The sequence below is a fragment of the Streptomyces sp. ME19-01-6 genome (assembly GCF_033793745.1).
Lineage (GTDB): Bacteria > Actinomycetota > Actinomycetes > Streptomycetales > Streptomycetaceae > Streptomyces.
The window spans coordinates 284446-341163 of the sequence record NZ_JARAXF010000007.1 but is presented as its reverse complement, the minus strand read 5'-3'; the positions used below and the strand labels follow the sequence as shown (position 1 = coordinate 341163).

Sequence of the window (56718 nt, the reverse complement as noted above, 5' to 3'; positions counted from 1 at the left end):
CTGCAACCGTTGGTCCTGCACTTGGCTGTGGCTGACCATGACTTTCACGGAGTTGGGCGTGGCCTCCCGGTAGACGTGCACACCGAGCGGGCCGTTGCCGAGGAAGGGTCCGTCGTGAGGAGTCGGGAAGCCTCCGACCTACTGTAATTCGGAGAGGAAGCTAAGGCGCAGGTGACGGGATGCGGCATCGATGAGCCGCCCAGAGGTCCGATCAGACCGCCTTCTCGGAGGGGATGATCGGCGGCGCGGGGAGGCGGTCCAGGAAGAGCGCCCCGGCCAGTACCGCGGCGCTGCCCCCGGGCGCGACGCCGAGTTCACACAGCTCGGCGGGCGGGCCCGCGTGGTACAGCGGCCCGGTGTCCTGGAGCGTGCTCATCACGGTGAGCAGCGCGTCGAGGCGGGCCTGCGGCTCCGCGGCCCCCGCACCCCGCGCCCGGGACAGGGCGTCCAGGGCGCGGCGTACGTGCGGAAGTCCGGCCCGCGCCTCACCGCGCGCGCCCGCCGCGCCGTAGGTGGCGGAGACCTGCGAGCCCGGCGAGGGGACGGCGCGGGGCGCGCCGGTCCGGGTGGGCCGCGATCCGCTTGGCTGTGGCGGGCAGTTCGCGGGGCGGGGCGTCGGGAGCAAGGGCGGCGGCCGCGACCAGCAGCCCCGTCACCCAGAGCGCTCCGCGGTGCGGGCCCGGGGCCGGACCGCCGCAGGCCCGGGACATCGTCCACTCGGCTCCCCGGCCGATCGCGCCCAACTCCTCGCGGAGCGCCCGAGTCGGTGCGCCGCGCGCGATCAGGGCGCGCACCGCCGCCTGCGCCAGAGCGTCGTCCATGGCATCCACGGACCGGGACGCTAGTCAGCGAACCTGTCGGGAAGGTGAGTCCTTCCTGTGCGCGGGCTGTGCGCGGGTGGTCCCGGCCGGATCGGTGCTGTCGGTGCTGTCCATGGGAGTGTTGAGATCGCGGTCGAGTGTCTCCGGCGCCATCCGGGTGGTGATCAGGCTGACCGCGGCGACCAGCGTCATATAGCCGGCCACCGGTATCCAGGACCCCGAGAAGGCGCCGACCAGCGCGGTGCAGATCAGGGGCGCGACCCCGCCGCCGATCACGGAGGAGAACTCCCGGCCGAGGGTGACCCCGGCGTACCGGTAGCGGCTTCCGAACAGCTCGGGGAAGTAGCTCATCTGCACCCCGACTGCCCCCTGGCAGGCCAGGATGAAGCCGATGACGATGGCCACGGTGATCGCGACCTTGGAGCCGGAGTTCAGCGCGACAAAGGTGGGGGTCGGCAGCAGGACCAGGGCGCCGACGATCAGGGAGTACACCCGGCGCCGCCCGAAGCGGTCCGAGAGCGTGCCGAAACAGACCGCCGCGACGCCGCCGCACAGGGCGCCCAGCAGCAGCACCTCCGGCACGAAGTCCTTGTCGACGCCCACCGAGGACACCAGGTACGAGGCCATGAACACCTGGTAGGTGTACGACTGGGTACTGATTCCGAAGTTCATGAAGAGCACCAGGAGCGTCGGCTTCCTGCCGTGCTTGAAGACCTCCTTCACCGGGGACGAGGGCCGCTCGTGCTGCTGCTCCAGCTCCTTGAACACCGGGCTCTCGTGCAGCTTGCGCCGGAAGACCATGGCGACCACGGTGACCAGGAGGCTGCTGCCGAAGACGAGCCGCCAGCCCCAGCTCATCAGGGCGTCGTCGGACAGGCGTTGGGCGAGGATCCAGGCCACGGCCCCGAGAGCGGTGCCCAGCGCGGCTCCGGTCATCACGAGCGAGGCCAGTCTTCCGCGCCGTCCGATGGCCGCCGTCTCGGTGAGCAGGGTGGCGCCTCCGGACTGCTCGGCGCCCGCGCCGAAGCCCTGGGCCATGCGGCAGATCAGCAGCAGTACGGGCGCGAGGAGGCCCACTTGGCCGTACGTCGGCAGCAGGCCGATCGCCAGCGTGGATCCGCCCATCAGCAGCAGCGTCGCGACCAGCACCCACTTGCGGCCGAGCCGGTCCCCGTAGCGGGAGAAGAAGAGCCCTCCCAGCGGCCGGGCGGCGAAGCCGACGGCGTAGGTGCTGAAGCTGGCGAGGATGCCGACGGAGGCCGAGACGTTCGGGAAGAAGAGATCGCTGAAGATCAGCGCCGAGGCCGTGCCATAGATGACGAAGTCGTACTGTTCCAGCGCGGTGCCGATCAGACCGGCCCAGGCGGCACGCCGTACCGCGGCCGGGTCGGCGGGCGGCTCCCCGGGTGGGGCTGCTGTGGCCGGCGTGGGAGGGGGCGCGGTGGCGCGGGTGGTGTTGTCCATGATCCATGCCTCCTTGAACGGATCGATTTCCGGAGCGGTTTCAGGGCAGGGCAAGGCAGGGTGAGGGGGGTGGGGGCGGGGCGGGGCCGGGCGGGAAACCCGGCGACCCGAGAAGGTGAAAGAGGGCAGATGGGGCGCGGCCCTAGGCGCCGGGGCGGGCGGCCGTCTCGATGGGGGACGGCGCGGTGGCCCCCCGGGCATCGGCCGCCGCGGCGCCCGGGCCGAATCGCACGATGATGTCGATGAGTTCGGCGATCCGGGCCGCGAACGCGGGGTATTCGGGGAGGCCGTCGCCGAGCAGCCCGCCGGCCAGGACGGCCTCGACGAAGGGCGCCCCCAAGGAGGTGCGGGCCCGGTCGGCGATCGCGGCGAGTGTGTCCCGGGCCGGATCCACCATCGCGGTGGCCTGCGGGCCCGGCGAGAATCCGGGCGGCGGCGCCACACAGCACAGGTACGCGGCCACCGTCAGCGCAAGAAGGTGTGGCATCCGCCCGGCGCGCAACTGGAGCAGGGCGGGGTCGGGCACCCGCTGGCGGAGCTTGACCGAGCCGTCCGAGCCGACCTGCCGGGTGCGATGGCCCAGTGCCGAGTTGGCCCAGCGGTCGAACAGCCGGCTGACGTAGTCGTCGACGTCGATGTCGGTGGGCACGGTGAGGCTCGGCAGGTACTCGTCGTGCAGCACGCTCCGCGCCGCCTCGGCGATGAACGGCCGGGCGATCGCGTCCGGGATGGTGTCCCGGCCGTCCAGGGCGCCCAGATAGGCGATGAGCGAGTGGGTGCCGTTGAGCAGCCGGAGCTTGAGCAGTTCGTACGGCTCGACGTCGTCCGTGAACAGCGCCCCGGACAGCTCCCAGCGCGGACGTCCGGCGGCGAAGCGGTCCTCCATCACCCACATGGAGAACGGCTCGGCCGGCACCGGTACCGCGTCACGCACGCCGAGGTGGGCCGCGACCGCCTCGCGGTAGGCGTCGGTGGTGGCGGGGACGATCCGGTCCACCATGGAGCCGGGAAACGCCACCGAGCTCTCCAGCCACGGCACCAGGTCATCGCGTTCGGCCGCCGGGAGCGCCTCGGCGAACTCGCGCACCAGCCGCCTCGTCAGCTCACCGTTTCCCACCAGGTTGTCGCAGCTCAGGACGGTCACCGGCCGGGCGTGGGACCGGCTGCGGCGCTGCAGCCCCCGTACGATCCGCCCGATGGTGGTGCGCGGTGGCGCGTCGCCGCGCAGATCGGCCCGCACCGCGGGCGCGTCCAGGTCCAGGCCGTGGGTGCGCGGGGAGAAGGTGTATCCGTGCTCGGTGACCGTCAGGGTGATGACGGCCGTGCCGGGCGCGGCCAACGCGTCGAGCACGGCGTCCGGCTGCTCCGTGGCCAGCAGCGCCCCGGTGTGCACGGCGGGGACGGTGACCCGGGTGCGGCCCGGGGAGATCTCCACGACCGCATAGCGCAGGTCTTGTTCCCGCATCGCCCGGACCACGCCGGCGGAACGGCCGGCGACCCCGAGGATGCCCCAGGGTCCGTCGGCGCGGGCCAGCGCCGCCGCGGTGTGCACGGCCTGGTGGGCGCGGTGGAAATTGCCCAGGCCGAGGTGCACGATGCCGGTCTCGGCGGGCGGCCGCGCGAGGGCCAGCGCGGCCGGGGGAACGGTCGCCCGCCCGAGGCGGGGCACAGTGGTCGCTCGCATCCTCACCAGTCCGTCATCGAGCCGTCGCGGCGCCGCGCGACGGGCAGGTAGGCGGGCTCGTACGGGAACCGGGCGGCGAGCGCCTCGTCGACCTCGACCCCGAGCCCGGGCCGGTCGCCGGGGTGCAGATGTCCGTCGGCGTAGGTCCACGCGTGCCCGAACACCTCGTGCACGACCGGCTCGTAGCCCATGTACTCCTGGATGGCGAAGTTCGGGGTCGCGAGGCCCACCTGCAGCGACCCCGCGAGGGCCACCGGCGAGACGTCCGAGGGACCGTGCGGGCCGAGCCGCACCTGCCAGATTTCGGCGAGCGCCGCGATCCGCCGCAGATGGCTGATCCCGCCCGCGTGGGTCACACAGGTCCGTACGAAGTCGATCAGCTGCTCGGTGATCATCGTCTGGCACTCCCAGACGGTGTTGAACACCTCGCCGATCGCCAGCGGGACGGTGGTGTGCCGCCGGACGTGCCGCAGCATCTCCTGGTTCTCCGCGGGGGTGACGTCCTCCAGCCAGTAGAGGTCCACCTCCTCCAGCGCGCGGCCGAGCCGGGCCGCCTGGCCGGGGGTGAGCCGATGGTGCGCGTCGTGCAGCAACTTCAGCTCGGGGCCCACGTGCTCGCGTACCGCCGCGAGGACACGCGGGGCGTGCCGCAGGTAGGAGTCGGTGTCCCAGAGCTCCTCCGCCGGGGCCGCGCCACGGTCGGCCGGCTCGTACCAGGGGCCGCCCCTGCTCACCCCGTACACCGTGTCCAGACCGGGGACGCCGCTCTGCGCGCGCACCGCGAGAAAGCCCTGCTCGCGCCGCTCGTCGACCGAGTCGAGCAACTGGGGGATCTCCCAGCCGGAGGCGTGGGTGTACGTCAGGATCCGGTCGCGCACCGCGCCGCCGAGCAACTGGTACACCGGCTGGCCGGTGGTCTTCCCCTTGATGTCCCACAGCGCGAGGTCCACCGCGCCGATGGAGGTCATCGTCACCGGACCGCGCCGCCAGTACGCCCCGCGGTAGAGGTACTGCCAGGTGTCCTCGATCCGCGCCGGGTCCCGGCCGATCAGCAGCGGAGCCACATGGTCGCGCAGATACGACGCGACGGCGAGCTCGCGGCCGTTGAGCGTGGCGTCGCCCCAGCCGACCAGGCCCTCCGCGGTGGTGATCTTGAGTGCGACGAAGTTGCGGCCCGGGCTGGTCACGAGCACATCGACCGCGACGATGGTGTCGCCCGCCCCGGTCATCGGGGCGCTCCCGGGGCCACCGCCACGAGGTTGTGCAGCCGCTCGCCCGCGGCCAGCCGGCCGATGTTGGCGGCTATGTCATCGGCCCGGCGCGCGAAGGTCTCGCGGGTGAGGCCCGAGGAGTGGGGTGTCATCAGTACGTTGTCCAGCGTCTCGAAGGGATGCTTGCTGGGGGCCGCGGAGTGTCCGTCGGCCGGGTAGCGGTACCAGACGTCGAGCGCGGCCCCGCCGATCGCACGGTCGCTCAAGGCCCGGTAGAGCGCGTCCTCGTCCACGACGGGGCCACGGCCGACGTTGACCAGCACCGCCGACGGACGCATCCGGGACAGCTCGGCCGCGCCGATCAGCCCCGTGGTCTCGGGGGCCAGCGGGGCCGACACCACCACCACATCGGAGACCTCCAGCAGGGTGCCGAGGTCGAGGGTGGTCCCGGACCAGGCCAGCCCCTTGGCCGCCGCGTCCACCCCGCCGCGCCTGGTGACCGCCACGCCCCGCGCGCCGAACGCCCGGAACCGCTGCCAGCAGCGGGCGCCGATGTGCCCGAAGCCCACGAACCCGACTGTCGCCGCGCCGAGCGTGTCGGCCCAGGGGGAGCGTGGGTCGTACGCGGGGGAGTCCCACCGCGCACGGCGCAGCGCGTCGTGCTGCCGCAGAAAGCCGCGCCGCAGCAGGATCGCCGCCGACACGGCGTACTCGGCGATCGAGTCCTCGTGGTGGAAGGTGTTGGCGACCTGGGTCCCGGGGGCCAGCGAGGCGATGTCGATCCCGTCCGTGCCGGCCCCGGCCGCGTGGACCAGCCGGAGCCGGGTGGCGATCGAGGCCATCCGGCCGTCGCACTTCCCCGACACCAGCACATCCGCCGTCTTCACGGCGGCCTCGACCGCCGCGGTGTCCCGGGCGTCCGGCCAGCTGACGGACACTCCGTCCGGCAGCGCGGCCTCGAACTCGGCACGCAGCGGGTCGAGATTGGGGTCCACGACCACCACGGTCAGCGTGTCGGCCGTCATGACCCGGCCCCTCCCGCTGCCGCTCCCGATGCCGCGCGGCCCGCCGTGGCGCCGGCTCCGGCGGGGCGGACGCGGGCCGCGCCGGTCGAGCCGCGCACGATGAGCTGGGTCGGCAGCCGGAGCGTCCGTGGGGTCTGCCGCTCACCCCCGATGACCTTCCCCAGCAGCTCCAGACCGAGCGCGCCGGCCCGCACCATCGGCACCGAGATGCTCGTCAAGGACGGCTGCGACACCTCGGCGAACGGGATGTCGTCGACCCCGATCACGCTCAGGTCCTCGGGCACGCTCACCCCCAGCGCCCGCGCTCCGGAGATCACCCCGAGCGCCACCAGGTCGTTGTGCGCGATGACGGCGGAGGCGCCCGAGGCCAGCACACCGGCTGCCGCGGCGGTCCCGCCCGCCACGGTCTCGGACTGCCAGCCCTGCAGCGTCAGCGCCAGCCCGGCCCGCCCGGCCTCGGCGCGGATCAACTTCACGCGCTGGGCGTTGGACCAGGAGCGCTGCATGCCCTGGACGTAGGCGATCCGCCGATGGCCGAGCGCGGCCAGATACTCGACGGCCTGGCGCATGCCCTCGGCGGCGTCGGCGAGCACGCAGTCGGTGCCGGCCGTCTCGCGGTTGACCAGTACGGCGGGCGTACGGCCGCAGATGTCGAGGACTTCGTCCGCGTCGAGCCGGGGCGAGCACACGATCAGCCCGTCGGCCTGCTCGCGCAGATGGGTGAGGACTTCGCGCTCGTGGTCGGGGTCGAAGTCGGTGTCGGCGAGCACGACGGTCTGCCCGCGGCGCCAGCCCTCGCCCTGCGCGGCCTTCACGAAGGCGCCGAACACGGGGTTGGCGATGTCGGGCACGACGACGGCGACCGTGGCGGTCCCCGCGTCCGTGATCGGCTCGGCGGTGCGCGCCACGGGCGATTCGTAGCCGAGCTCTTGCGCAACGGTCAGTACCTTGCGCAAGGTCTGCGGTCCGAGCCGGTTGGGGGCGCTGAACGCGCGAGAGGCGGTGGACAGCGCGACATTGGCGCGCTTGGCCACGTCAGTGAGGGTGGGGGCCATGGAGACTCCGCTCCTGGTGCGACGGAGTGGTGCGGATGAACGACATGTTTCATGGTCGTCACCCTTGCGCAACCTTGTCAACGCTTGCCGAGCCATTGGCAAGCGCGGTGGTCGGCCGCGGTCCTCGGCCTCGTCATCGGCGGCCCGCGCCCGCCGACCGGACTGGCATGATGGCGGGCATGACCACGCCACCTCTCGTCGGCCCGCCGTCCTGCCCGCCGGGCGGGAGTCGGCCGCCCCTGCGACGGACGTCGGGCCGACCCCGGATCCGCCGGACCGCCGTGGCCGTGGTGGTGTCGGTCCTGGTGCTCGTCGGCGGGGCCGCCACCGCCTGGTGGCTGACGCGCGACGAGGACGGCTCCCCGCTGGCCGGCCGGCCACGGGTGACGGACGACGCGGCCGGGATCTCCTACGCGATCCCCGAAGGCTGGCAGCGCAACAAGAAGGGCGACCTGGTGGACGCCTTCACCTCATCCATCACCATGGCGCGCACGGGTGGCGAAGAAGGTGGCAGTGTCGTGCTGGCCGGCCGGGGCGGGGCCGTGCCGAAGTCCGAGCTGAAGGAGCGGACGGAGGGCGTGGCCCGGTCGAACGCGGAGTACTTCTACCCGGACGGGCGCTCCACCCTCGAGGAGTCGAAGGCCACCACGGTGAGTGACCGCCCCGCGTACACGGTGGCATTGAAGGTGAGCGGCGGCGAGGGCGGCACGGGCCACCTCCGCCTGACCCTCATCGCCGGGCAGGATTCCCGCTCGGCCTTCCTCCTCGGCATCGCCCAGCCCACCGGGCCGGATGAGCAGCAGGAGGTCGACGCGGTGCTGGAGAGCGCCTCGGCCGGCTGACCCCGCCCGCGCGGCAGGGTGCCGGGGCCGGCACTCGACGGTGCAGCTGCGGAGCTCGTAGCCGCCTGTCCCGTCCTTGAAGCCGACCCGGGGCGGGGTCGCCATCCGGATGCCGGGCAGCGCGAACAGACGGCTGAGGAAGATGTCCGTCTCCAGGATCGCGATGTGGGAGGGGGACACTTGTGGGGGCCGTCGCCGAAGGACAGGCCGGCCGCCCCGGCGCCCTCGGCCAGGGGGCGGCCGGGGCGGATCGCGATCCGGCCGGGCTCGTCCGCGGCCCGGTACCGCCCGAGCAGCGCGTCGTCGGCGAACAGGTGCCGGGCCGCGACGTTGATGAACTCCCGGGTGGTGACCATCCCCGCCGCGGCGAAGGTGAGGCACTCGCCGAGGATCTCCCCGGCCGAACACCCCTCGACCAGCAGATGGGAGATCAGATCGTCCCGGCGGCGCCGGCGGCGGGCCCGCACGGCCGGGCGTCTGGCCGGGCCGGCTCTCCGTCAGACCGATCACGGACGCGGCGACCATGACCTCGCGGTAGCGCTTGTCGACGCGGCGCGGTGTGAAGAACCGGGCGGTCTGCCGCCGGTGTTCACGGTGCTCGGGGCCGTCCCGGTACAGCACCGGCCGCCGGATTGTCGGTGCTGCGCAACACGGCGCGCGCCTCCGCGTATCCGCGCACCTGCCAGACCTCGTCGGGGCCCTGCCGCACCGGGCAGCCGCCCGGGTCCGCCGCTCGCTCGATCTTGCGTGCCCCGTATCCCATGCGCTCACACCGGGCCTGACCGGCGTGGGGTCAGAAGCGGGCGCCGAGGGCCGAGCCGTCGCGGGGGACGAGGAAGGCCGAGGACGGGATCGAGCCGTCCGCCGCGCGCGGGCCGGTGATCTTCGCCTGGTCGGTGCTCAGTACCGAGCTCTCGTTCCACACCCCGCCCAGGTCCCAGGAATTGCCCTTGGAGGTGGAGCTGCCGAGGCGGACCGGCTCGGCGTCCAGCAGCGAGAGGTTCGCGGTGAGCGTGGCGCGCGACCGGTCCGTCCGGAAGCCGCTGCCGCCGTTGCGGTAGGTGGTGGTGCGGGAGATGGCGAGGGTGCCCGGGTTGCCGTTGTCCGTGACGCCGTGTGCCGCGTTGCCGAAGGCGATGGCGTTGCGCAGGGAGTGGTCGGCGGGCGGGTCCACGTCGCCACCGCCGCCCATCTTGAAACCGTTTCCGTCACCGGTGAAGTCGGGGAAATTCCACCGGTTGAACCCGTTGCCGTAGGCGATCGTGTTCTCGATGGCGATCGGGGAGGTGAACTCCCAGGCGTCGAAGCCGTCGTCCGCGTTGTTCCACAGCCGGGCGCCGCGGACCCGGTTGCCCTCGCCCTGGCCCTCCTTGATGGCCAGGCCGTCGGCGCTCTCGCCGTTCTTGCGCGGGTCGCGGTTGCCGTACGAGTCGAGACTGGCGATCAGGTTGCGGCTGGAGGCGCCCTGGAGCTGGAAACCGGACTCGTAGTTGTCCCGTGTGGTCAGCCCGGTGAACTCGTTGTCGTTGCAGCCGGCGCAGTAGATCCCGTACGGCCCGTGGATGATCTCAAGCCCCCGGATCCGCCAGTACGAGGCCTCCTGATGGATGGCCCCGCGCTCGGCCCGGGGGATGGAGCCGCCGACGGGGGTGTGGCTGGCGGGCAGCCGCTCACCGTCGAGGACGACGCGTTCACCGGAGTAGTTGGTCAGCGTGATGGGGCTGCCCGCCGTGCCGGAGGTGGCGATGGTGACGTTGTCGGTCAGCTCGTAGGTACCGCCGCGGACCGCGATGGTGTCTCCGGGCCCGCTTCGGTCCACCGCCGCCTGAAGGGTGGCCAGCGGGTCCTCCAGGGTGCCCGCGCCGGTGTCGTGCCCGCCGACGGCCACGACGATCTGCCGCGCCTCGGCGGCGGCAGGCGCGGCGGGTAATGCCCGCGGCGCGCTCACCGCCGCCATGGACACCGCGCCGAGCAGCACCGTCACGGCTTTGTTGACCTTCACTGGGCCCATCCCTTCACCGGTCCGTCCTGGCCTCCGGCTCTACGTCGCCGCCCCGGCCCGATAGGTTGCCGCCCCGGGGCCGCCAGGTTGCCTCCGGGCCCGGGGCGACGAGCGCGGGGGCGGGCGCGTGCCCGCGCCGCGTCTACAGGCCCTGCGAGAGCAGCAGCTCATGGGCCAGCCGGGCGCCGCGGGCCGCCGCCTCCGCGGCCAGGGCGTCGTCCTGTGTCGGGATGTTCTCCAGGCCCTGGGCGAGCGCCCGGACCGCGTCCGCCAGGGTCTGCACATGCGTCTCCAGCAGCCGCAGCCGATCTTCCTCGCTCTGCGTGTCCAAGGTGCTCGGGCGGGTTGCGGGACCCTGCTCGGGGGTGTGGTTCATCATCTCGGGCCCTCCTCCCGGGTGCGTGGTCGCCAAGGAGTGGCGTCTCCTCCAAGCCTCGCACCTGGGGCGGCGCCGCGGTACGCCGGTCCGGGCCCGCGCGGCTGCCCGAGGCCGCGAGGGACGGGCTCATGGGGGACACCGCTGTGGTCTCAGGCGCGAGCCGCCTCCAGTCCCGCAGCGCCGTCAGGAGTTGCGGAGTCACATACCGCCGGGTACGGGCCGACTCCTCGGGCGGATAGCCCCGGGGCACCGTCTCCACCAGCATGATCAGGGAGAGACAGGCGCGGTAGAGCGCCAGCCGCAGCCGTACGGACCCGTCGAAGCGCGGCGGATGGGCGACCGGCGTATGAGGACAGGAAGTCCGCGTCGTCCTCCACGTTTCCGAACAGCGCCAGTAAGACGAAGTCCGCCACCGGGTCGCCCCAGAACATCCGCTCGCCGTCGATGACGCCGCTGAGGGTTCGGGCCCCCGCCTCGCCGTCGAGCAGCAGGTTTCCCTCCCACAGGTCGAAAGGGACCAGGGTGGGCCGGACCACGTCGTCGAGTACGCCCGCCGCCGCGGCGAACATCTCCCTGACGCGGTCCGGTGGCACGGACAGCCGGACCCGGTAGCGTCCGGCGTCGTCGAGCACCGCGTCCGCCATCGCCGTGAAGGCCTGCCGCCAGGTCGCCGTACTCCGGCCGAAGGGCTCGGCGGGGTAGCCGAAGCCGGTTCCGGTCACGGTGGGGAGCCGGGCCACCAGCCGTCCGAGCTCAATCCTGAGCCGACGGCGCTCGTCGTCGGGATCGTCCCGGAGATCGCATGCCATGGCGTGCCGGGGCGCAGGGTGCTGATCAGATAGGGCCTGCTGACCGCGTGCGGGTCGAGTTCGCCGTACACGACCTCGGGGACCGGGATGTCCGCCGCCGTGGCCGCCGAGGTGTAGAAGCCCACTTCGCCCCGCAGGAGTTCGTGCTCGTAGCCGAGTGTAGGTGTCTCCAGGGGCGGGGGATCTTCACCACCCACTGCCGGTGGTCGTCGAGGTCGACGCGTACCACGGTGTTGTAGGTGCCGCCGGACAGCGGTGTGCAGCGCGCGGCGTCCGCGTCGGCGACCCCCGCGGCCTTGAGCGCCGCGGCGGCCGTGTCGTGCGCCAGGACCTGGCCGTCGCTGGTGGCGGCCAGGGCGCCGGTCACATGGGCGACGCCGGCACCTCGGGTTCGGCGGCGATCAGGTGCTTCCTCTCCGTGCGCCGCCGCAGGGTGCGCCTCATGACACCGCGCACGGGGCGGCCGGGGCGATCGGGGGAATCACAGGTGTGCCTCCAAGTCGTCACGGAGCCGACGCAGCAAGGTGGCGTCGGGTTCGGCGAAGGCGGCCGCGAGGGGACCGCGGCCCGCGGTCGGCGGCCCGGGAGTGCGGGGCCGGGGTGTCGCCACGTGTCCGGCGGCCGCCAGCCGCCGCATGTCGATGAGAGTGTGAAAGGCGGGGCGGCCCAGCGCCCGGGCGATTCCGGTGGGCGTGCGGACACCGTCGGCGAGTGCCGGCACCGCGCGCTGGCGGCGGGTGACGGGCGGGGCGTGCGCATCGGGGCGGCTGGCCACCACGGGCTCCTGGTCGACCTGCGGATACGGCCACAGGCCGGCGAGCGGTTCGTGGCGGCACCGGGTCTCTCGCTCCACCGTGTCCGCGCCCACCGGGCGCACCGGGCCCAGCCAGTGGGCCGCGCCCCGGTAGAAGCCGCGCGGTCCGCTGCCGGGGCCCAGCGCGAGATGGGCGGCGTCGAACAGCGTGCCCAGGTGGCAGATCTCCAGCTCCGCGTCCGACAGCCGGCCGCTGCCGACGTGGAACCGGCCGACGCCGCCGAGCGCGCCCCTCCGGTCGACCGCCTCCCGCCAGGAGCCGCCGGTGAGCCGCCCGCAGGCGGTGAGCAGCACATCGATGCCGGGCGCCGAGGGGCTCTCGGCATGTACCACCTGGCCCTCGACCAGATACAGCGTGCCCGCGCCGTACAGCAGGGCGCCGCCGGCCCGCTCGGCGGCGAGCTCGGCGAGGCGGGCGGTGGGCTCTGCCGGATCTCCACGAGCGCCAGCCGCTGGGCCAGATCGCGCAGCCGCATCCGGGCGAGCGCCGGATTTCCCTCCCGGCGGTCGAGCCACAGATAGAAGAAGACGCCGCTGCCGAAGGCCGTGTCGACGAAGCGCAGCAGGTGGTAGCAGGTACGGGTGGTGACGATGACGTCCTCCACGGGCGCAGCCCGGCCACCTCGGCCGCATCTGCCTCCGTGTCGCCGTCCTCGGCTGTGTCCCTGTCGACGAACGCGGCGAACGCGGCCTGCTCGGCGGCCAAACGGGCCAGTTCCGCGGTCTCCGCGGCGGTGGTCTCGGGGTCGTCGTCACGTGTCTCGCCGACCACGCCGAGCGCGAGTCCGCTGGGCCACTCGATGACGGCCGCTCCGCGCGCCCCGTTCACCGTCGTGGCTTCGAGCAGACACTCGTCGATTCCGGGCATGCGGCTCCCCTCCAGCGTGGCCGTGTCGCACCGGCGGCGTTTCGCCAGTGACGGCGAGGTTACGCACGGTTCAGCCCAAGGGAGGGAAATCGGGCAATGCTCCGAACCGACGGGGCGTTCGTAGTAGGGCCCGCGGCCCGGTCGGGTCAGTCCGCGGCGGACCGCTCGGCGAGCCGGGCCATCTGGTGGCGCCCCAGTTCGGTGGTTCGCCGCATGTGGCGCAGCAGTACGGCGAGATCGGCCTCGCTGTCCTCGTGGAACAGCTCCTCCCAGCCTGCGCCCAACTCCCGCCACACGGCGCCGAACCGCTCCAGCGCCCCGGGCACCACCTCCACCAGGACCCGCCGCCGGTCCCGCTCGTCCCGGCGGCGGGTGACCTGGCCCGCCTTCTCCAGCCGGTCGACCAGCCGGGTGGCCGAACCGCTGGTGAGCCCGGTCAGCTCGGCGATCCGCCCGGTGGTGACCGGACCGTCTTCGAGCGTGAGGAGGTTGAGGCACTGCAGGTCGGTGGGGTGCATCCTGAGATGGTCCGCCACCGCCTGGTTGAACAGGATGTACGAGGCCAAATAGCGCCGGGACTCCGACCGCAGCTGTGCCAGCAGGTCTTCACGTGCCATCGGCAGGGCCTCCCGCGCCTCGTCTGCGTCTCCGTGCGGCGCGTCCCATGCAGGGGCGCGGACGATGCGCCCCCGTCCACTGCGCCACGCAGGCATCCTAGTCGCCGCCCTCCGGTCAGCGGTTCGTCGGATAAATATTTGCGTCGCGCAGTCAATGTGTCGTACGTTCTCTGCATGACGCAGATAAATCCAGCACTCCCGGTGGCCGTGTCCGGCGCCACCGGTGCCCAAGGCGGTGCCGCGGCCCGCGCACTGCTCCACCTCGGCCGTCCGGTCCGCGCGCTCACCCGCGATCCCGCCACACCCGCCGCCGCCGAACTGCGCGCGCTCGGCGCTGATGTGGTCCGGGCCGACTTCGACAACGAGGCATCCCTGACCGCCGCGCTCACCGACACCGCGGCGCTCTTCGCGATGTCCACGCCGTTCGGCAGCGACCTCACCGCCGAGGTGCGCCAAGGGACCGCCCTGCTGGACGCGGCGGCCACCGTCGGGGTGCGGCACATCGTGTTCACCTCCGCCGCCAACGCCGACCGGTCCACGGGCATCCCGCACTTCGAGAGCAAGTGGCGGATCGAGCGACACCTCGCCACCCTCGATGTGCCGTGGACGGTGATCGGCCCCGGCGTCTTCATGGAGAACTACGCGAACGACTGGACCGTGCAATCCCTCCGCGAGGGTGTCTTCGCGTTGCCCATGCCGCCCGGGCGCCCATTGCCGGTGATCGCCGCGAGGGACATCGGCGCCTTTGCGGCCCTGGCGCTGAGTCGCCCCGCGGAGTTCGCCCGGCGCCGGATCGACATCGCCTCGCAGTGGCGCACACCCGAGCAGATCGCCGAGGCGATCGGCGCCGCGAGCGGTCGCGATATCCGCTACCGGGAGGTGCCGCTGGCGGTCGCCGAGAGCTACTCGGGCGACCTGGCCGCCATGTTCCGCTACTTCCAGGAGACCGGGCTGGACGTGGACATCGACGGACTGCGCCGGGACTACCCCGAGGTCGGCTGGCACACCATGGAGAAGTGGGCCGGCGACCGTGCGTGGGAGATCTGACGCCTGTTCAGGCGCCCTGCGGCGAATAGGGCGAGCCTTGGCCAGGGCCTCGCGTGGCATGATGCGCGATCATGGACACGACGAGTCATGCCGCGGTCGCCGAGGGCCGCCGCTTCGGGGTGCTCAGACAAAGGGACTTCCGGCTGCTGTGGACGGGCGAGACCGCCAGTGGGCTCGGCAGCAGCATCACCACCGTGGCGCTGCCCCTGATAGCGGTGGTGGTACTACGGGCCGACACGTTCGCCATCGGCCTGCTCACCGCGGCCGTCTGGCTGCCGTGGCTGGTGATAGGGCTACCGGCCGGCGCCTGGGTGGACCGGCTCCGCAAGCGGCCCATCATGATCGCCAGCAATCTCGTCTCGGCCGTCATGTACGCGAGCGTTCCCCTCGCCGCCTGGCTGGACGCGCTCACCTATCCCCACCTGTTGGTGGTGGCGGTGGTGTGCGGAGTGGCGACGGTGTTCTTCAGCACCGCGTACCACGCGTACATACCCGTCGTGCTCCACGGCCGCGACCTGCTCGAGGGAAACGCGAAACTCCAGGGCAGCGAGTCCGGCACACAGGTGGTCGGCCGCGGAGCCGCCGGCCTGATCGCCCAGGCGTTCGGCGCGGTCCTCGGACTGCTGATCGACGCGATGACCTTTGTCCTCTCCACCGTGTGCCTGACCATGCTGCGGGTCCGTGAACCGGACCCGGCGCCCCCCGCGCCCGAGGTCACGCTGCGCCGACAGATACGCGAAGGTTTTGGCTTCGTCACCCGCGACCGTTATCTGCGGCCGATGGTGACCTTCGGCGCCGTGGCCAACCTGGCGCTGATGGGCTATCAGGCGGTCCAGGTCGCGTTCCTGGTGCGCACGGTCCATGCGACCCCCGCCACCGTCGGTGCCCTGATCATGGTGGGCAGCCTCGGCGGAATCCTCGGCGCCTCGCTGGCCGGCCCCGTCGGCCGACGCTTCGGGACCGCCCGCGGCATGCTGGTCATGCTGGCGCTCACCAGCCCCTTCGTGCTGCTCCTGCCCCTGACCGCACCGGGGGCCGGCCTGCTGCTCTTCGCGGTCGGAGCGTGCATGGTGGGGGTGGGGATCGTTGCGTGCAACGTGGTGGTGGGCAGCTTCCGGCAGAGCTACTGCCCGCCCCACCTGCTGGGGCGGGTCGTCGCGACGGCCATGGTCCTGAACCACTGCACCATTCCGCTCGGCTCCCTGCTCGGCGGACTCCTCGGCGACCTCGTCGGCCTCCGCCCCACCATGTGGATCATGACGGCCCTGTTCGCGCCCTGCTGGCTGATCCTCGCGCTGGGCCCCGTGCGTACCCAGCGCGACCTGCCCCGCACAGTGGCGACGTCCGACGCGTCCCTCGCTGCCGGGGCACCGGCATGAGCGCCACTGGGTGGTGAGCGAAGTACCGGGGAGTTCCCGGCACTTCGCCTTGATTTCCTGCAAGAGCTGGCTTCTGCCTGTTTTATTCGAGGGCCCACCGCTGGTTGGACCCGCCGTTGCAGTTCCACAGAACCAGCTGGGTACCGTTGTCGGTGCCGGCGTTGTACGCGTCCAGGCACAGGCCGGACCGGGCGCTGGTGATCGTGCCGTTCGCGTTGACGTTCCACCGTTGGTTCTGCCCGCTGTGGCAGTCCCAGATGACGACCCGCGTGCCGGCAGACGTTCCCGAGGCCTCGGCGTCCAGACACTTGTTGCCGTACACGCGCAGTTCCCCGGCGTCGGTGCGCGTCCACTTCTGGCCGGACCTGTCCGAGCAGTCCCACAGCTGGACCTGGGTGCCGTTGGTCCGGGACGAGTTCGGCATGTCCAGGCAGCGTCCGGAGCCGGCGCCGACGACCTGCCCGCCGCTCGGCGGCTGCGGGGTCGTGTCGCCCGGCGGCACGTACGGGCACTTGGTCCGGGACCTGGAGATGTTGCTGGAGTCCGCCAGTGAGGGGCACAGGAACTGGGTGTAGCGGGTGTCGTTGTCGATGAATATCTTGAGCCAGGGGATCATGCGGCGCGTCACGTTCGAGTTCCCCCGTGTGGGGAAACCGTGGCCGCCGCTGGTGAGCTCGATGAAGGCGCTCTGTGTGCTGGCCGGCACGCGGGCGTAGAGGCCGTCGAGGTAGGACGGGGTGACCGTGCCGTCGTCCCGTGCGCCCATGATCATCGTCGGTACCCGCAGGGTGGACAGGTCCTGCGAGGGAGAAAAGGGCGCGAGCGGGACGGCGGCCTTCAGCGATGGCCGCCGTTCGGCCGCGCTGATGGTGCCGCCGCCGCCCATGGAGTGGCCGATCACTCCCAGCCGGTTGGGATCGACTCGGTCGCGCACCGGGCTCTTCTGGGTGAGGTAGTCCAGGGCGGCGAGCAACTGGGTTCCTCGGGCGGTGTCGTAGTCGTTGGGGCTGTTGGTGTCGATGCCGATGACGACAAACCCGAAGGAGGCGAGCCAATGCCCCATCCAGGCGCCTTCGGCGTCCCACCGGGCGGTGTGGCCGGGTACGACCGCGACCGCACCCCAAGTGCCCAGGCTGGTGTCGGTCGGGTAGTAGATCTTCCCGCCGTTGAAGCCGTTACCGGGGGATACGTTCATCTCCGCGGTGGCGAACGTTCCCCTTTGGGCCGCGACGCTGCTCACCGTGGGGGCCGGGCCTCGCTCGTACGGGTTGCCCTTGGCCGACGCCGATTGCGCCGACGCCGGCTGGATCGAGACCAGCGCAGCGATCAGGCCGGTCACTGCCGCAACCACGGCCGCCCTCAGCTTGACCATCGTGTTCCTCGAACAAGGTCTCGCCTGGCTGGTCGAGATGCCTTCGGGCGCCGGGACATCGGTGATATTCGAGTGCATTGTCTGGTTCCTCCTTGCCTTTGCCGTGTCTACGGAAGTCCGCGCCGTGCACAGGAGCTAACGAAACTGCGTGCGCATGACACCCGCCGTCCTGCCGTCGAACCCAATGTTGTGAACTGGAACGATCGCTGGTGCTCAGGGTGTGTAAACGGTGGGGTGGGGTGGGCATGTTGCCGCCGATGAAGAAGCTGGGATGCGGGGGCTGGTTGTAGGCGGTGTTCTGCCAGGCGAGCGCGGTGCGGTACTGGGTGTCGTGGAGCAGTGTGGTGATACGGGTGTTGGTCGGGTGAGGCGTGCTGTAGATGCGCAGGGCGCGGTTGTTGGTGGTGGGCCAGACGACTTCTTCGCGCCAGTCGGCCAGGATGTCCCCGGACAGTGCGGGGGTCGACTTGGTGCCGTTGTTGGAGCGGACGTCCGATCCGGTCAGCAGGCGGGTGTCGCCGGAGGTGCCGTACTTGTCGATGCGGGTGCCGTCGAGGAGTTCGCGGACGGTGTCGCCGTCCCACCACGACAGGAAGTTGATGCTGGACGGCTCCCGGCCCAGGGAGGCCCCGGTCGCCGAGCGCAGGGTGGTGTCGGAGGCCGACCATGCCTCGGCGCCCGGGCTGCCGGCGTAGACGTCGGCGGCGACGCCGCGGCCGTTGTCGGCGCCCGAGGCCGTCCGCCAAAGGATCTGGCCGGTGCGCGCGTCGGCCATCCAGGATCCGGGCTTCGAGGAGTCTTCGGAGACCTTGAAGTACTCCAAGCCCGCTCGGGACGGGTTGAGGTCGCCCACGTGGCCCGCGTCGCCATGGCCGAGCCTGGTCGTCCACCGGCCGCCGCCGTTGTCGTCGACGGTCATCGCGCCGTACACGATCTCGTCCTTGCCGTCGTCGTCGACGTCTGCGATCGACAGGCTGTGATTGCCCTGACCGTCGTAGCCCTTGCCGCTGTTGGCGGAGGAACTGGTGTCGAAGGTCCAGCGGCGGGTGAAGGCGCCGTTCCGCCAGTCCCAGGCGGCGATGACCGTGCGTGTGTAGTAGCCACGCGCCATGATCAGGGAGGGTCGAGCGCCGTCCGGATAGGCAGTTCCGGCGAGGAAGCGGTCGACGCGGTTGCCGTACGAGTCGCCCCAGGACGAGACGGTGCCGCGGGCCGGAGTGTAGTCGACGGTCTGCATCGCCTTGCCGGTCTGGCCGTTGAACATGGTCAGGAACTCGGGCCGGACAGGACGTAGCCGCTGGAGTTGCGGTAGTCGGCGGACGAGCTGCCGATCACCGCGCCGGTGCCGTCCCTCGTGCCGTCGGCCGTCTTCATGGCTACCTCGGCCTTGCCGTCACCGTCGTAGTCGTACACCTGGAACTGCGTGTAGTGCGCGCCGGAGCGGATGTTGCACCCGAGGTCGATGCGCCACAGGCGGGTGCCGTCGAGCTTGATGCCGTCGAGGTAGGTGTTTCCGGTGTAGCCGGACTGGGAGTTGTCCTTGGCGTTGGTCGGCTGCCACTTGAGGACGAAGTCCAGTTGCCCGTCGCCGTCGAGGTCGCCGACGGAGGCGTCGTTGGCCTCGTAGGTGTACGACACCCCGTCCGGGGTGGTGCCGCCGGTGGGCGGGGTGATGGGAACGTCCTTGCAGCCGGTGCGGAACTGGAACGCGTGCTCGGAGGGGGCCTGCTCGGTGCCGTTCACGACCGCGCGCACCGTGTAGTCGGCCGAGTCCGGGGCGCCGGAGTCGAAGTAGTTGGTCGAGGCGGTGACGGGCGAGGAGTTGAGCTTGGTGCCACCCCGGTAGACGTTGAACGCCACATCGGACGGATCGGTGGCCAACCACCGCCATGACACCAGGTTCCCGCTGCTGGTGTGGGTGCTGGTCAGCCCTCGGTCGAGGTGTTCCACCTGTTGCGCGGTCGCGGCGTGCGCGGTCTGTGGCAGGCCGGTCAGTGCTGAGACAGCCAGGGCGGCAGCGGCGGTGATGCCGCCGATCAGCCGGCTGCTCGGCCGGCTTCTCGATCTCCACGGTCGCGGCGTGGTGCCGGGGCGCCAGGGCGCGTCGGTCATGATGACCTCCGATGCGTGGGGGCGAGTGAACGCCGTGTCGCCGGCAGGGCAGGAGGGTGATCGTTCACTCAGGCATGTGTGGGAGCGCTCCCGCAGGAGCGTAGGAAGACGCTGATGTGCCGTCAAGGATTCTGTCGGGGTCTGATGTTCGGCCGTGTTTGGATTCGTGACTTTGGCCGTGCGTACTGATTGACAGTCGGCAGCCCGACCTGGAAACTGCGTGATGCGCCTAGGGCCGTCTTGGGAGCGATCCCAGTCAGCTGGCCATCGAAATGCCAGCTGAGCAAGTCAGTACGTGTCTTGTTGCCCGCAAACGCACGCTTAATCTGGGAGCGTTCACAAAGCCGATCGGGTAATGATCGACGGCGCTCGGCTCGCTCTGAGTCGGCTGGCGCCGCCGGTCGGTCGGGCGTAGTCCGCGGCGCGGAGGCACCACGACCACGTGGCCGCAGGGGAGTGGCTGCCAGGGCGGGGTGGCTCGTTCCCCGGCCCACACGTCGCTCACCAGGTGCCGCCGCGTTGATTGTTGTCGCGCCAAGGAGGTTCGCTGTCATGCCAGATGAACACCTGCGACCCCGGGTACCAGGGGACCGCGGCGCAATGGGGCGCCGCACCGACTTCGGCGCGGCCCGGGGAGCGCAACCGCTAACCGGGCTGGACTGCGCAGGCACCCGCCTCCATCACCTTTCCCTGCACGGCCGACCGCCGCACTCATCTGCGCCATTCGCTGGGAAAGTCCACCCTCGATGACCAGCTGTCCACCGGCCCCGACGTCCTGCGTGCGGCCGACGGACGGAAAGGAGTGACATGTCCACGACCCACGCGTCCGGTTCCGGACAGATCAGCCGCCGGACGCTGCTCAAGGCCACCACCGTGACCGCCGGGGCGATCGCCACGGCGGCCGCCTTCGCCGAACTCGAGACGCCGGCCGAGGCCGCCGCGGGTTTCGTCAAGGGCGTCGACATCAGCTGGGTGCCCCAGATGGAGGCGCGCGGCTACTCCTGGAAGAACGCGAGTGGTCAGACGCAGGACCTGCTGACCATTCTCAAGGGGTACGGCATCACCGCGGTCCGGTTGCGTACGTTCCTCAACCCGTCCAGCGACCCGGCCAACGGGCACTGCGGCATCAACGAGGTCGCCGCCTTCGCCAAGCGGGTCAAGGCCGCCGGAATGTCGATCATGCTCGACTACATGTTCGGCGACACCTGGAACTCCGTCGGTGTGCAGAACCCGCCCGCCGCCTGGAAGAACATGAGCTACAGCCAGATGCTCACCGCGATGAGCACCTACGTGAACCAGACCATGACGGTCATGAAGAACAACGATGTGCTGCCCGCCTGGGTGCAGATCGGCAACGAGATCAACAGCGGAATATGCCGTCCGGTCGGCAGCGTCTCCAGCCCGGCGCAGATGACCGGGCTGCTCAACGCGGCGTACACCCAGGTGAAGGCGGTCTCGCCGAGCTCGACGGTGTGCATCCACCTGGCCCAGCCGCAGAAGTACGACGTGATGACGACGTTCTTCAGCCGCTTCGCGGCCAACGGCGGCAAGTGGGACATGTCGGTGTTCTCCTCCTACGGCAGCGCCGATGTCGCTTCCGGCATCGTGGCGAACATGCGGAAGATCTCCGACGCCTACGGCAAGCCGTTCCTGCAGAGCGAGTTCGGCGGTCGGGTGGACCGGGCCTCCTCCACTCAGGCCGCGCTGGTCGCCTACATCAAGGCGCTGAAGGCCAACGGAGGACAGGGCATCTTCTACTGGGAGCCGGAGTGCATGTCCCCCTTCACCGGCTACAACATGGGCGCCTGGGACTCCTCCACCAAGCGGCCAACCGTCATCATGAACGGCTTCACGCAGGCCTGAACGATGGGCCGTGGACGTCAACCCGCACATTCGGTCGTCAAGGATGGGACCAGTGATTGCAATGAGCATGGCCTTACGGCGCCGCGGTAGGAGTGGCGCCCGGCTGGGAGCAGCGGGCCTCCTGGCCCTCGCTGCGCTGGCCGGCACCGGTGCGGCGCATACCGCTGCTGCCGCGCCGCGGGCTCTGCCGGCCGGCTGTTCCGGCACCTCGCCGATCACCTGTCACTACTCGGTCTCACCGGGCAACTACGACGTGACGGTCTCCATCGGTGGCGCCTTGGCCGGGCAGACGGAGATGTGGGTGGAGGCCCGGCGCCTGATGCTTCCGGCGACGAGGACGGCGGCCGGTGCCGTCGCCACGTACTCGTTCACGGTCAACGTGCGCCAGCCGGAGGGGCAGCCGACCGGTCAGGGCGGCACTGGAAACCCCGGTCTGGACATCCGGTTCACGGGCTCCAACCCGCAGGTCTCAGCCGTCTCGGTGAAGCCGGCGACCCAGCCGCTGGTCGCCTACCTGGCCGGCGACTCGACCGTGTGCGACCAGCCGGCTGCCCCGTACACCGGATGGGGCCAAATGATCACGACTGCGGTGCGTCCCGGCGCGGTCATCGCCAACTACGGCGATTCCGGCGAAAGTTCGGGAAGCTTCCTGAGCAACTCGGCGCTCTTCCCGGCGCTGCTGTCGAAGGTCAAGGCGAACGACCCCGTCTTCCTCCAGTTCGGCCACAACGACAAGCAGACCAGCGCGTCCGCCTACCGGAACAACCTCACCACCATGATCACGCGGGTCCGCGCCAAGGGCGGCGTCCCGGTGCTGGTGACCCCACCGGTCCGCCGGCTCTTCGAGGGCAACCGGCTCACGTCCACGGCCCTGCACGTCAACGGTGTCGGCGTGAACTTGCCTGCCGAGATGCGCGCGGTCGGTGCGGCGCAGGGGGCGCCCGTGATCGATCTGACCGCCAAGAGCAAGGCGTTGGTCGAGTCCCTCGGCCCGTCCGCCTCCGCACAGCTCTTCCTCCGCTCCGCCGTCGACGGCGTCACGGACAACACCCACTTCTCGCAGTACGGCGCAACCCAGATGGGTGGGCTGCTGCTCCAGAGCGTCCGAGAACAGAACCTGTCCCTGGCCGCGTACCTGCGCTGACCGACGCGCGGCGTTCGTCCCTGGGAGGGACACGATGAAGAACTTACGGACACTCATCACGACCGCGCTGCTGATCGCTTTGTCGACCTTCGGTGTCAGTGCCGCCTCGGCGGCCGACGGCGCCGCGGCTGACTGCGTCGGCGCCTCGCGCACCGAGGCCCCGTCCGCACGAGCGGCGGCCGCACCGGTCACCGTGTGGCTGGCCGGCGACTCCACCATGGCCGACCCGGGCGCCGCCCGTTGCCCGGTCGGCTGGGGCAGCCAGTTCGACGCCCTGTTCAACAGCGACGTGACCGTCAAGAACCAAGCAGTGGGAGGCCGCTCCATCCAGACCTGGCTGTACGAGTCGAACGTGAGCCCCACCAAGGGCTCGGACGGCGAGTGCCGCCTCACGTCGAATACGTACTCGTCACGCTGGCAGGCGATGCTGAACGCGAGCACCGGGATGAAGGCAGGCGACTACCTCTTCATCCAGTTCGGCATCAACGACTCCTCCTCGACCTGTCCCCGGCACGTCGGCTCGGCCCGGTACCGACAGCTGATGACCACGATGGTGCAGGCCGCCCTGGCCCGGGGCGCGCACCCGGTGCTGCTTACCCCGGTGGCGGCCATCACCTGTTCCGGCGGCACGGCGACCAAGAACCGCGGCTTCGTCACCGAGACCTTCGCGGCCGGAGCCGCCACCGGGGCGCCGGTCATCGACCTGCAGACGCTGAGCGTGTCGCTCTACAACAGCCTGCGCTTCTGCCCGAACAACGGCGACTACGAATCGGGTCCTGTGGGCGCCTTCTTCTGCAACGACCACACGCACTTCGAAACATACGGTGCGCAGCGGATCGCCGGGCTCGTCACTGGTGACGTGCGCCGCCAGAATTTGCCGCTCGCCGCGTATCTCAAGTAGGCGACATCCCGTACTCCACCTCCCAGCCCCGGACCTGCTGAAGCTCTGCGAGCCGGCGACGGGCGCGGTCAGCGGGCGGGCCGCCGCGCCGCCCAGGAGTCGAGCACCGTCAGCACGTCCTTGAGGGTGTGCGCGGTGGCGTCCGGCTCCGCCGCGTCCGATCCGAGCTCTTCCTCGGGGATGTCGCTGTGGGGCACCCAGATGGTGCGCATACGGGCCTGCCGCGCACCGTGGATGTCCTCGAAGAGCCGGTCGCCGACGAACGCGCACGCACCGGGGTCCTCGGCGCCCAGCCGCTCGGCGATCAGCTCGAAGATGAGCGGATTGGGCTTGGTCCAGGGCACCTCGCTGGAGTAGACCGCGGCGTCGATGAGGTCGTGGACGCCGTCCCGCTCGAAGATCTCGTGGTGCCAGTCGGCCGACCACAGGGTGTTGGAGAGCACGCCGACCCCCAGGTCCCGCTCGCGCAGGGTGCGCAACAGCTCCGCGCCGTCCGGGTCGAGGTAGGTGTGCTCCTCCCAGGCCCGTCGGTAGGCCGCGATCGCCGTGTCGTCCGGGACCACGTCGACGGCGCGGAACACCTGGTCGAGGGTGGCCGAGCACTGCGTGTCCCGGCAGCGGGCCATCAGCTCACGCTCGGCTTGGAACAGCCGCTGGGCGAGGTCCGGCGCGCCGTTCGGGGTGATCTCGCGCGCGGTCTCCAGCCAGATGCCCGGCAGGTCCACCGTGTGCCAGGGAGTGAGCGTCCCCGCCCAGTCGAAGACGACGTACTTGATGGTCATGCTGCTCCTCGCCCTTCCCGCCCGAACCGGTCACACCTGTTGTCCCGTGCCCACCGCGGCGCGCAGCAGGACGACGCCGACCGCGCACCCCACCAGCAGCGTCGGACCCACCGCCCACCACCCGTCCGCCGCCGTGACGACCAGGCCCACCAGCGGTGGTCCCGCGAGCGATCCGACGCTGCCGAGCTGGGCCACCACGCCGTTGGCGACACCGACGTCGGCGCTGGTCCTCACCACGAGGGGGAGGGCCGCGAAGACGGTGGCGACGACCAACTCGTTGGTGACCGCGATCAGTACCGCGCTGGTCATGGAGATGCCCAGCCCGCCCGTCGACCCGAACGCCGCGAAGGCGCCGGCCGGCATCAACAGGGCAGCCGTGAAAAGGTACTTCATCCGCACCCCGCGGCGCAGCAGCACACTCGCCGCGAAGCCCCCCGCCACCCCGGCGAAGGACACGCTTCCGGTGAGCGTTCCGGCCGCCGCCGTGGGAATGTCGAACTCGTCGTGCAGATAGGTGGGGTACAGCGCGACGAACGTGACGATCGTGGCGCTGATGGTGGCGAAGCCGGCGCCGAGCGCGACCGGGCGGGCCAGCCTGCGGGCGCGCGCCCACCGGTCGCCGGTGCCGTCTCGGTCTTTGGCGCCGTCGTGGGATTCCGTCACCGTCGCCCGGCCGGCCGGTCCCTCCGCCTCCGGTCCGGCCTCCCGGGCGCCGGCCCCGGGCAGGCGGAGCGCGGCGGCGGCCATCGCGAGGGTGACCGCCGCGGCGACCGCCAGCGATGTACGCCAGCCGAACCCGCCGGACAGCAGCCCGCCGCCGAACGCGCCCAGCGCGAGTCCCACCGGCATGAAGGTGCCCCAGATCGCCAGCGCCACCGTGCGGCGCTCGTCGTCGCCGAGCCCCAGGATCAGCACCGGGGCGGCGATCACGACGACCACATAGCCCACGCTCTCCACCAGCCGCCCGCCGAGCAGCAGCGGAAACCCGCCGGCCCGGGAGACCAGCAGCCCCGCGAGCCCCATCACCACCAGGCCGCCGATCAGCGTCCGCCGCGGGTCCAGGGGGCGCAACGCGACGCTCACGGCCAGCCCCAGCACGGCGGCCACCGCGGTGACCGAGGACGCGACCAGGCCCACCTGTCCCAGCGAGAGCCCCAAGTCGTTCTCGAGGTCAATGGATACGGGGGTGATTCTGCCGATGCTGGTGGCAGCCATGACGCCCGACAGGTAAATTAAAGCGAAATGCCACCAATAGGCATGGCGCATTTGCTCACCGGATTCCGGAATCCCTGCTTCAGCGGTATCAGTGGTGTCGCTCTTCCTGTCCATGGGGCAAAACCTTTCCTTGTCGGTCAACGAGTGGCTCAACGAGTCGGCCAACGACATACATCGGGTGGAAACTCAGGGGGTATCGCTCGACATGGTGGCAGCAGAAGAAGGGTCCGTGCCGCGCTCCGGCATTCTTGTGCTGGGCTCTCTGGTGATGGACCGTAAGGTTTTCGCCGCGGGGCAGTTCGAGCGCGGAGCGGGCCGCGGCGAAACGGTGTGGTCCATGGAGCGGCACCACGGCGGCGTCGGCCGGAATGTCGCCACGAACGCGGCCCGGCTCGGCCACCCGGTCACCTTCGCCGGCCTGTCCGGCTTCGGCGCGGACGCGGCGGAGCTGGAGGGCGCCCTGGCCCGGCTGGGCGTCGCCCTCCACGTACGACGCGTCGCCGACGGCGTCGGACGGTTCGACGTCACGCTGGACGCCCACGGGTCGCAGATATCCTCGAGCATCGCCCTCCCCGACCCCGCCCTGGGAAAGGCGCTGCGCGGTCCGGAGCTGGCCGCGCGCATCGCCACGGCGGGGGCGGTGGTGATGGAGGGCGGGCTCGACGAGGACCTGCTGGTGTGGGTGTCGCAACAGGCCAGGCAGCACGCCGTCCCGGTGTGCTGCCTGCCCACCCGGCAGGCCGACTTCGGGCCGCGCGCCCATCTGCTGTCCCGCTACGACGTGCTGGTCCTCAACACCAAGGAGGCGGGCGCCCTGCTGGGACAGGGCCCCGGCGCGCCGGCCCGGCCCGCCGAGCGGGCCGGTCAGCTGCTGCGCCGGGGGCCGGGGGTGGTCGTGGTCACCGACGCCGCCCGCGGGGCGGCCCTGGCGACCGCGACCGACCCCCGGCCGGTGCACCTCCCGGCCGAACCGGGCGTGTGCACCGACGACACGGGCGCCGGCGACGCGCTGGCCTCGGCCTTCGTCGTCGCCCTGGTGGCCGGCCAGACGCCGCGGGACGCCCTGGCCCATGGGCTGCGCGCGGCCCGGGTGACCATCGCGTGCCCGCAGAGCACCTGTCACTCCCTGTCGCCGGCCCTCGTCCGCGCGGCGAGCGTCAGCCGCACCTGACCGTGGACGCCACCCGGTGCGCGCGCATGGTGATGCCGTCCTCGGCGAGGGCGCGCGCGATGACCTCGTGGTCGTACGACGCGAGCCCGGCATCGGTGAGGATCTTCAGGTCCGTGGAGTGCATCGGGAAATCGTCGACCCTGCCTTGCCGGACCTCGCCCACGTTGTGCCCCGAGAAGCCCTCGGGCAGCTCGTACGCGCGGTCGGCCAGGCAGGCGAACATCAGCAAGTGGTAGTTGCCCTGCTCCCACTTGCCGGTGAACTCATAGACGGCGAAGAGCGAACAGGAGTCCACGAGGATGCCGGTCTCCTCGTGGGCCTCCCGCCGCGCCGCTTCCTGCGCTGCCTCGCCCGGCTCGATACCCCCGCCCGGCAGCAGCCAGCTCCCGGCGTACGGCCCCTTGAGCTGGTGGACGAAGGTCACGGTACGGCCGGGCCCCGGCACCACCAACAGGGCGGCGGGCAGCACACGGTCGAAACGGCTCATGCTGATGTCCTCATTCAGTACTCGGTGGGCCGCCCTTCGGGCGGAATGACCAAGGCCAGGCCCACGCGCTCCCCTTCCACCCGTCCCTTGCGGTGATACGGCTCCGTCCGCGTGGTGAATCCGTAGGTGGCCAGCGCCTGCCCGGGATTCGACAGGTCCGGGCCGCAGATGATCACCTTCGAGCGCACATCGAACGCCATCGCCTCCGTGACGAGCTCCTGGCTGGGCTCGTCGGACTCGATATACGCCACGAACTCCCCCCTGGCCTTGAGCGAGTAGCGTACCGAGCGCACATGGTGACCTTGACCACGCAGGTGTGCGTACATCAGATACTCGTTCTGGAAGCTCATCAGGGTCAGACCCGAGGTGGCCCCCGCCACGATGGTGGGGAACGGCGCCCCGGGCACGGCGGTGACCTTGCTGACGGTCATCACATTGCTGCGCCGGGCCTCCGCGTAATAGCCCTTGAACTCGCCGAAAGGCCCCTCGACTTCGTCCCTGGCCAGGACGTGCCCCTCGATGGCATGGGTGGCGTCGTCCGGCACCGGAGGGTTGCCGCCGAGTCCGAGCGGACGCCCCAGCAGACGCGAGGCGATCTCGTAGTCGTCGCCCTCGGCGGGCAGCCGTGAGGCCGCCACCACACAGATGGCGGGATCCGCGCCCAGGAACACCGAGATGGGCATCGGTCGCCCGGTCTCCAGCCAGGCCCGCAGATTGCGGTGGCCGTCGGTGCGCGGGTCCAGGAAGATACGGACCTCATCGGGCGCGACCACCTGGATGCGGTAGAAGCCGAGGTTGACGCCGCTGCCGTCGGGCCGGGTCGTCACCCCCACGCCCGCGGTGATGTACGGGCCGGCGTCTCCCGGGCGATGCTGCAGGATCGGCAGGGCGTACAGCAGATCGCCCAACTCCTCGCGCGAGCCGTCGCCTTGAGCCTCGCGCAGGGCATGCGCGGGCCCCGCCAGCCGCTCCGACATCTCTTCCAGGCGCTTCTCCTCGGTGGTGCCGAGCGCGGCGAGCAGCACCGCCCGCGGATACGGGTGCCCGAGCACCCGGCCGCCCGGGCGCTCCACGACGCGTGTGAACACCGTCGTCGGACGCGTGCCCAGGGCTGTCTCGAACTCCGCGAGGGTGCGCGCCACCTCCACCCGGCCGCTGAGCGGGGCGTCACAGGTGTACAGGTCCACCGCGTCGTAACAGGCGGGGAGGGACACCTCGGCCGCGCTCCCCACCGGGACGAGACCGTGGCCGGGCAGTCCCCGCGGCCCTCCCGTCGTCATGGGCGCACCGCCCGTGCGGTGGCGGGGAGCGGTCGGCAGTCCGCGGTGCTCTCCCGGTCGGTCTCCCAGGGGAAGACGATCCAGTCGTCGATCACCGCCGGACAGTAGTCGGGCACATAGCCGGACCGGTGATTGCGGACCACCGAGGCGAAGCGCACATCGGACCGCGCCACTCCGGCGTCCGCCAGATAGGCCAGCACGACATCGGCCGTGGAGCCGGTGCCGACGATGTCGTCCACCACCAGCACCCGGTCTCCCGGGCCCAGCGCGGGCGGTGTGCCCACGTCGATGACCGGCGCCTGTTTCGCGGCGTAACGGGTGTCGTCCGCGGTCCTGCGCACGCGGATGGTGTGCTGGACGGGCACATCGAGGGCACAGGTGAGAAAGCCGGCCGGGGTGAGACCGCCGCGGGCCACCGCCAGCACCGCGTCCGGCCGGAAGCCCTCGTCCCGTACCTGGGCGGCGATGTCCCCGACCAACTCCCCGAAGGTGGCCCAGTCCAGGAGGTAGGGCCCCTGCCGGGACCACATACCGGGCCGCTCACCGGCCACCGCGGGGCGCGCCGTGGCGCCGGAGTCACTCATCGCCCACCGCCCGGGTGACGTGGTCGATGTCGATCTGCTCCGCGCGCTCGCGGACGTGCGGACGGTTCTCCGCCCGGCCCGCGGAGGTCACCCGGATGAACTCGGCGCGCTCCCGGAAGCCGGTCATGTCCCGAGCCCCCGAATAGCTCATCGCCGACTGCACCCCGCCCATGAGCTGGCGAAGCGTCCTGGCCAGGGGGCCGGTGGCGGCGAAGGTCGCCTCCGTGCCCTCCGGCACATAGTCGTCGACCTCCTCCCGGGTGATCCTCTCGCCGGCCGCGTGGCGCAGGGTCAGCTTCATGCCCAGGGAGACAAACCCGTTGCTGACCTTGTACGAGCGCCCGTCCCGGGTGACCGGGGTGGCCGCGCTCTCATCGGCCCCCGCCAGCGCGGAGCCCAGCATGACCGCGTGCGCCCCGGCCGCCAGCGACTTGGCGATGTCGCCCGACTGCCGGATGCCGCCGTCCGCGATCACCCGCACCCCCCGCTCGGCCGCCGCGGCCGCGCAGTCCATGACCGCGGTGAGCTGGGGGACCCCGGTTCCGGCCACCAGCCGCGTCGTACACACCCCGCCGGGGCCGATGCCCACCTTCACCACGTCGGCGCCGGCCTCGGCGAGGTCCACGACCCCCGCGGCCGTGCCCACGTTCCCCGCGACCAGCGGAAGACGGGGGTAGGAGGCCCGCAGCTTCGCCACCGCCTCGATCACCTGGTCGCTGTGGCCGTGGGCGACGTCCACGAAGAGGATGTCCACCGCGTGTTCGACCAGGCGCTCGGCGCGCTCCCACCAGTCGCCCGAGACGCCCACCGCGGCGCCGACCAGCAGTCGGCCGTCGACGGCGCGGGTCGCCTCGGGCGCCGCACCCGCACCTTTATCGGGTCGGTGCGCCTTGACCGCGTCCAGGTGTTCCAGCTGCTGTTCCACCGTCTGCATGCGGTGCAGCACGCCCAGACCACCGTTCAACGCCATGGCCACGGCCATCCGGTCGCCCGTGCACCACTGGGTGTTCGCCGAGATGACGGGCGTGCGCAGCACGACGCCCGGCAGCAGCTCCGAGGAGGTGTCGGCCTGGCGACGACTGGTCAGCGGGGTGCGCTGGGGCACCAGCAGAACGTCGTCGAAACTCAGCCCGGTCCGCGGAGGTTCACTAACGCGCATCGAGACAGGTGCTCCTCTCAACTGGGGTGGCGGGGCGGTCAGAAGCCGGCACCGCGGAACGATTCGCTGGTGAGGGTGAGCAACTCGGTGCGCAGGGCGCTGTCCTGGAGCGCGCCGCGCCACACGGCCGTGGTCATGGTGGCGGGGGTGCGGATGCCGCGCATGGCCATGCACAGATGCTCGCCCTTGCCGATCACGGCGACGTCCGGCGACCCGGTGAGCTTCTCGACGTCGTCCGCGATGTCCTGCGAGAACTGCTCCTGCGACTGCAGCCGGTGGGCGTGCTGATGGGCTATCCGGGCGAACTTGCTGAGGCCCAGTACCTGCCCGCGGGGGAGGTAGCCGATGGTCACCCGGCACGAGAACGGTAAAAGGTGGTGTTCGCACAGCGACCACACATGGATGCCCGAGACGGCCACCAGATCTCCGCTGCAGCTGGACTCGAAGACCGTATCGGTCGAGCCGGGAGCGTACTGGGTGAACTCGCGCCACCAACGCGCGTAGCGCGCCGGAGTGTCGCGCAGCCCTTCCCGTTCGGGATCCTCACCGATCTCCACGAGAAGCTGCCGGGCGAGTATTTCCAGGGGATCCCGTGGCGCCGCGCTCTGGGCGATCTGCTCGTCCCCTGACAATTCATCTATTCCACTGCTCATCAAACACCTCGTTTGCTGCCCCATATGGTCACGTGCAGTCGTCCGGACAGATTCCACTTCCGGCCGACGACCTCGTCCGCGAGCGTGCGGATGCCCTCGTCGATCTCCTCGGGGGACTGTCCGCGCGGCATGATCCAAATGTTCTTCAGCGAGTGCCGTGCCACCAGCGCGTCCACCTCGTCCAGGTCGGACGCCGTCGCACAGACGAACTTGAAGGCGGTGCCGGGAAGCCGGGTGAATTCCCCGAGCACCCCGGGGACGATCCGGCGCTTCTCGGCGACCCCCGAGTGAGCGAGCTTCGGCGACACGTTGAACCGGACTCCCGCCGCGGCCAGCGCGGCCCCCGGGGTCACCGTCCCATTGGTCTCGATCTCCACCGCGATCCCAGCCTCGCGCAGCGCGCGGACCACGGGCTCCAGCCTGGTCTGCTGGTTGAGCGGCTCCCCGCCGGATATGACGATCAGCCCGACGCCGAAGGCCAGCAGCCGCCGTGCCACGTCGGCCGGGTCCATCGCGTGCAGCTCCTCGGCCGGGCGGTAGGCGATCCCGGTGTCCGAGACGCCCTTCCAGTCCCAGGTGTACGGAGTGTCGCACCAGTGGCAGTCCAGATTGCAGCCTCCCAGTCGCAGAAAGGCGCAGGACGTGCCCGTGGAGGGTCCTTCTCCCTGTACGGCCCTAGGTGGGCCCGAAGATCTCGTTGACCACGAGCTTCGGTGCCGCCATGTCCACCACCCCCTTTCGTGTCCTCCATCAAGGACCGGCCCCCCGGTCCGCCGTCACACGGGCGCGTCTTCCCCGCCGGGGGAGGGGCGGTACGTCGCCCAGGTCTTGGGGGTCTCCGACACGCGCACGGCGGTGAGTTCGGGGAAGTCCTTGACCCACCTCTCGTGGAGCCACATGGCGATGTTCTCCGCCGAAGGATTCACCCCGTCCAGCACATCGTTGAGATGTCGGTGGTCCAGTGTCTCGTCGACCCACTTCTGGAAGCCGGAGAGGTCACCGTAGTCCCGGACGAAACCCGGAAGTGTCAGATCCTCCGGCTCCGCGGACAGTTCCAGGACGACCACATAGTTATGGCCGTGCAGTCGGCCGCATGGATGGCCGGATCGTAAATGATCCAGCTGGTGGCTCGCCGAGAAGCGAAACTCTTTGGTGATGGAGAGCATGATGAACCCTTCACCTCGCTTAAGTGAACAGGGAGCAGAAAACCCTCTGCTCCGCTTTCCCGCTTAACGCCCTGACGAGCATTCCCGAGCGCAGGCAGGATCACAAGGGGGCAGTCGGGAACTTCATGCACGTGCCACAGTTGACCGGCTGTCGTGGACATGAGAATGTGGGGACGACTGCGGTCGACCCCACATTTTTCGCCTTGAAGTCACGGAAGAGCGAGTAGCCGCCACCGGAGCGCTGGAGCCGGTGCCATGACGGGCCACGAATCCCGCCTTGCCGCTCGACCCGATGGTGAACGTCCATGCGATGATGATCCACTTGTTGTGCAGCGGCGACAGATTCGTCGAGGCGATGTCCGGCGACCCGGAGTTGGGGTAGGCGCGGGCCCGCAGGTGATGTTCCAGGTCTCGCCGTTGTCCCGGCCGTGCTCCCCGATGTTGTCTTTCATCCGACCTTTGCTGAGGGTCGCCTTGTGTTGTTGGGGCGCAGTGAAGCGCTGAGCTGGGTCGCAGCCCTGGGCTTGCTCTGTTATTACGGAATACCGTAATCTCCGTCCTATGGCTGATGAGTCCTCGGAGAGACGGCTCGCCGCCCTCGAAGTCCGGGTGTCGCGGCTGGAAGCGGAGCCGCAGGCGCCGCGGGACGAGGTGTTCTGGGCCCTCGACGGGCTGCGCCGCCGCCTCACCGGAGCCGGTCAGGTGCTGTTCGCTGGCGCGCTGAACCTGCCGACGGGCGAGACATACGAATGGCAGCAAGGCGCGGAGACGGACCGGCTGTTGGAGGCGGATTGGTCGGAGGGGGCCGCGCCGCTGGCCGCGCTGGGCCACCCCGTCCGGCTGACCCTGCTGCGCGCGGCGCTGCGCGGCACCCGGTCCGCCGCGGAGCTCCAGGAGGCCGCGGGCCTGCACACCACCGGCCAGCTGTACCACCACCTCAAACAACTCACCGCCACCGGCTGGCTCCAGGCCGAGGGGCGCGGTCACTACCAGGTCCCCGCGGGCAGGGTGGTGCCGCTGCTCGTCGTGTTGTCCGCAGTGGTACCGACAAGCAATCGATCGACAGGGGAGTGACCGATGCAGCGGAGGAAGTTCCTCACCGTGGCGACGGCGGCGGCGGGGGCGTCACTGCTGCCCGGCAAGGCCGCCGCGGCCGACGACCTGCCCGCGCTGGTGCGGCGGTATGTGAGCCGTGCGCTGGACGCTGGCAGCCCGAGCGTGGTCTGCGGGGTCATCCACGGCACCCGCACCTACGTCGCGGGCGGAGGAGAGGGCCCCGGTGCGTCGGCGCCGGACGGCAAAACCGTCTTCCAACTCGGCTCGATCACCAAGACGCTCACCGCCACGGCCCTGGCCCGCGCCGTGTGCGCGGGCACCACCCGCCTGGACGCGCCGTTGGTCCTGCCCGCCCGGTTCCCCGTCCCGCACCAGGGGCCGCGGCGGATCACCCTGGCCGATCTGGCCACCCACACCTCCGGCCTGCCCTCGCTGCCCCCGAACCTGCTCGTCGGCGCCGATCCTGACGACCCGTACGCGCACTACACGCTGGACGACCTGGCGAGCGGCCTCGGCGAGACCGCGTTGGCCACCGAGCCGGGCAGCGTCTACGCGTACTCGAACCTCGGGTTCGGCCTCCTCGGCCAGGCGCTGGCCTTCGACGCCGTGGACTCGATGCTGCGACGCCGGGTGGCGGAGCCGCTCCGCCTGGCGGACACCACCACGACGCTGCGGCCGGACATGGCGTCCCGCAAGGCGGTCGGGCATCTCACCGGGCAGCCCGTCCCCGACTGGCATGACCATGTGCTCAGCGCGGCCGGCACCTCGATGTACAGCACCGCCGACGACATGGTGCGCTTCCTCGGCGTGCAACTGCGCCCGGAGCGCTCCCCGTTGCGGGACGCCATCGAGCTGACCCAGCGGCCCCACTTCACGGTCGATGACCATCTGCGGCTGGGGCTCGGCTGGCACCTCGGCCGGCTGTCCAGCGGCCGGACCATGACCTGGCACAACGGCGGCACGGGAGGGTTCAGTACCTGTGCGGCCTTCAGCCGGGAGAGCGCCTCCGCGGCCGTGATGCTGGTGAACACCTACAGTGAGCCGACCGCGACCGACCCCCGGCCGGTCGATGCCCTCACCTTCGGCCTGCTCGGCGAGCTCGACGCCTCGTGAGGGCGTCCGGGGAACTTCCTGAAGACGCTCTACAGGAATAGGAGTTTCATATAAGAACACATATACGGCAAAGGTTACATGCCTTGTGGGTCAGGGAATTGAGCGGAATGAAAAGATCCCGGGCTGCTGTCGCCCTCTCTCCCAGGGACGCACCATGACCGCCTTGCTCGAATCCCCCCCTGCTCCTGGCCGCCGAAAGGCAAACGCTGCGAGACCCCGCTCTCCTGGCGGCCAGCACCACCGTCCCCGTGGGCACCACTCCCCAAGGAGTGGTGCTGAGTCCGAACGGGGCACATGTCTACGTCGCCAACCAGGCGTCGAACACCGTCAGCGTGATCGACCCCGTCAGCAACACCGTCACCGCCACCATCCCCACAAACACCGGGCCGTCCGTCATAGCGGCCTCTCCCGACAACGCCCTCGTCCATGTGACCCAGTCCGGTGACGCGTCGCTCGGGGTGATCGACACCGCCACCAACACGGTCGTGACGAACATCCCCGTGGGCGCCGGACCCATCGGAGTGGCGCTGACCCCCGACGGCACCCGCGCCTATGTGGCCAACTTCCAGGACAACTCCGTCAGCGTGGTCGACACGGCCGCCAGCACGGTCACCGCCACCGTCCCCGTGGGCCCGGGCCCGGTCGAAGTGGCGGTGACCCCCGACGGCACCCGCGCCTATGTGGCCTCCACCGCGGACGGCTCGGTCAGGGTGATCGACACGGCCACCAACACCGTCACCAGCACGACGGTGGTCGGCGATGTCCCGGTGATCGTGGCGATCATCCCGGACGGCACCCGCGCCTATGTGAGCACCGCCGGCGCTCAGTTCGTCGCCGTGATGGACACGGCCACCAACACGGTCATCACCACGATCCCTGTCCCCACCCCTCGGGTCGTGGTCATCAGCCCGGACGGGGCCGTCGCCTATGTGACCAATCTCGACAGCGACACCGTCAGCGTGATCGGCATCGCCGCCAACGCCGTCCTCGACACCCTTGCCACCGGAGACCGCCCGCTCGGCGTCGCGGTGACCCCGGACTCCGCTCGGCTGTATGTGACCAACTCCCTCGCCAACACGGTCAGCGCGATCTCGCTGCAGACGATTCCCCGTGCTGGGCCGATCACCGGCGGCACCACCGTGATCATCCGGGGCCACAACCTCTCCGGCGCCACCGCCGTGCACTTCGGCTCGGCCACCGCCACGATCCTCGCCAACACCCCGACCTCGGTCACCGTCTCCAGCCCACCCGGCTTCGGCACGGTCCCCGTGACCGTCACCACAGCCGGTGGCACCGGCAGCTTCGGCACCTTCACCTACCGCTCCGCGCCCGTCGTCATCGGCATCGCCGTGACCAGCAGCCCCTTCGGGGGCGAGGGCGGCGCTCAGGGCCCCACCGGCGGTGGGGGCACCGCCACCATCACGGGCCTCAACCTGTCCGGGGCCACGGCAGTGCACTTCGGGCCCAGCCTGGCCACCATCGTGTCCGACACCGACACCTCCCTCACCGTCAACATCCCCGCCGTCCCGGGCCCCGGCCCGGTGACGGTGACCGTGGTCACCCCGGGCGGCACCTCCAACGACCTCACCTTCATCTATGTCGACCCACCCACGCTGACCAGCGCCAGCCCCAACCAGGGCCCGACCGCGGGCGGCAATCAGGTCACCATCCAGGGCACCAACCTCGCCACCGCCCAGTCGGTCACCTTCGACGGCGTTCCGGCGTACTTCTCCGTTGTCTCCGACAACACGATCGCCGCCACCGCCCCGCCCCACCCCGTCGCCGGGCCCGTCAACATCGCCGTCACCACTGTCGGCGGCAGCGCTTCCTCGGGCCTCTATGAGTATGTGGAGAGCCCGGGCTGAAACCCAGGCACGGGTCCGATCCGGTGTTCCGGAGCTACTGCCGGAACACCGGATCGGGGCAGTTGTCGGGGTCCACCTGGTGGAACAGGACCGGGGCCGCCGGGGCGCCGCCGACCAGCAACTCCTGGCTGCCGCGGGGCATATCGCCCTTGTGGCTGCCCTGGGAGAAGCTCAGCTCGACGATCCCGAACTCCTCCTCCCCGGGGACGACGGTGCCCGTGTCGTAGGACCAACTCCCTTGGCCGTCGAAGCGTCGTTCGTCGTCTTCCCCGATGGACAGGTCGTAAGGCCAGTTCTTGACCTGGACCCGGCGCCCGAGGGTGATCCGCATGCCGTCGGGGCCCCGGTACGTCCCTGGCAGGTTGTACTCGGCGACGTCGGGACTGGTCTTCGCGCACTCCTCAGACACGACGTTCATGACGGCTACGCACCCCGCCGGAAACACGATGAGGCAGGCCATCCCGATCAGCGCGAACCTGATCGGACGGACACGCCAGAGCCTGCGGACCAGTCCTGGTCGCTTCGTCGTCGCCATCGCGACGAGTTTGCCAGACGGGTTCTTCAGTGGTCGTCCGGGTCGATGCGCTCGGTCCAGACCATGGTTTCCCCGATGCCCGCGCCGGGCCCGGTGTCATGGTTGGCCTTCCCCTGCCAGTCCTGGTATCCGGGGAGGAACGACTCCGTGTCGGTGTCGTTGGTCAGCGTGTACTGCACGATGAGCTTGCCGTCGGGGTCGGTGCCCTTGACGACGTAGTTCACGGCATAGGAGCCGAGCAGGGACTGCGCCTCGTTGGTGTCGCCGCCCCACAGATTGTCGAGGCCGGACAGGCCGGTCATGTCCTTCGCGTACATGCCCGCCTGCACGGGGAGCGACATGCCCGAGATCTGGTACGTGGTCAGGCCCTCCCCGCGACCCGCCTGCCAGCCGTCCAGGGTCTGCTTCCGGATCCCGTCCATGCTCTCGCTCTTGCGGAGCTGTTCGACGAACGGGTCGTGCTGGGAGAAGGAATAGTGGTCGTCGCCCGTCCCGGCCATCCAGTTGGCCGCGAGGGTGCGGGGCGTGAGGTGGTTCGTCGACGGGAAGGGGTCGAGCCCGTCCATGTCCCGGCCGAGCGTGTCGTAGCGGTCGGTGCTGATGCCACTGGTGTGGTTGATGTCCGTACGGACGTTTCCGGTGTTGAACCACTGCTCCAGGCCGACGTTCTCCATCAGCGTGATCGACAGGTTCTGGTCGGCCTCGAACGCCTCCCGGAGGATCTCGTTGAGCCTGGTCTGGGCGGCGTTCACCTTCTTCACGTCGTCCGTGTCGTAATTCTCCGGGGTGCAGTCCGCGGTCAGGACCACTTGGGCCTTCTTGGGGTTGATGTACATCCCCTGTTCGCCGAACTCCCGCACCGCCTCGTTCAGCCGCTTCTGAGCGGCCCTCAGCTCCCCGGCCCCGTCCTCGATGGCCCTGCGCACCCCGTCGGCCACCTTGGCGGCGGCGGTCACCTGACGCTGGATGTCGTCGATCTGCGTCCAGGCGAAGGGGGCGGCCATCCCTTCCCAGTACCCCTTGTCCTTCAGGGGTTTCAGCACCTCGTCGCGGATCTTGTCGTCCAGGTCCTTGATCTTGTCGTGGACGCCCTTCCACTTCGTGGCCAGCGTGTCCAGCGCCCCGAAGTCGGCCGATCGGAACTCCTGGTAGAAGGTTTCCATCAGTACCTCGAGATCGACGAGAACGACGAAAACGGCGAGGACGACGAGAACGACGGGTCGCCGGTCAGATACGGGAGACCTTGGTGACCGCCGTCGTAAAGCCCGGGATGTTCCTTCTGGCCGAACGAGTCCCCCGTACCCAGGTCCTGCTTCACATGCATGTCCGCCGCAGCCCGCAGGCTCTCGGAGATATGGGCGAGCCAGGCGGTGACCGTGCCCGCCTGCTCCTCCCAGTGCTTGTGCGACCGCCTCAGCGCGCTCTCGGCCTGAAGGCCCTGCACACCCTTGACCGCTGTGGAGACCGGCTCCTCCAGCGACGCCGCCTGCTTGTGGAGCGTGTCGTAGACCTCGTCCGCCTTGCCCGCCGCTCCGCGCAACACGCCGGGGGCGATGGCGAGGTTCTGCGGCACCGGACCCTGGACGCCGGGAGCGAGCGGGCGCCTGGGCGCGGGGGCGTTGGGATCGTAGATGTTGGGTTTCCCCGGCTGGGCCGACAGAGGCGGCGGGGCAAGGAGCCCGCCCTCCGATGAGCCGGGCGGAAGAGGGAGTTGGTCGTCCTTGGGCTCCGGTAGATCGTTGTCGCTCATGACACCCCCGTTGTGTGCACGACAGGGTACGCAGGTTAGCGTCACGAGCGGTCCGTCACCCCGAAATCCGTAGGCTCGGCGGCCCCGCCAGCAGGGAGTTGCACTCCCGCTGGAGCGTGAGGTCCTGCCACATCGGGTGGTGTGGTGCGGCGTTGGAGCACACGACCGTGCCCCAGGCGCCGACCCGGGCGGACTCGGCCACCGCGCGGCGGCAGAACGCGGCCCCGACCGGGCCCTCCTCAAAGGTGCCGTGCAGCGGGGTGTAGCCGATCCAGCCCTCCCCGAAGACCAGGGGGACCCCGGCCCCGGCCGCCCAGTCCGCGGCGGCCTCGATCCAGGTGACCAGCCGCTGTTCCATCGCGAGGCGGTGCACGGCGTAGCGCTCGTACAGCCAGGCGTCCCATTTGGCCGGATCGCACCAGTCGTGCGCGTAGATCTCGCGGCCGACGAGGGTGGCCTCGAGCCGCCACAGGTCATCGGCGGGCGGCGCCCAGTCGGCCAGGTCCGGGGCGTCGGGGCGCAGCAGGTGCTCCCTGGCGAAGTCCTGTGGGAAGGGGCGGGACCGGTCGCGCAGGGCGAAGGCGTCGATGAGCTCGTCGAGCACGCCGTAGACATAGGGGTGGAAGACGGCCACGTCGATGTCTCGCGGGACGCCGCGTAGCGACCCGACCGGGACCTTGGCGTAGTTGACGGTGACCGGCCGGTCCGGGTGGCGCTCCCGGAACCGGGCGAGGCCGCGCTCCAGGCGCGGCCGCAGGGCGACCACGGTGTCCGGGCCCGGCAGCCCCTGGGTGAGCCGCCCGCCCTGGACCTCGTTGTGCAACTCGGTGAAGGCGATCCGGTCGTCGAGCCCGTCCGCGGCGAGGAAGTCGATCAGGTCGGCCAGCGAGTCGGCGAGGGCCTCGGCGCGCCGCTCGGGATCGACGGCCATCAGGGCGTCGTACCAGGAGCGGTCGCTGCCGAACGACGGGCTCTGCTGGTACTCCCAGCTGGAGAGGATGATGAAGCAGTCGTGCCGGCGGGCCGCCCCGAACAGCGCGCGCAGGTGGGCGCGGCCGTCGATCTCGGTGCTGCCGCCGACGTCGTACCAGCGAGTCCGCTGCCCGTACCCGCCGCCCAGCGGCCCCAGTCGGAGTTTGCCGGTGTCGATTCCGGAACCGAAGAGCAGAAAGGGCATGGCACAGATGCGCACGGTGTTGTATCCGCGCGCCACGGCCTCCGCGAAGGCCCGGTCGAGATCGGCGAAGGGCTCCCCTGGGCCGGTACGGGTGTACCAGCTGAAGTCCCACAGGGAGATGGTCAGTTTCTCCGGCAGGTGGTCGGGCAGTGCGACGGGCACGGGGAACCGGCCTTTCGTTAGGGGTCCGGTTCATCGTCGGCGGGCGTCACAGGGGTGTCAAGATGTATTCATAATTAATGCTCTCGGGTCGAGTGCCGTCGCGGCGTCGGCCAGGTGGTGTGGCTTCGTGGCGCCGAAACCTCGTCGGCCCGCGGCCAGCGGGCTCCACGGCAGGCTGCCGACGCCTTGGCCGCCCCGGAGCGGTGTGCCAGTTCGCGGCCGACGTGGACGGTCACGGGTTCGCTCCGCTCGGCGCGCCGTTCCAGGCGACGGCGGGCAAGTGGATCGGGTCGACGGTGGGGCTCTTCGCCACAGGGCCGGAAAGCGCCGACCCGGGCGGTGCGGCGGAAGTGGCGGAATGCGACTGGTTCCGGGTCAGCCCGGGCCCATGAGCCATGCGAGCCGCTCGCGGCCCGGCCCCGCTCCGGCCCGGGCCGCGAGCGGATGCTTCCGTCACACCAGGACGTCCTGTCTGCGGAGCTGGACCGTGGCGAGGCGGCACACGGCGTAGGCGGTCCTGGTGAGATCGTCGGCGGCGTGGCGCAGGGCGGTGTCGAGATCGCGGGGACCGGCGCCGATGGGCAGGACCGCGGTGGCGCCACGTCCATAGAGGCGGTCGGCCTCCGGGGTGATCGTCCCGCCGAGTACCACGCACGGAACGGCGGCGTCCGCGCAGGCGCTCACCACCGCGCTGACGGTCTTGCCCGCGTCCGTCCCGGCGTCCACCTTTCCCTCCGCGGTGAGGCAGAGGTCCGCCGTAACCAGTTGCTCGTCGAAGCGGGTCAACTGCCGGACCACGCCCGCGCCGGGCACCAGCTCGGCCCCCAGTGCGAGCAGTGCGGCCCCGAGGCCGCCGGCGGCGCCACCGCCCGCGACCGCCCCGGCTCCGAGCAGGGGGGCGAGCCGTCGCAGACCGTCGTCGAGGAGTTCGACCGTGGTCGGCGTGGCACCCTTCTGGGGTCCGAAGACATGGGCGGCGCCCTCGGGGCCGAACAGGGGGCTGAGGACGTCGGCCGCGGCGACCAGCTCGACGCCGGCGAGGGCGCGGTGTGCCGGAGCGAGGTCCACCGAGCGGATGCGGCTCAGATCGGCACCGCTGCCCGCCAGCGGCTTCCCATCGGCGTCGAGGATCCGGGCCCCGAGGGAGGCGAGCATTCCCGTGCCGCCGTCCATGGTCACGGTTCCCCCCAGGAAGACGATGATCCGCCGTGCTCCCTGCCGCGCCGCCGCGAGGAGTGGAGCGGCCAGGCCGGCGCTGGAGGCGAGCATCACGTCATGCTCCGCGCTACCCGGTGGATCCCAGCCGATCGCCTCGGCCGCCTCGACGACCGCGGTCCCGTCGTCCAGCCGGCCGAAGCGCGTCTTCAGGGGGTGGCCGAGCGCGTCGACGGCGTCGACGTCGATGACCGCGCCGCCGCGCGCGGTCTGCACGGTGTGGCGTGAGCCCTCTCCGCCATCGGCCAGCGGGTGCTCGACGGGGGTACCGCCGGCCGCGCAGACGCCGGCGGCGAGGGCGGCGGCCGCTTGGGCGGCGTCCAGCGAGCCGCGCAGCTTGTCGGGGGCGCAGACAACACGCATGGGGTTCCTTTCGTCGCGGTTTCCCGCGGTCAGACGGTCATCCAGCCCAGGACCGGAGTCGACTGCAGATAGATGAGGAGTGCGAATCCGGCGAGCAGCCCGAGGCTCCAGCCGATCACCTTGCGGAAGATCGTGCCCTCGCTGCCGGCCATGCCGATCGCCGCGGCGGCGACGGCCAGGTTCTGCGGCGACAGCATCTTTCCCAGAACGCCGCCGGTGGAGTTGGCGGCCGCGAGGAGCACGGGATCCAGCCCGGTCTCCCGCGCCGCGGTCACCTGAAGTACTCCGAACAGCGAGTTGGCCGACGTGTCGGACCCGGTCACCGCGACGCCCAGCCACCCCACGACCGGGGAGAACAGGGCGAAGGCGGCGCCGGTCTGGGCCAGCGCGGTGCCCAGGGTCGCGGTCTGGCCGGAGAGGTTCATGACCCACGCCAGTGCGAGCACCGACGTCACCGTGACGACGGTCCAGCGGAGTTGGCGCAGCGTGGCTCCGTATGCCTTCACCGCGCGGCCGGGCCCGACCCGGTAGAGCGCCATGGTGAGCAGACCGGCGACCAGCAGGATGGTTCCCGCCGCCTTGAGGTGTTCCAGTTTGAAGGTCACGGCGGCGGCGGGCGCGCCGCCGGGGGACTCGACATGCAGACCGGGCCAGGTGAACTGGGCGACGCCGTGGGCGGCCAGCCATTCCTTGACGGGCCCGGCCTGGGTGAGCGCGAAGAGCGCACAGATGATGAGGTACGGGGCGAACGCCATAAGGGCACTGCCGCTGCCCTCGCGGTCCTCGGAGCCGACCTCGGCGGGCGCCTGGGGGTTCCCCTGCACCGTGCGCGGCTGCCAGATCCGCATGAACCCGAGCACCGTCGCCAGGGTGACCACGCCCGCGATGATGTCGGTGGTCTCGACGCTGATGTAGTTGGCGGCGGCGAACTGCGCGAAAGCGAAGGTCAGGCCCGCGACCACCGCTATGGGCCAGGTCTCCCGTACGCCCCGTCGGCCGTCGAGCAGAAACACCAGCAGCAGCGGGATGAACGCGGCGATCAACGGCGTCTGCCGTCCCGCCATCGCGCCGAGGACGCCGAGCGGCAGACCGGTCACTCCGGCGAGCGTGGTCAGCGGCACCGCCATGCTGCCGAACGCGACCGGTGCCGTGTTGGCCACCAGCGCCACGGTCGCCGCCCTGATAGGAGCGATGCCGACGGTGACCAGCATGACCGCGGTGATCGCCACGGGGGCGCCGAAGCCGGCCAGCGCCTCGATCAGCGCTCCGAAGCAGAAGGCGATCACGATGCCCTGGACGCGCTGATCGGATGAAATGGCGCGGAAGGACCGCCGCAGCACGGCGAACCATCCGGTGATCTCGGTCATGCGATAGATCCACAGCGCGTTCACCAGGATCCACATGATGGGAAAGAGCCCGTAGAAGCCGCCTTCGACCGCCCCGGACAAGGCTTGGATCAACGGCATGCCCCAGACCCACACCGCGAGGGCGAGTGCGAGGGCCAGAGAAGTCAGCGCCGCTATCTGCGCTCTGACCTGGAAGACACCGAGGAGCACGAACAGGGCGAGCAGGGGCACCGCCGCGCAGAGCGCGGACCAGAGCAACGACCCGGCCAGTGGGTCAAGGACTTGTCGGTACATCGAACCTCCCGGTGCGGCGAGCGGTGCCGCCTGGAGCATCAAGGTTCGTTAACTTGTAAGACAAGTACTCCGAACAGTCAAGAATGCCTGTATGGTAATTTGGGTGCACTTTGGGCTGGGTCCCACTCATCCACGGGAGGCGTGATGGCGAGTCGCCTGAAGGCGACATCCCTGATCGACGCGCTCGTCGTCGAGCTGCGCGAGCAGATCCTGGACGGGCGGATCACCGGCGGCACGGCGCTCACCGAGACCGAGGTCGCCAAGCAGTACGAGGTGGCGCGGCCCACCGCAAAAGCGGCCATCGAGCGGCTGACCGGCGAGGGCCTGCTGCGTCGAGACGCCCACAAGAGCGCCCGGGTACCGGTCTTCGAGGCCGGTGACATCGCCGACCTGTACTTCACCCGCGCCTGTGTGGAACGCCAGGTCATGCGGGAGCTGGCGCGACGGCGGTCGGTGCCCTCCGCCGCCACCTCCGCCCAGGCGGAGATCCGTGAACTGGCGGCGGCGGACGACTCCACGATCGCCGCGGTCGAGCCCGACGTACGCTTCCACCGCTCGCTCGTCGACGCGCTCGGCAGCCCGCGCCTCAGCCGCGTCCACGCCTCGGTCATGGCCGAGATGCGCCTGTGCATGGCCCAGGTCCAGACATACCAACTGCTCCGCATCGCCGAGATCGCCGATGAGCACCAGAACATTCTGGACGCCATCGCCGACGGCGACCCCGAGCGCGCGGACCAGGCCCTCGCCTTCCACCTCAACCGAGCCTGCGAGCAACTCCGCGCGCGACGCGGCTGATCCGGGTGACGGAGGCCGATCCGCGACAGCCGGCCGGACACCACCCGGGCGTCATTGCCGGGTGCCCCGGTGCCGATGCACCCTGAAGGTCCTATGAAGACAGAGACGTTAGCCGTGTCCGATGCCGAGCTCTACTACGAAGTACGCGGATCGGGCCCGCCCCTTCTGCTCATCAACGGTGGTGACGGTGACGCGGCCATGTTCGGGCCGCTGGCCGGCCTGTTGGCGGAGAGCCACACGGTCATCACCTACGACCTGCGCGGCAACTCCCGCAGCCGCCTCACCGGCCCGCCCGGGCCGCAGCGGATCGAGGAACACGGCCACGACGCCCACCTGCTGCTGAACGCGGCCGCCGCCGGTGAACCGGCGGATGTCTTCGGCACCAGCTACGGCGGCATGATCGGCATGGACCTCCTGGCCCGGCACCCCCGCCAGGTGCGGGCGCTGGTGGCACACGAGCCGTTCGTCATCGATCTGCTGCCCGACGCGGACCGCTGGCATGCGCTGTTCCAGGAGGTGTACGAGCTGTTCGAGCGCGAGGGCCTCGACCCCGCGTTGCGGAAGTTCAGCGCGGCGATCGGTGTGGACGCGCCGCCGGAACCGGACCAGAGTCTGCCCGCCCCGCTGCGGGAGATGCTGGCGCGCATCCGCGCCAACCTGGAGACCTGCCTGGCGTACGAGCTGCGCTCGTTCGTCCGCTTCAGGCCGGACGCCGAGGCGCTGCGCGCGGCGCGGTTCGCCCTGGTGATCGGCGGCGAAGGGCCGAAGACGCTCCTGCACCGAACGACCGGGGCCCTGGCGGAGCAAGTCGGGGCCCCGATCGCGGAGTTCCCGGGCGGACACGTGGGTTTCCTCACCCAGCCGGCGGATTTCGCCGTGGCGCTGCGCGGCGCCTTCGAAGGCTGAGCCGACGCCCCCGCGGCCCGTATAGCGTTATCGGGGCGATCCTCCAGGTCAGCGCGGCTCCGCTGCGGACCGTAGCGGAGCGTTCGCGCAGTCAGTGCACTCGTCAGGCAGGGAGATTGGATGAACACTTATGACTACGTCATCGTCGGTGCCGGATCCGCGGGTAGTGTGCTGGCGGCGCGGCTGACGGAAGACCCCGATGTCCGGGTGGCGTTGATCGAGGCGGGCGGCCCCGACACCGCGCAGGAGATCCATATTCCGGCCGCCTTCCCCCAGCTCTTCAAGAGCGAGGTCGACTGGGATCTCGACTCCGACCCGGAGCCGGGGATCGGAGGCCGCCGGACCTATCTGCCCCGGGGCAAGGTGCTCGGGGGCAGCAGCTCGATCAACGCGATGATCTATATGCGCGGCAACCGTGCCGACTACGACGGCTGGGCCGCCGCCGGGGCCACAGGATGGTCGTACGCCGAGGTGTTGCCGTACTTCCGGCGCTCGGAGGACAACCAGCGCGGCGAGGACGGGTTCCACTCGGTGGGCGGCCCGCTGACGGTCAGCGACAGCAGGTCCGACCATCCGCTCGCCACGGCCTTCATCCAGGCCGCCGAGCAAGCGGGACACAAGCGGAACGAGGACTTCAATGGCGAGACGCAGTTCGGCGTCGGGCGGTTTCAGCTGACCCAGCGCGGCGGCATGCGCTGCAGCACGGCCGTCGCCTATCTGAACCCGGTCCTGGAGCGGCCGAACCTCGCCGTGCTCCGCGCGGCCCGAGCCCACCGCGTGGTGATCGAGGGTGGCCGGGCGACGGGGGTGGAGGTGGACCGGGGAGGCACGGTCGAGGTGGTCCGCGCAGACCGTGAGGTGATCCTGTCCGCGGGCACCTACGAGTCCCCGAAGCTGCTGATGCTCTCCGGGATCGGGCCCGCCGCCACGCTTTCGGGCTTCGGCATCGATGTGGTGCGCGACCTTCCGGTGGGCCAGGGCCTGCAGGACCACTATATGGCGCTGCTGAACTTCCGTACCGGCGTTGAATCCCTGATGAGCGCGGCGACTCCGGAGAACGCCTTGCTGCTGGAGAGCGAGGGGCGTGGCCCGCTGACGTGCAACATAGGAGAGGCCGGCGGCTTCTTCCGCAGCCGGGACGGACTGGACGCGCCGGACGTGCAGTTCCACATGGCTCCGGTGCTGTTCCACCAGGAAGGACTCGGCCCCGTCACCGAGCACGGCTTCGCGTTCGGCCCATGCGTCCTCGCCCCGACCAGCCGCGGCCAGGTGACGCTGCGCTCCCTGCGCCCGGACGCCGCACCCCGGATCGTGCACAACTACCTGACGACGGCCGAGGACCGGGACTGCATCGTCAGCGGCCTGCGCATCGCCCTGCGGATCGCGGCGCAGGACGCCCTGGCCGAGGTGGTCACCGGCCCGTTCGACGTGCCGGACTCGCACTCCGACGCGGAACTCCTCACCTTCGCGCAGCGGGTCGGTCAGACGCTGTACCACCCGACGTCGACCTGCGCCATCGGCTCGGTGGTCGACCCCGAGCTGCGGGTGTTGGACGTGGCGGGCCTGCGGGTCGTCGACGCCTCGGTGTTCCCGACGGTGCCGAGGGGGAACACCAACGCGCCCGTCATCATGGCCGCGGAGAAGGCGGCCGACCTCATCCGGGGAGTCGCGTGAGCCACGCGGCAGCGACATGCGCGGGGAGGGGGTGCGGCTGTCAGCGGCTTCGGCACCTGAGCCCCCTGGCCGTGCGCCGGGCGCGGCGCCCGTGAAGTGACCGGGCCTGCGGGTCGGTGCGTGTTGCCCAGCCGCTCGCACCCGCCCAGGCCCGGATTCCGGCGCCAGATGCCGTAAGCCGCCCCGAGCCGAGCGGGACCCGGTCAGCAGTACGGTGGCTGATTGGTCAGGGATGCCGCCACCCGCATCCAGACGCCGAAGAGCCGGTAGAGGCTGGGCAGCGAGCCCTGTGCCTGGACGGTTCGTGTGTCCGTCGAGGTCACCCCGGGAATGCCCAGGAGCGTGGCGGCCACCGTGGCCGACTGCCAGCGGACGGTGAGAGTGGACGGGTCCGACGTCGCCGACCGAGGCACTCGCGGTGCGGGCAGGCCGGCGGCGACCGCTTCCTCGATCGCCGTACGTGCTTCCTGGGCCGGGCGCAGATCCGCCGCGAAGCGGTCGCGCGCGTACTTCACGGCGACGGTGGCGACGGACCCGTCCCACTCCGCCATCTCCGCGCAGGCGCTGTCGTCACCGGTGAGGACCGCCACCGGGACACCGAGGGCCGCCGCGGTGGCATGGGCCAGGCCGATCTCGCCCACGGGCCTGCCGTCAAGCCACATGTCTTCGATCTCGTGGCCCATAAAGCTGTGGCTCAGCACACCGAGTGCGCCGGCCCGCGAGTGGTAGCCGACGCAGATGACGGCGTCGTGCTCGGGGGTGAGGCCTTCGAGCATGCCCATCTGTTTGGGCCTGCCCCGGATGAGGCGGGCCGCGGGGTGCAGGGACTCGGGCAGGAGGTTGCGCATGGCGCCGTGCGCGTCATTGACGGTGATGTCGGTGGCGCCGGCGGCGACAGCGCCGCGGATGGCCGCGTTGACGTCCTCCGCCATCATCAGCCGTCCACGCTCGTAGTCCCGCCCGCCCGGCTGGACATCGTCAGCGTCGACAAGCCCTGTGACGCCCTCCATGTCCACGCTGAAATAGATCCGCACGGTGCGCACTCCTCACACTCGATCACGCGGAAGACGCCTGCCGCTCCTCCTCCGGTTCCCTGTCCGCCGGCTGGAAGCCGCGCAGCCGGAGGCGGTTGCCGACCACGAAGACGGAGGAGAAGGCCATGGCCGCTCAGGCGATCATCATGCGGGCGAGCTGGGTGTCGGCGCCGACCCGGGTGGCCTCGACGACCAGGCGGCCTCCGGTGTTGAGCGTGGCGCCGGTGACGCTGTCGCCTTCGCCGACCCCCACAGGGACGGATTCGCCGGTGAGCATGGAGGCGTCGACCGCGGACGACCCGTCGACGACCGTGCCGTCGGTGGCGATCTTCTCCTCGGGGCGGACCAGGAACCGGTCACCGGTCCTGAGCTCGCCGACCGGTATGAGCTCTTCGCGTCCGCCGCGCAGGCCGGTGGCCTCTTTGGGCCCCGAGCTCCCTGAGCGCCTTGAGCGCCGCGCCCGCCTTACGCTTCGACCGCGCCTCGAAGTAGCGTCCGGCCAGGATGAAGGTGGTGACGCCGGCCGCGGCCTCCAGACAGATGTTCCCGGCCCCGTCGGAGCGGGCGATGGTGAACTCGAAGGGGTGGGCCATGCCGGGCGTACCGGCCGTACCGAAGAACAGGGCCCACAGCGACCACAGGAACGCGGCGGTCGTGCCGACGGAGATCAGGGTGTCCATGGTGGCCGCGCCGTGTCGGGCGTTGGTCCAGGCCGCCTTGTGGAAGGGCCAGGCGGCGTAGGTCACCACGGGGGCCGCCAGCGTCAGCGACAGCCACTGTCCGTAGTCGAACTGGAGGGCCGGGGCCATGGCCATCGCGACCTCGGGCTCGGGTTCGCGCGCGGAGTAGCCGGTGGCCTCGACCCCATCCATGCGGTTGAGCTTCTTCTCGATCCGCGCGGCGCACGAGGCACAGGCCATCCCGCCAATGGCGAGTTCGATCTCGGCGGCGCCGGGCGTGGTGGTGGTCATGTCTGCTCCTCGCAGCGGGGGACGTCGCAGGCTTGACCTGATACCCCCGGGGGTAATTGCGCAAGCATTGACATGCCGCTCCGCCGCGTGGGCATGAAGGCCGCGGGAATGGGCGGCCGGAAGACAAGGGGTGTGTCATGAACACTGGACTGCGGATCGCCGCATTCGCGGGGCCGAGGGGGCCGAGCACGGCGGAGGACTTGAGCAAGGCCACGACGGAGGCCATGAGCTCTCTCCGCCCCTGACCTGCGCTTCACCATCGTGCGGGACGGAACCGGACGCCCGCTCACCGCGTACGACCGCGAGCACGTCAAGGAACTGCACCTGATCGTCGCCTCACGCGACCTGGCGACCTTCCGCCATCTGCACCGGGCCCGGGCGGCCGACGGCACCTGGCCCACTTCCGTGGATCTGCCCGAGGCCGGCCGTACCGGGTCTTCGCCGACTTCACGCCCAAGGGCGGGGAAGGGCTCACACTCGGCGCCGATGCCCGGAGACGGCAAGGCGAAGCCCGGCCCCGAGATCTCCTTCACGGCGACGGCGCCGAGCCCGGGCGCGTACCGCCTGTTCCTGGACTTCAAGCACCAGGGCAAGGTCCACACCGCGGCTTTCACCGGGCAGATCGCCCGGAATACCTCAATTGGATGAGCTGGAATTCGGTCGACTGATGTACTCGGATTTCGGCTAAGCGTACGAAGCTGCAGGCCAGGGCGGCTTTCTAGGCTCTGAGGCGTGGAAATTCGCGGCGGCGGCCCCCTACCGCGCTACCGCGTTGCCTCTGTGTCCCCCTCCGGAAGAGCCGAAGCCTTGATGCCTGCTGCCCCCCGAGTACGTCCCGCCCCCGACCGGACCGGCCGCCGCCAGCGCATGCTGGGCGCGGCGGTCGCCGCCGGCCTGGCGCTGGGTGCCCTGACGGCACCCGCGGCAGGGGCCGTGGACCGCGGCGCCCCGCGCGGCGCCGAGGCGGCCGGTGCCGAGAAGACCGGCCCCAAGCTCGACACCGGCTCCCCGGTGCGGGTGAACCAGGTCGGTTATCTGACCCACGGCCCCAAGAAGGGCACCGTCGTCACCCGCGCCACCAAGCCCCTGACATGGACCCTCAGGGCCGCCGACGACACCAAGCGGGCCAGCGGGACCACCACGCCCGCGGGCGTCGACCCGAGCTCCCGGCAGAACGTCCAGACCTTCGACTTCAGCAGGGTCACCGACAAGGGCGAGGGCTACACCGTCACCATCGACGGGAAGAAGAGCGAGCCGTTCTCCATCGGTGACGACCTCTACAGCTCGCTGCGCCGCGATTCGCTGGACTACTTCTACCAGAACCGCAGCGGCATCAAGATCGACGCGGCTCTCGTCGGCGGCAAGTACGCGCGCCCCGCGGGTCATGGCAAGGCGGCTCCGCACCGGGGGGACACCGACGTCCCGTGCCGGCAGGGCGTATGCGACTACCGCCGGAATGTCTCCGGTGGCTGGTACGACGCGGGCGACCAGGGCAAGTACGTCGTCAACGGCGGTATCTCGGTGGCTCAGCTGATGTCCGAGTTCGAGCGCACCCGCACCACCAAGGGCGCCGACGCCAAGCCGCTGGGCGACGGCCGGCTCCGGGTGCCCGAGCACGGCAACGGCATCCCGGACATCCTCGACGAGGCCCGCTGGGAGATGGACTTCCTGATGCGTATGCAGGTGCCCCAGGGCAAGCCGCTCGCCGGCATGGCGTTCCACAAGGTGCACGACAAGCAGTGGACCGGGTTCCCGACGCGGCCGGACCAGGACAAGCAGCAGCGTGAGCTGCACGCGCCGTCCACCGCCGCCACGCTCAACCTGGCGGCCACCGCCGCCCAGAGCGCCCGCCTCTTCAAGCCCTACGACCCGCGGTTCGCCGCCCGGAGCCTGCACGTTGCCAAGGCCGCCTGGGCCGCGGCCAAGGCACACCCGCACATGATCGCCGGCGATCAGGACTCCACGGGCGGTGGCGCCTACGGCGACAGCGACGTCAACGACGAGTTCTACTGGGCCGGCGCCGAGCTGTTCATCACCACCGGTGACAACACCTACCGTCAGGCCGTCCTCCAGTCTCCGCTGTACGGCGACGTCGACGCGATCTTCCCGCGTACCAGCGCCCTGTCCTGGGCGTCGACCGCGGGCCTCGGAGCGCTCGACCTGGCCACCGTGGACAACAAGCTCACCGACAAGCAGCGCGCCGACGTGCGCAAGACGGTGATTCGGGCCGCCGACCGCTACGCCGCGGACTCCGCGAAGTCGGACTATGGCGTGCCGTACGCGCCGAAGGGCGGCAGGTACGAGTGGGGTTCCAACAGCCAGGTGCTGAACAACATGGTCGTCCTCGCCACGGCGCACGACCTGACCGGCAAGACCCGCTACCGTGACGCGGTGCTGCGTGGCCTGGACTATCTGCTCGGTGCGAACCCGCTCGACCAGTCCTATGTCACGGGCTACGGCGAACGGAACTCGCACCACCAGCACCACCGCTTCTGGGCACACCAGATTGACGCCAAGCTGCCGAGCCCGGCGCCCGGTACGTTGGCCGGTGGCCCGAACTCCGGGCTGCAGGACCCGGTCGCCCAGAAGAAGCTGAAGGGCTGTGCCCCGGCGATGTGCTATATCGACGACATCATGGCGTTCTCCACCAACGAGGTCACCATCAACTGGAACGCCCCGCTGGCCTGGATCTCCTCGTACGTCGACGATCTGGGCAAGGGCATGGCGTACAAGGGCTGAGCCGACCACGGCTGAGCCGACCGTCCCACACCACACCGCCGAGGGCGGCCGCGCACAGGGCGCGGCCGCCCTCGTCACCCGTCGGGGACGACGGGGCGAAGGGTGTTACGAGATGGTGATGGCCAGTTCGTCGTCGGTGAAGGTGCCATGGGCGGGGTTGACGTCCGTCTCCCCGCCGCGGCCGTCGCAGCCCCGGTCCGGGTTGAACAGCAGATAGGTACCCGAGGAGCAGCTGATGGCTATTTCGGCGTCGCCGCCGAGGACCACGCTGCCGGACAGGTTGGCCCCGCCCTGGACGATGGCGTTGTCCTTGACCACGACGTTGCCGCTGATGGTGGCGCCGGAGTTGACCCAGGACAGGCCCTCGATCCGGGCGTTGCCGGTGACGGTGGAACCGCTGAACACCGCGGCGCGCGGCCCGACGTAGACGCTGGCGGCGACGTTGGCGCGGTTGTCGACCCAGCCGCCGCCGTTGGAGTGCCAGTGTCCGCCGCCGGTGGCGGTCGGCTTCTGGTAGCCCGGCTCGTAGCCGGACGGGATGGCGCCGCTGATCCGGAACTCGTACGGGTAGCGGTGGTTCTTGGTGTAGCCGTCGAGGTAGGCGTAGTGGTGCACGGTGCTCGGGGCGCCGGTGACCACCAGGTACACCTCCTTCTCACCGGGCTGGGTCTGGAAGCTGAGCTGACCGTCGGCACTGGTGGAGACGGGCCCGTAGCGCGGGGCGCCGTTCTTCACCGCGACAAAGCCGTAGGACCAGCCGGATCCGGCGGCCGCGTTGACATGGCCCTTGAGGTGCAGCTTGATCAGCGCTCCGTCGCTGCTGGGCACCAGCTTGATCTTGTTGTAGCCGTAGTCGGACGGGGCGAGCGGGTCCGGGATGGCGTAGTGGCCGGCGGACTGGTTGACCGCGTTCACCGGGACGCCGTTGTAGGCGTTGATGAAGCCGGCGCCGTAGACGTTGTTGATGAACGGCATGATGTGGGACCGGTTGGAGTAGTCGTAGGTGACCTGGCGCTGCGCGTACTCGGCGATCCGCGTGTTCAGCTGGGCCTGGCTGAGGTTGTTGATCCGCCGGTACACCTCCAGCGGGTGTTCGTTGTTCCTGGCCTGGTTCCAGATGTCGGTGAAGGTCTTCACCCCGCCGTAGCGGTCGACCAGGTACTGCACCAGCATCCAGTTGCCGTAGTGGTGGCGGCTGGAGGAGTAGGCGAGGTTCTCGGTGCGCAGGAACCGGGTCAGGTCGCCCGCGCCCCCGTCCGGGTACACCTGCATCGCCATGTACTCGGCGCCGGTCTCCCAGAACGTCCCGGCCGACGGGTCGGTCAGCCCGGCGCCGCCGCCCTTGCCCATGAACGTGTAGTTCTGGAACACATGGCCCAGTTCATGGGCCAGTCCCCAGGAGCCGGGCTGGGCCGCGCCGGGGGCGATATTGATCACGCCGACCCTGCCGTCGGCCTGGCCGCCCGAGGCCCAGGCGTTGAGGTTGCTGTTGTTCCAGGTCTGGGTGACGATCACATCGATCTTGTGCTGGGACAGCAGGCCGGTCTCCGGCGTGAACTTCAACGTGTTGACGTAGAAGGAGTACAGCCGCTCCAGCTGGCTGAGGATGTCGTCGGGGTCGAACCGGTACTGCCCCGATGCGTTCTTGGGGTCGGTGCCCGACTTCTCCCCCCACAGGAGGATGAAGTTGTTCGACTCCTTGGTCCTGTTCTGGGCCCATGGCACCTCGCCGGTCGCCGCCCAACTGGGCGGGATGTACACCGTCTTGGCCGCCGCTGCCGTCGGTGCCTGCTGGCGCGCTGCCGCCGGTGTCACGCCCAGTGCGACGGTGAGCGCCAGCATCGCCGCCGCCGCCATCAATCGTCGCGGCCATGTCAATAATGGGGATCTCATGCCCGATCCTCCGTTCTGATGCAACTCCCGTGGGGTGTGGGGAAATAGTGTCACGGGAGCGCTCCCACGGCCATGGCCGCGCGCGCCGGCCGGTCTCCCGCCGCCTCCGAGCAGTCGGCGAGACACCTACAACCATCCGGCCCCTTCGCATGTCACCTAGATGACGCAAACAGCGTCCAGAGGTAATAAGGGGGATACATGAAGCTTTCTCGCTATATGGCCGCCACCGCGGTCCTGGCCTCCGCCGTCGCGGGCACCACGGCCCTGGCCCCGCAGGCGTCGGCCGCCGCCCGGGCCGCGTACAACGGGGTCTGCGGCAGCGGCTACAAGGTGGTGAACTCGGCGCCGATCGGGCAGAAGGGCACCGTCTACCTGACCTACAACTCCGCGAAGGGCAAGAACTGTGTGGTCACCGTCCGGAACGCCGCGGGTTCCCCGGTCCCGATGTTCGCCTACCTCTATGCGTACGACGGCGAGTACCAGGAGGACACCGGCGACTACACGTCCTACGCGGGCCCGGTGTACGTCTCCGCGCGCGGCAAGTGCGTGGACTGGGCAGGGGGCATCGACAACCAGGCGACCTGGACGTACGGGAGCAACTGCGGCTCGCTGAAGGAGCATCGGGTGACCAAGGGCTGGTGACCGGCGGCCGGTTCGCCGTCAGGGCCGACGCTGTCGCGCAACCGCGCGGTCGGGTGGGTGGTACGTTCCGACCGGGCACCCCGTGTGGTGTCGCGTTCCTGTCCCCTGTGGAAAGGCTCTGATTGTGGCGGCCAGTCTCTCGGACGGCTTGAAGAAGTACCTCGACGAATCGCGTGCCTTCGTGACCGTGGCGACCATCTCTGGGGACGGTCGCCCGCACCTGACGGTCGTATGGGCCATCCGCGACGGTGACGACCTGCTGTTCTCCACGACCGTGGACCGGCTGCAGGGCAAGAACCTCCGCCGCGACCCGCGGATAACCGTGATGGTCAACCCGCCGGAGGACCCGTACGTCTACGCAGAGATCCGCGGCACCGCCACCCTTGCTCCGGACAGCGACAAGGAAGTGCTGAACAAGGTGTCGCTGAAGTACACGGGCAAGGACTACGCCACCTTCAACCCGGCCTCCCGGGACGACGGTGAGCGGGTCGTCGTACGGGTCACCCCGACCAAGGTCGTGGGTCGGCTCTGAAACACCGCACCCCCCGCGTCCCGCTGGGCGGCCGCGCGCCGACCGGGCAGGCCGCGGGGGGTGTTCCTCTGCTCAGCGTCCCCGCAGGGCGGCCGGCGTGGCGTCGAGGTCGGCGGGGCGCGGCCGGTTGTGGAGGAGCCTGGCGAGGAGCGCGGCCATGCCGCAGGTGTCGGTGAGCGCCGAGAAGACCAGACCTCCCGCGATGCCCGCCGAGACCAGCTGCCAGGCCGGGTGCAGCAGGCCGAGGCCCAGACCGGTCAGCACGGCGGCCCCGGCGGTGAAGCGGACCTGACGCTCCATGCTCCAAGTGGCGCGGGAGGCGGCCCGGGGGCGGTGCGGCTCATGGCCGCGGCGAGCGCCTCGCAGGCCTTCGCGGAGCGTGCGCCGGACGCGCAGACCAGCAGTATCCCGCCCCTCCCGGCGGCCTGCCCGATCGCGGGCAGGGCGCGGCCGAGCTGGTCCAGAGGGATGCTGTGGGCGCCGGGCAGACGCCCCGAGGTGTACTCGCCCGGCGTGCGGACATCGATGACCGTGAGCTCGTGCAGACGGGTGCGGGCCTGGTCGGCGGTGCAGGCGTGGGGAGCGTTCATGGAGCCTTGCGCGCAGCCGGTGCACGGGGATGTGCAGCGAGCCCGCGAGGTGTTCCCGGGCGCGCTCGGACTCCCGGCGGACGTCGAGGACGACCGTCCCGGTCCGCGGCCCGGGCGGCGAGCTCGGCGAACGTCGCGCGCGGGAAGGACCGTGGCCGCTCCCGGCAAAGGTACCCCCCAGGGGTGTCTGGGAGCGGGTGTGAGCGCGTTCGGTGAGATGTGTGCGCGAGGTCTTGACAGAGGTTGTTGACAGCGCTTTCTATGGCTCGGCCGCAGCCCGGCATTCATCCCGAGGAAGGGGTCGACGTTGACACCTGAACGGTCCGTCAGACGCGGTCACAAACGGCTTGGTCTGCTCGTAGCGGTCGCACTTGGCGCCCTCTCGCCGCTCGGGCACCCCGTCGCCGCGCAGGCCGCCGACCCGCCGACCGGCACCGCGTACTACGTGGACTCCAGGGCCGGGAATGACAGCGCTTCCGGCACCAGCCCCGACAAGGCCTGGCGGAGCCTCGACCAGGTCAACCGGACGACGTTCCGGCCCGGCGACCGCATCCTGCTGAAGGCCGGTGGCTTATGGCAGGGGCAGCTGTGGCCCAAGGGGTCGGGCGAAGAGCACCGGCCGATCATGGTCGGCGACTACGGCAAGGGACCGAAGCCGAAGATCCAGGGGGAGGGGCGCGTCGACGACGCGGTCCGCCTGTTCAACCAGGAGTACTGGCAGATCCGCGACCTCGACATCAGCAACGCGGTCCCCGCCACCGACACGCCCGGAGAGAACCTGGGCGACCTGCGCGGCATCCATGTGTCGGGGGACGACTCGCGACGGCTCGACCACTTCGTCATCGAGCGGGTGGACGTCCACGACGTCACGGGCGAGGTGAACTGGATCAGCGGCAGCGTCTCGAACAACGCGCCGGGAATCCACTTCAAGACGGGCTGGGACGGCTCCAAGAAGACCGGTGGCATCATCTTCGACACCACCGTGCCCGACATCACCGCGCCGCCCGCCACCCCGACCGTCCTGAGCGACATACAGGTGCGGCACTCCACGGTGCGCAACACCTCGTTCGCCGGGATCGTGGTGAAGCAGTACACCGGTGACGGGAAGGACGCGGACGGCAACACCATCGCCACACCGACCGGTTGGGGAACCCGCACCTCGGCCGGCGACACCACCTTCACCCCGCACACCAAGGTCACCATCCGGGACAACTACATCACCCAGGCCGGCACGGCCTACGGATGCAACGGGATCTATCTGACCAATGTGCGGGGCGCCCTGGTCGATCACAACGTGGTCGACGCGACGGGGACCTCGGGCATCGAGACGTACTACTCCGACGATGTGGTGATCCAGCGCAACGAGGTGTACCGGACCCAGCAGAAGGCCGGGGGCGCCGACTCCAACGGCATCGACGCGGACAAGGGCACCACGCGGGTCGTCATCCAGTACAACTTCGTGCACGACAACGGCGACGGCGTCCTGCTCTGCCAGTTCGCGTTCGGCGACGTCGTGGTCCGCTACAACATCGTCAGCGGGAACTCCCGGTACCCCTTCTATCTGCACTCCGACAAGGCTGCCTCCGCGGAGATCTACAACAACACCGTGCACAACACGACGAGCCGCTATGTGGTGTACGGCTACGGGTCCTCCCTCGCCGCCCGGTACGACCTCCACGACAACGCCTTCTACTCGTCGGTCGCCGACGCGTCCCTGACCACCAGCCCGACCATCACCTACGACCGCAACTTCTACGGCGGCGCCACCCTGCCCGTCCCCGCGACCGACACCGCCGCCCGCACGGGCGACCCGCTGTTCCGGGACCCGGCCGTATCCGGTCCGTACGGCACGGCCGCCACCGGACCGCAGCTCGGGACGGCCCTGGGCTTCGCCCCGGCCAAGGGCTCACCGCTGATCGACAGCGGCGCGGCCACCCCGGACAACGGCGGCCGTGACTACATCGGTACCCGGCTGTACGTGGGCGCCCCGGACCTCGGCGCCGTCGAGTACCGGCGATGACGGCCGTGCCCGGCCGGTGGCGGGACCACCGGCCGGGCACGCCACACCGGGTGCTGGTAAAGAGGGGAAGGTGACCCATGACCACCCCGAATCCGCCCCACGCGTCCTGCCCGGCCGGACCCGCGACCGGTGGCGCTCCG

At 70.5% G+C, this 56718-nt stretch carries 46 protein-coding genes and 9 pseudogenes (1 of these 55 only partly in view); 19 read left to right on the top strand and 36 right to left on the bottom strand.

Going from position 1 to position 56718, the window contains the following annotated elements:
- Positions 1 to 211: 211 nt before the first annotated feature.
- The 6 genes and pseudogenes from PV419_RS19870 to PV419_RS19845 form a co-directional block, all read right to left on the bottom strand.
- Positions 212 to 812 (bottom strand): annotated as a pseudogene (locus PV419_RS19870) (triphosphoribosyl-dephospho-CoA synthase); the annotation flags it as partial.
- A gap of 33 nt (positions 813 to 845) precedes the next feature.
- Positions 846 to 2285 (bottom strand): MFS transporter, encoded by a 1440-nt coding sequence (locus PV419_RS19865; protein ID WP_319690726.1) that lies wholly within the window; start codon positions 2283 to 2285, stop codon positions 846 to 848.
- A 142-nt stretch (positions 2286 to 2427) separates the two neighbouring features.
- A complete protein-coding gene (locus PV419_RS19860) occupies positions 2428 to 3969 on the bottom strand; it encodes a mannitol dehydrogenase family protein (protein ID WP_319690725.1) in 1542 nt (513 codons plus the stop codon).
- A 2-nt stretch (positions 3970 to 3971) separates the two neighbouring features.
- The gene (gene manD / locus PV419_RS19855) at positions 3972 to 5198 is read right to left on the bottom strand and encodes a D-mannonate dehydratase ManD (RefSeq protein ID WP_319690723.1); all 1227 of its coding nucleotides are present in this window, start codon (positions 5196 to 5198) and stop codon (positions 3972 to 3974) included.
- Positions 5195 to 6205, bottom strand: a complete 1011-nt coding sequence (locus tag PV419_RS19850; protein WP_319690721.1) for a 2-hydroxyacid dehydrogenase — start codon at positions 6203 to 6205, stop codon at positions 5195 to 5197. Before PV419_RS19850 ends, manD begins: the two co-directional genes overlap by 4 nt.
- Positions 6202 to 7260, bottom strand: a complete 1059-nt coding sequence (locus tag PV419_RS19845) for a LacI family DNA-binding transcriptional regulator (RefSeq protein ID WP_319690719.1) — start codon at positions 7258 to 7260, stop codon at positions 6202 to 6204. The genes PV419_RS19850 and PV419_RS19845 overlap by 4 nt, the downstream gene beginning before the upstream one ends.
- 179 nt (positions 7261 to 7439) lie before the next feature.
- Here PV419_RS19845 and PV419_RS19840 point away from each other — a divergent pair, with 179 nt between their 5' ends.
- A complete protein-coding gene (locus PV419_RS19840) occupies positions 7440 to 8102 on the top strand; it encodes a hypothetical protein (RefSeq protein ID WP_319690952.1) in 663 nt (220 codons plus the stop codon).
- A gap of 33 nt (positions 8103 to 8135) precedes the next feature.
- Here the strand turns inward: PV419_RS19840 and PV419_RS19835 are convergent.
- The 8 genes and pseudogenes from PV419_RS19835 to PV419_RS19800 all read right to left on the bottom strand — a co-directional run.
- Positions 8136 to 8865: pseudogene (locus tag PV419_RS19835) on the bottom strand (cytochrome P450); the annotation flags it as partial.
- Between the two features lie 30 nt (positions 8866 to 8895).
- The gene (locus tag PV419_RS19830) at positions 8896 to 10113 is read right to left on the bottom strand and encodes a right-handed parallel beta-helix repeat-containing protein (RefSeq protein ID WP_319690718.1); all 1218 of its coding nucleotides are present in this window, start codon (positions 10111 to 10113) and stop codon (positions 8896 to 8898) included.
- Between the two features lie 133 nt (positions 10114 to 10246).
- Positions 10247 to 10483: a hypothetical protein gene (locus tag PV419_RS19825; RefSeq protein WP_319690716.1), complete on the bottom strand. Its 237-nt coding sequence runs from the start codon at positions 10481 to 10483 to the stop codon at positions 10247 to 10249.
- Between the two features lie 149 nt (positions 10484 to 10632).
- Complete coding sequence (locus tag PV419_RS19820; RefSeq protein WP_319690714.1) at positions 10633 to 11292, bottom strand: phosphotransferase; 660 nt, start codon at positions 11290 to 11292, stop codon at positions 10633 to 10635.
- The gene (locus PV419_RS19815; RefSeq protein ID WP_319690712.1) at positions 11202 to 11489 is read right to left on the bottom strand and encodes a hypothetical protein; all 288 of its coding nucleotides are present in this window, start codon (positions 11487 to 11489) and stop codon (positions 11202 to 11204) included. Before PV419_RS19815 ends, PV419_RS19820 begins: the two co-directional genes overlap by 91 nt.
- 284 nt (positions 11490 to 11773) lie before the next feature.
- On the bottom strand, positions 11774 to 12622 hold the full coding sequence (locus PV419_RS19810) for a transcriptional regulator (RefSeq protein ID WP_415925332.1): 849 nt from the start codon (positions 12620 to 12622) through the stop codon (positions 11774 to 11776).
- Positions 12547 to 12974: pseudogene (locus PV419_RS19805) on the bottom strand (hypothetical protein); the annotation flags it as partial. The gene PV419_RS19810 and the pseudogene PV419_RS19805, both read right to left, overlap by 76 nt.
- A gap of 146 nt (positions 12975 to 13120) precedes the next feature.
- On the bottom strand, positions 13121 to 13591 hold the full coding sequence (locus tag PV419_RS19800; RefSeq protein ID WP_319690711.1) for a MarR family winged helix-turn-helix transcriptional regulator: 471 nt from the start codon (positions 13589 to 13591) through the stop codon (positions 13121 to 13123).
- A 174-nt stretch (positions 13592 to 13765) separates the two neighbouring features.
- On the opposite strand from PV419_RS19800, the gene PV419_RS19795 reads away from it, so the two are divergent.
- Complete coding sequence (locus PV419_RS19795; RefSeq protein WP_319690709.1) at positions 13766 to 14638, top strand: NmrA/HSCARG family protein; 873 nt, start codon at positions 13766 to 13768, stop codon at positions 14636 to 14638.
- A gap of 71 nt (positions 14639 to 14709) precedes the next feature.
- The gene (locus PV419_RS19790; RefSeq protein WP_319690707.1) at positions 14710 to 16017 is read left to right on the top strand and encodes an MFS transporter; all 1308 of its coding nucleotides are present in this window, start codon (positions 14710 to 14712) and stop codon (positions 16015 to 16017) included.
- A gap of 82 nt (positions 16018 to 16099) precedes the next feature.
- Here PV419_RS19790 and PV419_RS19785 read toward each other — a convergent pair.
- From PV419_RS19785 to PV419_RS19775, 3 pseudogenes are all read right to left on the bottom strand, one after another.
- A pseudogene (locus tag PV419_RS19785) lies at positions 16100 to 16480 on the bottom strand (RICIN domain-containing protein); the annotation flags it as partial.
- A 180-nt stretch (positions 16481 to 16660) separates the two neighbouring features.
- A pseudogene (locus PV419_RS19780) lies at positions 16661 to 17080 on the bottom strand (dienelactone hydrolase family protein); the annotation flags it as partial.
- Positions 17081 to 17602: 522 nt separating this feature from the next.
- Positions 17603 to 19501, bottom strand: a pseudogene (locus PV419_RS19775) (rhamnogalacturonan lyase).
- 807 nt (positions 19502 to 20308) lie between these two features.
- Between PV419_RS19775 and PV419_RS19770 the strand changes: the two are divergent.
- The 3 genes from PV419_RS19770 to PV419_RS19760 all read left to right on the top strand — a co-directional run bounded on the left by PV419_RS19770 (position 20309) and on the right by PV419_RS19760 (position 23409).
- Positions 20309 to 21364 carry a glycosyl hydrolase 53 family protein gene (locus PV419_RS19770; RefSeq protein ID WP_319690705.1) on the top strand — a complete coding sequence of 352 codons (1056 nt, stop codon included), beginning with the start codon at positions 20309 to 20311 and terminating at the stop codon, positions 21362 to 21364.
- Between the two features lie 61 nt (positions 21365 to 21425).
- Positions 21426 to 22508 (top strand): rhamnogalacturonan acetylesterase, encoded by a 1083-nt coding sequence (locus PV419_RS19765; RefSeq protein WP_319690938.1) that lies wholly within the window; start codon positions 21426 to 21428, stop codon positions 22506 to 22508.
- Between the two features lie 34 nt (positions 22509 to 22542).
- Complete coding sequence (locus tag PV419_RS19760) at positions 22543 to 23409, top strand: GDSL-type esterase/lipase family protein (RefSeq protein WP_319690704.1); 867 nt, start codon at positions 22543 to 22545, stop codon at positions 23407 to 23409.
- Positions 23410 to 23477: 68 nt separating this feature from the next.
- Here the strand turns inward: PV419_RS19760 and PV419_RS19755 are convergent, their stop codons facing one another.
- Together PV419_RS19755 and PV419_RS19750 are read right to left on the bottom strand one after the other, a co-directional pair.
- Positions 23478 to 24191 carry an HAD family hydrolase gene (locus tag PV419_RS19755; protein WP_319690702.1) on the bottom strand — a complete coding sequence of 238 codons (714 nt, stop codon included), beginning with the start codon at positions 24189 to 24191 and terminating at the stop codon, positions 23478 to 23480.
- Between the two features lie 30 nt (positions 24192 to 24221).
- Positions 24222 to 25457 carry an MFS transporter gene (locus tag PV419_RS19750; RefSeq protein ID WP_319690936.1) on the bottom strand — a complete coding sequence of 412 codons (1236 nt, stop codon included), beginning with the start codon at positions 25455 to 25457 and terminating at the stop codon, positions 24222 to 24224.
- Between the two features lie 154 nt (positions 25458 to 25611).
- Here PV419_RS19750 and PV419_RS19745 point away from each other — a divergent pair, with 154 nt between their 5' ends.
- Positions 25612 to 26577 carry a carbohydrate kinase family protein gene (locus PV419_RS19745; protein WP_319690701.1) on the top strand — a complete coding sequence of 322 codons (966 nt, stop codon included), beginning with the start codon at positions 25612 to 25614 and terminating at the stop codon, positions 26575 to 26577.
- Here the strand turns inward: PV419_RS19745 and PV419_RS19740 are convergent.
- The 7 genes from PV419_RS19740 to PV419_RS19710 form a co-directional block, all read right to left on the bottom strand.
- Positions 26564 to 27064, bottom strand: a complete 501-nt coding sequence (locus tag PV419_RS19740; RefSeq protein WP_319690699.1) for an NUDIX hydrolase — start codon at positions 27062 to 27064, stop codon at positions 26564 to 26566. The two genes, PV419_RS19745 and PV419_RS19740, sit on opposite strands and share 14 nt — an antisense overlap.
- Before the next feature lie 14 nt (positions 27065 to 27078).
- Positions 27079 to 28344: a UbiD family decarboxylase gene (locus PV419_RS19735; RefSeq protein WP_319690696.1), complete on the bottom strand. Its 1266-nt coding sequence runs from the start codon at positions 28342 to 28344 to the stop codon at positions 27079 to 27081.
- The gene (locus PV419_RS19730; RefSeq protein ID WP_319690695.1) at positions 28341 to 28928 is read right to left on the bottom strand and encodes a phosphoribosyltransferase; all 588 of its coding nucleotides are present in this window, start codon (positions 28926 to 28928) and stop codon (positions 28341 to 28343) included. The genes PV419_RS19735 and PV419_RS19730 overlap by 4 nt, the downstream gene beginning before the upstream one ends.
- Positions 28921 to 30087: an IMP dehydrogenase gene (gene guaB, locus PV419_RS19725; protein WP_319690694.1), complete on the bottom strand. Its 1167-nt coding sequence runs from the start codon at positions 30085 to 30087 to the stop codon at positions 28921 to 28923. The genes PV419_RS19730 and guaB overlap by 8 nt, the downstream gene beginning before the upstream one ends.
- Positions 30088 to 30125: 38 nt before the next feature.
- Positions 30126 to 30740 carry a GTP cyclohydrolase I gene (folE, locus tag PV419_RS19720; RefSeq protein ID WP_319690692.1) on the bottom strand — a complete coding sequence of 205 codons (615 nt, stop codon included), beginning with the start codon at positions 30738 to 30740 and terminating at the stop codon, positions 30126 to 30128.
- Complete coding sequence (locus tag PV419_RS19715; protein WP_415925344.1) at positions 30740 to 31348, bottom strand: radical SAM protein; 609 nt, start codon at positions 31346 to 31348, stop codon at positions 30740 to 30742. The genes folE and PV419_RS19715 overlap by 1 nt, the downstream gene beginning before the upstream one ends.
- Positions 31349 to 31516: 168 nt before the next feature.
- Entirely contained in the window at positions 31517 to 31906 is a 390-nt protein-coding gene (locus PV419_RS19710; protein ID WP_319690691.1) for a 6-carboxytetrahydropterin synthase, read from the bottom strand.
- 561 nt (positions 31907 to 32467) lie between these two features.
- On the opposite strand from PV419_RS19710, the gene PV419_RS19705 reads away from it, so the two are divergent.
- From PV419_RS19705 to PV419_RS19695, 3 genes are all read left to right on the top strand, one after another.
- Positions 32468 to 32980, top strand: a complete 513-nt coding sequence (locus PV419_RS19705) for a winged helix-turn-helix domain-containing protein (protein ID WP_319690689.1) — start codon at positions 32468 to 32470, stop codon at positions 32978 to 32980.
- Positions 32981 to 32983: 3 nt separating this feature from the next.
- Complete coding sequence (locus PV419_RS19700) at positions 32984 to 34075, top strand: serine hydrolase domain-containing protein (RefSeq protein WP_319690687.1); 1092 nt, start codon at positions 32984 to 32986, stop codon at positions 34073 to 34075.
- A 272-nt stretch (positions 34076 to 34347) separates the two neighbouring features.
- Entirely contained in the window at positions 34348 to 35940 is a 1593-nt protein-coding gene (locus PV419_RS19695; RefSeq protein WP_319690685.1) for an IPT/TIG domain-containing protein, read from the top strand.
- A 34-nt stretch (positions 35941 to 35974) separates the two neighbouring features.
- Here PV419_RS19695 and PV419_RS19690 read toward each other — a convergent pair whose 3' ends face one another.
- The 6 genes from PV419_RS19690 to PV419_RS19665 form a co-directional block, all read right to left on the bottom strand.
- The gene (locus tag PV419_RS19690) at positions 35975 to 36358 is read right to left on the bottom strand and encodes a hypothetical protein (protein WP_319690684.1); all 384 of its coding nucleotides are present in this window, start codon (positions 36356 to 36358) and stop codon (positions 35975 to 35977) included.
- Positions 36359 to 36501: 143 nt separating this feature from the next.
- On the bottom strand, positions 36502 to 37638 hold the full coding sequence (locus PV419_RS19685) for a hypothetical protein (RefSeq protein WP_319690683.1): 1137 nt from the start codon (positions 37636 to 37638) through the stop codon (positions 36502 to 36504).
- The gene (locus PV419_RS19680; protein WP_319690681.1) at positions 37638 to 38225 is read right to left on the bottom strand and encodes a hypothetical protein; all 588 of its coding nucleotides are present in this window, start codon (positions 38223 to 38225) and stop codon (positions 37638 to 37640) included. Before PV419_RS19680 ends, PV419_RS19685 begins: the two co-directional genes overlap by 1 nt.
- A gap of 55 nt (positions 38226 to 38280) precedes the next feature.
- A complete protein-coding gene (locus PV419_RS19675) occupies positions 38281 to 39564 on the bottom strand; it encodes a cellulase-like family protein (protein ID WP_319690679.1) in 1284 nt (427 codons plus the stop codon).
- A gap of 453 nt (positions 39565 to 40017) precedes the next feature.
- The gene (locus tag PV419_RS19670) at positions 40018 to 41142 is read right to left on the bottom strand and encodes a glycerate kinase (RefSeq protein WP_319690678.1); all 1125 of its coding nucleotides are present in this window, start codon (positions 41140 to 41142) and stop codon (positions 40018 to 40020) included.
- 29 nt (positions 41143 to 41171) lie between these two features.
- Positions 41172 to 42782, bottom strand: a complete 1611-nt coding sequence (locus PV419_RS19665) for an L-lactate permease (protein ID WP_319690676.1) — start codon at positions 42780 to 42782, stop codon at positions 41172 to 41174.
- A 144-nt stretch (positions 42783 to 42926) separates the two neighbouring features.
- On the opposite strand from PV419_RS19665, the gene PV419_RS19660 reads away from it, so the two are divergent.
- The 3 genes from PV419_RS19660 (at position 42927) to PV419_RS19650 (ending at position 46157) form a co-directional block, all read left to right on the top strand.
- Positions 42927 to 43577 carry a GntR family transcriptional regulator gene (locus tag PV419_RS19660; protein ID WP_319690674.1) on the top strand — a complete coding sequence of 217 codons (651 nt, stop codon included), beginning with the start codon at positions 42927 to 42929 and terminating at the stop codon, positions 43575 to 43577.
- Between the two features lie 114 nt (positions 43578 to 43691).
- Positions 43692 to 44483 (top strand): alpha/beta hydrolase, encoded by a 792-nt coding sequence (locus PV419_RS19655; protein WP_319690672.1) that lies wholly within the window; start codon positions 43692 to 43694, stop codon positions 44481 to 44483.
- Positions 44484 to 44603: 120 nt separating this feature from the next.
- Entirely contained in the window at positions 44604 to 46157 is a 1554-nt protein-coding gene (locus PV419_RS19650; RefSeq protein WP_319690671.1) for a GMC family oxidoreductase, read from the top strand.
- Positions 46158 to 46360: 203 nt separating this feature from the next.
- Here PV419_RS19650 and PV419_RS19645 read toward each other — a convergent pair whose 3' ends face one another.
- Entirely contained in the window at positions 46361 to 47191 is an 831-nt protein-coding gene (locus PV419_RS19645) for a M55 family metallopeptidase (RefSeq protein ID WP_319690670.1), read from the bottom strand.
- A 145-nt stretch (positions 47192 to 47336) separates the two neighbouring features.
- A pseudogene (locus PV419_RS19640) lies at positions 47337 to 48162 on the bottom strand (heavy metal translocating P-type ATPase); the annotation flags it as partial.
- Positions 48163 to 48405: 243 nt separating this feature from the next.
- Between PV419_RS19640 and PV419_RS19635 the strand changes: the two are divergent.
- Positions 48406 to 48810, top strand: a pseudogene (locus PV419_RS19635) (hypothetical protein); the annotation flags it as partial.
- Between the two features lie 219 nt (positions 48811 to 49029).
- On the top strand, positions 49030 to 50901 hold the full coding sequence (locus tag PV419_RS19630; protein WP_319690932.1) for a glycoside hydrolase family 9 protein: 1872 nt from the start codon (positions 49030 to 49032) through the stop codon (positions 50899 to 50901).
- A gap of 105 nt (positions 50902 to 51006) precedes the next feature.
- Here PV419_RS19630 and PV419_RS19625 read toward each other — a convergent pair whose 3' ends face one another.
- A complete protein-coding gene (locus PV419_RS19625) occupies positions 51007 to 52794 on the bottom strand; it encodes a DUF6055 domain-containing protein (protein ID WP_319690669.1) in 1788 nt (595 codons plus the stop codon).
- A 198-nt stretch (positions 52795 to 52992) separates the two neighbouring features.
- On the opposite strand from PV419_RS19625, the gene PV419_RS19620 reads away from it, so the two are divergent.
- Positions 52993 to 53436, top strand: a complete 444-nt coding sequence (locus PV419_RS19620; RefSeq protein WP_415925331.1) for a spore-associated protein A — start codon at positions 52993 to 52995, stop codon at positions 53434 to 53436.
- A 124-nt stretch (positions 53437 to 53560) separates the two neighbouring features.
- Positions 53561 to 53968 carry a PPOX class F420-dependent oxidoreductase gene (locus PV419_RS19615; protein ID WP_319690667.1) on the top strand — a complete coding sequence of 136 codons (408 nt, stop codon included), beginning with the start codon at positions 53561 to 53563 and terminating at the stop codon, positions 53966 to 53968.
- 72 nt (positions 53969 to 54040) lie between these two features.
- On the opposite strand, the pseudogene PV419_RS19610 reads toward PV419_RS19615, so the two are convergent.
- Positions 54041 to 54558: pseudogene (locus PV419_RS19610) on the bottom strand (rhodanese-like domain-containing protein).
- A 307-nt stretch (positions 54559 to 54865) separates the two neighbouring features.
- On the opposite strand from PV419_RS19610, the gene PV419_RS19605 reads away from it, so the two are divergent.
- Both PV419_RS19605 and PV419_RS19600 read left to right on the top strand, forming a co-directional pair.
- On the top strand, positions 54866 to 56578 hold the full coding sequence (locus tag PV419_RS19605) for a right-handed parallel beta-helix repeat-containing protein (RefSeq protein WP_319690665.1): 1713 nt from the start codon (positions 54866 to 54868) through the stop codon (positions 56576 to 56578).
- 70 nt (positions 56579 to 56648) lie between these two features.
- A protein-coding gene (locus PV419_RS19600) for a hypothetical protein (protein ID WP_319690663.1) crosses the window boundary here: on the top strand, positions 56649 to 56718 show its 5' portion. The gene runs 1148 nt beyond the window's last position; the window shows 70 of its 1218 coding nt (coding positions 1–70); its start codon is at positions 56649 to 56651; the stop codon falls past the right edge of the window.

Excerpts from the sequence above, each read along its gene's own strand:
- PV419_RS19865 (WP_319690726.1), bottom strand. The coding sequence starts at position 2,285 with ATGGACAACACCACCCGCGCCACCGCGCCCCCTCCCACGCCGGCCACA.
- PV419_RS19860 (WP_319690725.1), bottom strand. The coding sequence starts at position 3,969 with ATGCGAGCGACCACTGTGCCCCGCCTCGGGCGGGCGACCGTTCCCCCG.
- manD (WP_319690723.1), bottom strand. The coding sequence starts at position 5,198 with ATGACCGGGGCGGGCGACACCATCGTCGCGGTCGATGTGCTCGTGACC.
- PV419_RS19850 (WP_319690721.1), bottom strand. The coding sequence starts at position 6,205 with ATGACGGCCGACACGCTGACCGTGGTGGTCGTGGACCCCAATCTCGAC.
- PV419_RS19845 (WP_319690719.1), bottom strand. The coding sequence starts at position 7,260 with ATGGCCCCCACCCTCACTGACGTGGCCAAGCGCGCCAATGTCGCGCTG.
- PV419_RS19840 (WP_319690952.1), top strand. The coding sequence starts at position 7,440 with ATGACCACGCCACCTCTCGTCGGCCCGCCGTCCTGCCCGCCGGGCGGG.
- PV419_RS19830 (WP_319690718.1), bottom strand. The coding sequence starts at position 10,113 with ATGGGCCCAGTGAAGGTCAACAAAGCCGTGACGGTGCTGCTCGGCGCG.
- PV419_RS19825 (WP_319690716.1), bottom strand. The coding sequence starts at position 10,483 with ATGATGAACCACACCCCCGAGCAGGGTCCCGCAACCCGCCCGAGCACC.
- PV419_RS19820 (WP_319690714.1), bottom strand. The coding sequence starts at position 11,292 with ATGGCATGCGATCTCCGGGACGATCCCGACGACGAGCGCCGTCGGCTC.
- PV419_RS19800 (WP_319690711.1), bottom strand. The coding sequence starts at position 13,591 with ATGGCACGTGAAGACCTGCTGGCACAGCTGCGGTCGGAGTCCCGGCGC.
- PV419_RS19795 (WP_319690709.1), top strand. The coding sequence starts at position 13,766 with ATGACGCAGATAAATCCAGCACTCCCGGTGGCCGTGTCCGGCGCCACC.
- PV419_RS19790 (WP_319690707.1), top strand. The coding sequence starts at position 14,710 with ATGGACACGACGAGTCATGCCGCGGTCGCCGAGGGCCGCCGCTTCGGG.
- PV419_RS19770 (WP_319690705.1), top strand. The coding sequence starts at position 20,309 with ATGTCCACGACCCACGCGTCCGGTTCCGGACAGATCAGCCGCCGGACG.
- PV419_RS19765 (WP_319690938.1), top strand. The coding sequence starts at position 21,426 with ATGAGCATGGCCTTACGGCGCCGCGGTAGGAGTGGCGCCCGGCTGGGA.
- PV419_RS19760 (WP_319690704.1), top strand. The coding sequence starts at position 22,543 with ATGAAGAACTTACGGACACTCATCACGACCGCGCTGCTGATCGCTTTG.
- PV419_RS19755 (WP_319690702.1), bottom strand. The coding sequence starts at position 24,191 with ATGACCATCAAGTACGTCGTCTTCGACTGGGCGGGGACGCTCACTCCC.
- PV419_RS19750 (WP_319690936.1), bottom strand. The coding sequence starts at position 25,457 with ATGCGCCATGCCTATTGGTGGCATTTCGCTTTAATTTACCTGTCGGGC.
- PV419_RS19745 (WP_319690701.1), top strand. The coding sequence starts at position 25,612 with ATGGTGGCAGCAGAAGAAGGGTCCGTGCCGCGCTCCGGCATTCTTGTG.
- PV419_RS19740 (WP_319690699.1), bottom strand. The coding sequence starts at position 27,064 with ATGAGCCGTTTCGACCGTGTGCTGCCCGCCGCCCTGTTGGTGGTGCCG.
- PV419_RS19735 (WP_319690696.1), bottom strand. The coding sequence starts at position 28,344 with ATGACGACGGGAGGGCCGCGGGGACTGCCCGGCCACGGTCTCGTCCCG.
- PV419_RS19730 (WP_319690695.1), bottom strand. The coding sequence starts at position 28,928 with ATGAGTGACTCCGGCGCCACGGCGCGCCCCGCGGTGGCCGGTGAGCGG.
- guaB (WP_319690694.1), bottom strand. The coding sequence starts at position 30,087 with ATGCGCGTTAGTGAACCTCCGCGGACCGGGCTGAGTTTCGACGACGTT.
- folE (WP_319690692.1), bottom strand. The coding sequence starts at position 30,740 with ATGAGCAGTGGAATAGATGAATTGTCAGGGGACGAGCAGATCGCCCAG.
- PV419_RS19710 (WP_319690691.1), bottom strand. The coding sequence starts at position 31,906 with ATGCTCTCCATCACCAAAGAGTTTCGCTTCTCGGCGAGCCACCAGCTG.
- PV419_RS19705 (WP_319690689.1), top strand. The coding sequence starts at position 32,468 with ATGGCTGATGAGTCCTCGGAGAGACGGCTCGCCGCCCTCGAAGTCCGG.
- PV419_RS19700 (WP_319690687.1), top strand. The coding sequence starts at position 32,984 with ATGCAGCGGAGGAAGTTCCTCACCGTGGCGACGGCGGCGGCGGGGGCG.
- PV419_RS19690 (WP_319690684.1), bottom strand. The coding sequence starts at position 36,358 with ATGAACGTCGTGTCTGAGGAGTGCGCGAAGACCAGTCCCGACGTCGCC.
- PV419_RS19685 (WP_319690683.1), bottom strand. The coding sequence starts at position 37,638 with ATGGAAACCTTCTACCAGGAGTTCCGATCGGCCGACTTCGGGGCGCTG.
- PV419_RS19680 (WP_319690681.1), bottom strand. The coding sequence starts at position 38,225 with ATGAGCGACAACGATCTACCGGAGCCCAAGGACGACCAACTCCCTCTT.
- PV419_RS19670 (WP_319690678.1), bottom strand. The coding sequence starts at position 41,142 with ATGCGTGTTGTCTGCGCCCCCGACAAGCTGCGCGGCTCGCTGGACGCC.
- PV419_RS19665 (WP_319690676.1), bottom strand. The coding sequence starts at position 42,782 with ATGTACCGACAAGTCCTTGACCCACTGGCCGGGTCGTTGCTCTGGTCC.
- PV419_RS19660 (WP_319690674.1), top strand. The coding sequence starts at position 42,927 with ATGGCGAGTCGCCTGAAGGCGACATCCCTGATCGACGCGCTCGTCGTC.
- PV419_RS19650 (WP_319690671.1), top strand. The coding sequence starts at position 44,604 with ATGAACACTTATGACTACGTCATCGTCGGTGCCGGATCCGCGGGTAGT.
- PV419_RS19630 (WP_319690932.1), top strand. The coding sequence starts at position 49,030 with ATGCTGGGCGCGGCGGTCGCCGCCGGCCTGGCGCTGGGTGCCCTGACG.
- PV419_RS19625 (WP_319690669.1), bottom strand. The coding sequence starts at position 52,794 with ATGAGATCCCCATTATTGACATGGCCGCGACGATTGATGGCGGCGGCG.
- PV419_RS19620 (WP_415925331.1), top strand. The coding sequence starts at position 52,993 with ATGAAGCTTTCTCGCTATATGGCCGCCACCGCGGTCCTGGCCTCCGCC.